Source organism: Clostridium sp. UBA7791 (assembly GCF_002480755.1).
Taxonomy (GTDB): domain Bacteria; phylum Bacillota; class Clostridia; order Clostridiales; family Clostridiaceae; genus Clostridium_J; species Clostridium_J sulfidigenes.
The window spans coordinates 20,730-78,400 of sequence record NZ_DLCT01000003.1 but is presented as its reverse complement, the minus strand read 5'-3'; the positions used below and the strand labels follow the sequence as shown (position 1 = coordinate 78,400).

General features: G+C 30.6%; 56 protein-coding genes (1 of these 56 only partly in view). 6 read left to right on the top strand and 50 right to left on the bottom strand.

The features are described 5' to 3' along the window. On the bottom strand, window positions 1–488 hold the 5' end (the start) of the coding sequence (locus B3Z56_RS02010; RefSeq protein WP_346878131.1) for an APC family permease. It extends 811 nt beyond the left edge of the window; only the first 488 of its 1,299 coding nucleotides appear in the window; the start codon lies at window positions 486–488; the stop codon falls past the left edge of the window. 331 nt (window positions 489–819) lie between these two features. On the opposite strand from B3Z56_RS02010, the gene B3Z56_RS02005 reads away from it, so the two are divergent. After that, a complete protein-coding gene (locus tag B3Z56_RS02005) occupies window positions 820–1,059 on the top strand; it encodes a hypothetical protein (protein WP_346876680.1) in 240 nt (79 codons plus the stop codon). A 53-nt stretch (window positions 1,060–1,112) separates the two neighbouring features. On the opposite strand, the gene B3Z56_RS02000 is transcribed toward B3Z56_RS02005, so the two are convergent. From B3Z56_RS02000 to B3Z56_RS01985, 4 genes are all read right to left on the bottom strand, one after another. After that, window positions 1,113–2,288, bottom strand: coding sequence for an amidohydrolase (locus B3Z56_RS02000; protein WP_346878130.1), 1,176 nt, complete (start codon window positions 2,286–2,288; stop codon window positions 1,113–1,115). Between the two features lie 156 nt (window positions 2,289–2,444). After that, entirely contained in the window at window positions 2,445–3,173 is a 729-nt protein-coding gene (locus B3Z56_RS01995) for a hypothetical protein (RefSeq protein ID WP_346847752.1), read from the bottom strand. Between the two features lie 134 nt (window positions 3,174–3,307). After that, the gene (locus tag B3Z56_RS01990) at window positions 3,308–4,522 is read right to left on the bottom strand and encodes a hypothetical protein (RefSeq protein ID WP_346876682.1); all 1,215 of its coding nucleotides are present in this window, start codon (window positions 4,520–4,522) and stop codon (window positions 3,308–3,310) included. 533 nt (window positions 4,523–5,055) lie between these two features. Further along, complete coding sequence (locus B3Z56_RS01985; protein WP_346847754.1) at window positions 5,056–5,529, bottom strand: hypothetical protein; 474 nt, start codon at window positions 5,527–5,529, stop codon at window positions 5,056–5,058. 526 nt (window positions 5,530–6,055) lie between these two features. Between B3Z56_RS01985 and B3Z56_RS01980 the strand changes: the two genes are divergently transcribed. After that, window positions 6,056–7,333 carry a dicarboxylate/amino acid:cation symporter gene (locus B3Z56_RS01980; protein ID WP_346847755.1) on the top strand — a complete coding sequence of 426 codons (1,278 nt, stop codon included), beginning with the start codon at window positions 6,056–6,058 and terminating at the stop codon, window positions 7,331–7,333. A gap of 167 nt (window positions 7,334–7,500) precedes the next feature. Further along, window positions 7,501–8,016 carry a spore coat protein gene (locus B3Z56_RS01975; RefSeq protein ID WP_346847756.1) on the top strand — a complete coding sequence of 172 codons (516 nt, stop codon included), beginning with the start codon at window positions 7,501–7,503 and terminating at the stop codon, window positions 8,014–8,016. A gap of 184 nt (window positions 8,017–8,200) precedes the next feature. On the opposite strand, the gene B3Z56_RS01970 is transcribed toward B3Z56_RS01975, so the two are convergent. The 13 genes from B3Z56_RS01970 to glmS (B3Z56_RS01910) form a co-directional block, all read right to left on the bottom strand. Beyond that, entirely contained in the window at window positions 8,201–10,009 is a 1,809-nt protein-coding gene (locus B3Z56_RS01970; protein WP_346876684.1) for an ABC transporter ATP-binding protein, read from the bottom strand. Continuing rightward, on the bottom strand, window positions 10,009–11,796 hold the full coding sequence (locus B3Z56_RS01965) for an ABC transporter ATP-binding protein (RefSeq protein WP_346878129.1): 1,788 nt from the start codon (window positions 11,794–11,796) through the stop codon (window positions 10,009–10,011). Before B3Z56_RS01965 ends, B3Z56_RS01970 begins: the two co-directional genes overlap by 1 nt. Window positions 11,797–12,262: 466 nt before the next feature. Further along, the gene (locus tag B3Z56_RS01960) at window positions 12,263–12,967 is read right to left on the bottom strand and encodes a 4Fe-4S double cluster binding domain-containing protein (RefSeq protein ID WP_346847759.1); all 705 of its coding nucleotides are present in this window, start codon (window positions 12,965–12,967) and stop codon (window positions 12,263–12,265) included. 169 nt (window positions 12,968–13,136) lie between these two features. After that, on the bottom strand, window positions 13,137–13,754 hold the full coding sequence (locus tag B3Z56_RS01955; protein ID WP_346847760.1) for an HD domain-containing protein: 618 nt from the start codon (window positions 13,752–13,754) through the stop codon (window positions 13,137–13,139). Window positions 13,755–13,930: 176 nt separating this feature from the next. After that, entirely contained in the window at window positions 13,931–14,146 is a 216-nt protein-coding gene (locus B3Z56_RS01950; protein WP_346847761.1) for a hypothetical protein, read from the bottom strand. Window positions 14,147–14,198: 52 nt separating this feature from the next. Further along, a complete protein-coding gene (locus B3Z56_RS01945) occupies window positions 14,199–14,399 on the bottom strand; it encodes a helix-turn-helix transcriptional regulator (protein ID WP_346847762.1) in 201 nt (66 codons plus the stop codon). A 13-nt stretch (window positions 14,400–14,412) separates the two neighbouring features. Next, window positions 14,413–14,829 carry a hypothetical protein gene (locus B3Z56_RS01940; RefSeq protein WP_346876687.1) on the bottom strand — a complete coding sequence of 139 codons (417 nt, stop codon included), beginning with the start codon at window positions 14,827–14,829 and terminating at the stop codon, window positions 14,413–14,415. Between the two features lie 269 nt (window positions 14,830–15,098). Further along, window positions 15,099–15,461 (bottom strand): hypothetical protein, encoded by a 363-nt coding sequence (locus tag B3Z56_RS01935; protein ID WP_346878128.1) that lies wholly within the window; start codon window positions 15,459–15,461, stop codon window positions 15,099–15,101. Next, window positions 15,424–15,744, bottom strand: a complete 321-nt coding sequence (locus B3Z56_RS01930) for a hypothetical protein (protein ID WP_346878127.1) — start codon at window positions 15,742–15,744, stop codon at window positions 15,424–15,426. Before B3Z56_RS01930 ends, B3Z56_RS01935 begins: the two co-directional genes overlap by 38 nt. Before the next feature lie 156 nt (window positions 15,745–15,900). Continuing rightward, window positions 15,901–16,119, bottom strand: a complete 219-nt coding sequence (locus tag B3Z56_RS01925) for a DUF1450 domain-containing protein (RefSeq protein ID WP_150845930.1) — start codon at window positions 16,117–16,119, stop codon at window positions 15,901–15,903. A 14-nt stretch (window positions 16,120–16,133) separates the two neighbouring features. Then, window positions 16,134–17,348, bottom strand: coding sequence for an NAD(P)/FAD-dependent oxidoreductase (locus B3Z56_RS01920; RefSeq protein WP_346876689.1), 1,215 nt, complete (start codon window positions 17,346–17,348; stop codon window positions 16,134–16,136). A gap of 17 nt (window positions 17,349–17,365) precedes the next feature. Continuing rightward, complete coding sequence (locus B3Z56_RS01915; protein ID WP_346847767.1) at window positions 17,366–17,707, bottom strand: cupin domain-containing protein; 342 nt, start codon at window positions 17,705–17,707, stop codon at window positions 17,366–17,368. A gap of 405 nt (window positions 17,708–18,112) precedes the next feature. Further along, window positions 18,113–19,939 (bottom strand): glutamine--fructose-6-phosphate transaminase (isomerizing), encoded by a 1,827-nt coding sequence (glmS, locus tag B3Z56_RS01910; protein ID WP_346876690.1) that lies wholly within the window; start codon window positions 19,937–19,939, stop codon window positions 18,113–18,115. Between the two features lie 933 nt (window positions 19,940–20,872). Between glmS (B3Z56_RS01910) and B3Z56_RS01905 the strand changes: the two genes are divergently transcribed. Continuing rightward, complete coding sequence (locus B3Z56_RS01905) at window positions 20,873–21,088, top strand: helix-turn-helix transcriptional regulator (protein WP_035133418.1); 216 nt, start codon at window positions 20,873–20,875, stop codon at window positions 21,086–21,088. After that, the gene (locus B3Z56_RS01900) at window positions 21,079–21,558 is read left to right on the top strand and encodes a hypothetical protein (RefSeq protein WP_346869291.1); all 480 of its coding nucleotides are present in this window, start codon (window positions 21,079–21,081) and stop codon (window positions 21,556–21,558) included. The genes B3Z56_RS01905 and B3Z56_RS01900 overlap by 10 nt, the downstream gene beginning before the upstream one ends. A gap of 46 nt (window positions 21,559–21,604) precedes the next feature. Here the strand turns inward: B3Z56_RS01900 and glmM are convergent, their stop codons facing one another. From glmM to cdaA, 16 genes are all read right to left on the bottom strand, one after another. After that, window positions 21,605–22,954: a phosphoglucosamine mutase gene (gene glmM, locus B3Z56_RS01895; protein WP_346847771.1), complete on the bottom strand. Its 1,350-nt coding sequence runs from the start codon at window positions 22,952–22,954 to the stop codon at window positions 21,605–21,607. Window positions 22,955–23,171: 217 nt separating this feature from the next. Further along, the gene (locus tag B3Z56_RS01890; RefSeq protein WP_346878126.1) at window positions 23,172–24,467 is read right to left on the bottom strand and encodes an MFS transporter; all 1,296 of its coding nucleotides are present in this window, start codon (window positions 24,465–24,467) and stop codon (window positions 23,172–23,174) included. Window positions 24,468–24,507: 40 nt separating this feature from the next. Continuing rightward, window positions 24,508–25,404: a polymer-forming cytoskeletal protein gene (locus B3Z56_RS01885; protein WP_346876693.1), complete on the bottom strand. Its 897-nt coding sequence runs from the start codon at window positions 25,402–25,404 to the stop codon at window positions 24,508–24,510. A 34-nt stretch (window positions 25,405–25,438) separates the two neighbouring features. Beyond that, window positions 25,439–26,062 carry a DUF4004 family protein gene (locus tag B3Z56_RS01880; protein WP_346847774.1) on the bottom strand — a complete coding sequence of 208 codons (624 nt, stop codon included), beginning with the start codon at window positions 26,060–26,062 and terminating at the stop codon, window positions 25,439–25,441. 79 nt (window positions 26,063–26,141) lie between these two features. Then, complete coding sequence (locus B3Z56_RS01875) at window positions 26,142–26,936, bottom strand: polymer-forming cytoskeletal protein (RefSeq protein WP_346876694.1); 795 nt, start codon at window positions 26,934–26,936, stop codon at window positions 26,142–26,144. A 619-nt stretch (window positions 26,937–27,555) separates the two neighbouring features. Beyond that, window positions 27,556–28,089, bottom strand: coding sequence for a 2-oxoacid:acceptor oxidoreductase family protein (locus B3Z56_RS01870; RefSeq protein ID WP_346847776.1), 534 nt, complete (start codon window positions 28,087–28,089; stop codon window positions 27,556–27,558). A gap of 1 nt (window position 28,090) precedes the next feature. After that, the gene (locus B3Z56_RS01865) at window positions 28,091–28,843 is read right to left on the bottom strand and encodes a thiamine pyrophosphate-dependent enzyme (protein WP_035133404.1); all 753 of its coding nucleotides are present in this window, start codon (window positions 28,841–28,843) and stop codon (window positions 28,091–28,093) included. Continuing rightward, window positions 28,843–29,913, bottom strand: a complete 1,071-nt coding sequence (locus B3Z56_RS01860) for a 3-methyl-2-oxobutanoate dehydrogenase subunit VorB (protein ID WP_035133402.1) — start codon at window positions 29,911–29,913, stop codon at window positions 28,843–28,845. The genes B3Z56_RS01865 and B3Z56_RS01860 overlap by 1 nt, the downstream gene beginning before the upstream one ends. A 16-nt stretch (window positions 29,914–29,929) precedes the next feature. Further along, complete coding sequence (locus B3Z56_RS01855; protein WP_035133400.1) at window positions 29,930–30,139, bottom strand: 4Fe-4S binding protein; 210 nt, start codon at window positions 30,137–30,139, stop codon at window positions 29,930–29,932. Between the two features lie 193 nt (window positions 30,140–30,332). After that, window positions 30,333–31,010, bottom strand: coding sequence for an ATP-binding protein (locus B3Z56_RS01850; protein ID WP_346847777.1), 678 nt, complete (start codon window positions 31,008–31,010; stop codon window positions 30,333–30,335). 9 nt (window positions 31,011–31,019) lie between these two features. Continuing rightward, complete coding sequence (gene buk, locus B3Z56_RS01845; protein WP_346867645.1) at window positions 31,020–32,090, bottom strand: butyrate kinase; 1,071 nt, start codon at window positions 32,088–32,090, stop codon at window positions 31,020–31,022. Window positions 32,091–32,104: 14 nt separating this feature from the next. After that, the gene (ptb, locus tag B3Z56_RS01840; RefSeq protein ID WP_346878125.1) at window positions 32,105–33,007 is read right to left on the bottom strand and encodes a phosphate butyryltransferase; all 903 of its coding nucleotides are present in this window, start codon (window positions 33,005–33,007) and stop codon (window positions 32,105–32,107) included. Between the two features lie 18 nt (window positions 33,008–33,025). Beyond that, on the bottom strand, window positions 33,026–34,117 hold the full coding sequence (buk, locus tag B3Z56_RS01835) for a butyrate kinase (protein ID WP_346847780.1): 1,092 nt from the start codon (window positions 34,115–34,117) through the stop codon (window positions 33,026–33,028). A 279-nt stretch (window positions 34,118–34,396) separates the two neighbouring features. Then, entirely contained in the window at window positions 34,397–35,998 is a 1,602-nt protein-coding gene (locus B3Z56_RS01830; protein WP_346878124.1) for an NAD(P)/FAD-dependent oxidoreductase, read from the bottom strand. Beyond that, window positions 35,988–37,226 carry a CdaR family protein gene (locus B3Z56_RS01825; RefSeq protein WP_346847782.1) on the bottom strand — a complete coding sequence of 413 codons (1,239 nt, stop codon included), beginning with the start codon at window positions 37,224–37,226 and terminating at the stop codon, window positions 35,988–35,990. The genes B3Z56_RS01830 and B3Z56_RS01825 overlap by 11 nt, the downstream gene beginning before the upstream one ends. Then, window positions 37,196–38,044: a diadenylate cyclase CdaA gene (gene cdaA / locus B3Z56_RS01820; protein ID WP_035133386.1), complete on the bottom strand. Its 849-nt coding sequence runs from the start codon at window positions 38,042–38,044 to the stop codon at window positions 37,196–37,198. Before cdaA ends, B3Z56_RS01825 begins: the two co-directional genes overlap by 31 nt. Before the next feature lie 188 nt (window positions 38,045–38,232). Here cdaA and B3Z56_RS01815 point away from each other — a divergent pair, with 188 nt between their 5' ends. Then, a complete protein-coding gene (locus tag B3Z56_RS01815; protein ID WP_346876698.1) occupies window positions 38,233–39,243 on the top strand; it encodes a hypothetical protein in 1,011 nt (336 codons plus the stop codon). Window positions 39,244–39,448: 205 nt separating this feature from the next. Here the strand turns inward: B3Z56_RS01815 and B3Z56_RS01810 are convergent, their stop codons facing one another. The 16 genes from B3Z56_RS01810 to B3Z56_RS01735 all read right to left on the bottom strand — a co-directional run bounded on the left by B3Z56_RS01810 (window position 39,449) and on the right by B3Z56_RS01735 (window position 57,429). Next, a complete protein-coding gene (locus B3Z56_RS01810) occupies window positions 39,449–40,765 on the bottom strand; it encodes a tetratricopeptide repeat protein (protein ID WP_346847784.1) in 1,317 nt (438 codons plus the stop codon). A 160-nt stretch (window positions 40,766–40,925) separates the two neighbouring features. Then, a complete protein-coding gene (locus B3Z56_RS01805; RefSeq protein WP_346847785.1) occupies window positions 40,926–41,951 on the bottom strand; it encodes a DUF4652 domain-containing protein in 1,026 nt (341 codons plus the stop codon). Window positions 41,952–41,968: 17 nt separating this feature from the next. Continuing rightward, window positions 41,969–42,523, bottom strand: a complete 555-nt coding sequence (locus tag B3Z56_RS01800) for a sigma-70 family RNA polymerase sigma factor (RefSeq protein ID WP_346876700.1) — start codon at window positions 42,521–42,523, stop codon at window positions 41,969–41,971. Window positions 42,524–42,912: 389 nt separating this feature from the next. After that, entirely contained in the window at window positions 42,913–44,700 is a 1,788-nt protein-coding gene (locus tag B3Z56_RS01795; RefSeq protein WP_346878123.1) for a methyl-accepting chemotaxis protein, read from the bottom strand. A 128-nt stretch (window positions 44,701–44,828) separates the two neighbouring features. Continuing rightward, window positions 44,829–46,367 carry a citrate lyase subunit alpha gene (citF, locus tag B3Z56_RS01790; RefSeq protein WP_346847788.1) on the bottom strand — a complete coding sequence of 513 codons (1,539 nt, stop codon included), beginning with the start codon at window positions 46,365–46,367 and terminating at the stop codon, window positions 44,829–44,831. Window positions 46,368–46,391: 24 nt separating this feature from the next. Further along, the gene (locus tag B3Z56_RS01785) at window positions 46,392–47,261 is read right to left on the bottom strand and encodes an HpcH/HpaI aldolase/citrate lyase family protein (protein WP_346847789.1); all 870 of its coding nucleotides are present in this window, start codon (window positions 47,259–47,261) and stop codon (window positions 46,392–46,394) included. Between the two features lie 11 nt (window positions 47,262–47,272). Further along, window positions 47,273–47,536, bottom strand: a complete 264-nt coding sequence (gene citD, locus B3Z56_RS01780) for a citrate lyase acyl carrier protein (protein ID WP_035133374.1) — start codon at window positions 47,534–47,536, stop codon at window positions 47,273–47,275. A gap of 24 nt (window positions 47,537–47,560) precedes the next feature. Beyond that, entirely contained in the window at window positions 47,561–48,118 is a 558-nt protein-coding gene (locus tag B3Z56_RS01775) for a Fe-S-containing hydro-lyase (protein ID WP_346847790.1), read from the bottom strand. A 16-nt stretch (window positions 48,119–48,134) separates the two neighbouring features. Beyond that, the gene (locus B3Z56_RS01770) at window positions 48,135–48,977 is read right to left on the bottom strand and encodes a fumarate hydratase (RefSeq protein WP_346878122.1); all 843 of its coding nucleotides are present in this window, start codon (window positions 48,975–48,977) and stop codon (window positions 48,135–48,137) included. Between the two features lie 161 nt (window positions 48,978–49,138). After that, window positions 49,139–50,383 carry a methylaspartate ammonia-lyase gene (locus B3Z56_RS01765; protein ID WP_346876705.1) on the bottom strand — a complete coding sequence of 415 codons (1,245 nt, stop codon included), beginning with the start codon at window positions 50,381–50,383 and terminating at the stop codon, window positions 49,139–49,141. 71 nt (window positions 50,384–50,454) lie between these two features. Continuing rightward, on the bottom strand, window positions 50,455–51,909 hold the full coding sequence (locus B3Z56_RS01760) for a methylaspartate mutase subunit E (RefSeq protein ID WP_035133368.1): 1,455 nt from the start codon (window positions 51,907–51,909) through the stop codon (window positions 50,455–50,457). A gap of 21 nt (window positions 51,910–51,930) precedes the next feature. Beyond that, on the bottom strand, window positions 51,931–53,325 hold the full coding sequence (gene glmL / locus B3Z56_RS01755) for a methylaspartate mutase accessory protein GlmL (RefSeq protein WP_346878121.1): 1,395 nt from the start codon (window positions 53,323–53,325) through the stop codon (window positions 51,931–51,933). A 72-nt stretch (window positions 53,326–53,397) separates the two neighbouring features. Further along, window positions 53,398–53,811, bottom strand: coding sequence for a methylaspartate mutase subunit S (gene glmS, locus B3Z56_RS01750; protein WP_035133365.1), 414 nt, complete (start codon window positions 53,809–53,811; stop codon window positions 53,398–53,400). Between the two features lie 17 nt (window positions 53,812–53,828). Further along, window positions 53,829–54,800: a winged helix-turn-helix domain-containing protein gene (locus B3Z56_RS01745; protein WP_346847793.1), complete on the bottom strand. Its 972-nt coding sequence runs from the start codon at window positions 54,798–54,800 to the stop codon at window positions 53,829–53,831. Window positions 54,801–54,941: 141 nt separating this feature from the next. Beyond that, the gene (gene cwlD / locus B3Z56_RS01740; RefSeq protein WP_346878120.1) at window positions 54,942–55,601 is read right to left on the bottom strand and encodes an N-acetylmuramoyl-L-alanine amidase CwlD; all 660 of its coding nucleotides are present in this window, start codon (window positions 55,599–55,601) and stop codon (window positions 54,942–54,944) included. A 202-nt stretch (window positions 55,602–55,803) separates the two neighbouring features. Next, complete coding sequence (locus B3Z56_RS01735) at window positions 55,804–57,429, bottom strand: Na/Pi cotransporter family protein (protein WP_346847795.1); 1,626 nt, start codon at window positions 57,427–57,429, stop codon at window positions 55,804–55,806. Window positions 57,430–57,671 lie beyond the last annotated feature (242 nt).

Below are 57,671 nucleotides of genomic sequence, written 5' to 3'. Positions count from 1 at the left end.
GGAAGAAGCTTTCCCACCGTTGAAATAGTTTGAATTACTCCCCCATATTTAGTACTAATTATATTCATGATTATTACAAACACTAAGATTCCTACTGCTAGAAGTTTTTGCTCGAAGTTATTGATTGGAATAAAAAATGTAGCATAAGTGGAAAAAGCTATGGCTAAAGCTGCTCCCGATGCAGGATAAGATATTACTGTTTGAACCCATCCTAATAGGAAACCCCATACTTCTCCATACAGCTCCTCAAGATAAACATATAACCCACCAGTTTTAGGTATAGATGAAGCTATCTCCGCAATTGTAAGAGCAGAAGCTAAAGTTATAATACCTCCAACTACCCAAGCCATTATGCCCATTATAGGTGAACCTGCATCATTAAAAACAATACCTGGTTTTAGGAATATTCCAGATCCTATTATCATTCCAACTACTATTGCAATGGCTTCAATAAATGTTATTGTCTTCTTTTGTGTTTTTTCTATCATTGTTTCCTCCTAAATAGCTTTTTATAGCTTTATTATATCTTACAATTTGTTTTTTATGCTTAAGGCTTAATGTTATAAATTTCTATACTTCCATTAGAAATCAAATTTTTAACACCTTATTTTTTTGTGTAATTTAACAAAATGTATTTCTTTTATATCAATTTTACAACTTAAAATCATGTACCTTATATTTTAAAAAATTTTTGCTAATTAGTCTAGTGTAAAATCACTTATATAAGAAAAACTATGCATAAAAATTTTTATTGATAATTTTTTATTAGAATGAATAATATATTTTTTTTTGCAAATTATAAGTTAGGTAGGAGGTGATATGTCATGGAAAACAACAATTGTAAAAATAATAACAACAAAAACAACAATAATAATAACAACAATAATAACAAAAATAACAACAACAACAAAAATAACAACAACAACAAAAATAACAACAACAAATAATATTTCACATACACAACTTATGGGAACAAAGGAATTTATTTCTACATGTAAGAAAGTGGCAACAAAATCAGTATTAGCTGGCTTTGTTGCCACTTTTATTATAATAAAGTAATAAAAAAGTTATTTAGTTTTAAATCAAAAACCTGTTCCTAAAAATTATTGTAGCTAGTCTTCTGGTTTATAAACCACTTCACCATCAATTATAGTATACAAAGTTTTCGTAAATATCTCCATGGGATTGCCATCAAAGATTGCAATATCAGCATCCTTTCCAACTTCAATACTTCCAACTCTATGTGATACATTACATATTTCAGCTGCATTTATTGTAATTGCTTTAAGTCCTTCATCTATACCCAATCCTTCTTTTGCTGCGAATCCAGCACAAATTGCCAAATCTTGTATTCTTGTAACAGGATGGTCTGTAGTAATAGCTACCTTTACACCTGCCTTATGCAACAAGCCTGCTGTTTTAAAATCCATATTTTGTGTCTCTATTTTATTACGTACTGATAGCGTTGGCCCAATTATAGCTGGGAATCCAGACTCCTTTATCTCTTCTGCAATTAAATGCCCTTCTGTACAGTGATCAAGAGTCATTTTTAATCCAAATTGTTTAGCTATGCGTATTGCAGTTAGAATATCATCAGCTCTATGTACATGTGCTTTTAAAGGTATCTTTTTATCAAATACAGGTAACCAACATTCTTTTCTAAACTCTTCATTAAAATCCTTGTCTTCATTACCTGATTGTTGAGAGTTTTTCTTATTTTTATAATATTGCTGAGCTTCAAACAACTCTTCTCGTAAAAGAGCAGCTATGGACATACGTGATGTTGGCATCTTATCTTTATCATTATAATTTGATTTTGGATTTTCTCCAAATGCAACCTTCATTGCAGCAGGTTCCAGAACAACCATATTATCTATTGCTCTACCGTGAGTTTTGATAAATACAAACTGCCCACCCACCACATTTGAACTTCCTGGTCCAACCATTACTCCAGTAATCCCAGCACTCAAGGCTTTGTGGAAAGTGGAATCCATAGGGTTAATAGCATCTAAGGCTTTAAGGTAAGGTGTAACTGGCTCAGTCATTTCATTGCAATCATTACCTTCGAAACCTTTTCTTTCTTCTTGAATACCAATATGACTATGAGCTTCTATTACTCCAGGCATAACTATACAATTGCTTGCATCAATGACTTCAGAAATGGCACTGTTATCTTCATCAATGTATTCTCCTACCTTTATAATTTTTTTCCCATCTATTAAGATACATCCCTTATCATAATCCACACCAGCCATGGTCAATATTTTACCATTTTTAATTAATAACATAATCTTCTCCTTTCTAACATATAATAATCATTTGAAATTATAGCTAAACAACTCTAATTTCATCTTAATCTAAATGCATTTCTTAGCTAGACTTATCTCTTATCTAAGTATTTATATTTTGTAGGATTTTAAATAATTATTCATAATATCTTAAAGTTAAATATTACAAAAAACTTTCTTTAGATATTGAACTTTAAATCCACTTAATGTAAGTAATAGTTGAGAAGGAAGATAAAATAACCATATTAAAAAACCCAGAAAAAATTTTATGTTGCCTCCTGCTACTATATTATAAAGTCCCACATTTAAATCACACATAAAAAATAAAAACATACCTAAAGCAATTATCCATGAAGTTTTTTGAGAATATTTACCTCTAGTTATGGTACTCACTGAGCAGTAAAGACTAGTGATTAATAAAGATGCATATATAAGTGCTAAAACAACAAGATTTTTTCCTATTGATGCTATTTCTATTTTTAATGAAACTGTTAAGGCTATGGACAATGATACTATAAAAAACAATAAGTTTTTATATTTACTATTTTCCATAATACTATGCCTTATTATGTAAGTTATTTGAACTAGAGAAAAGAAAAAAACTCCCATAATATAATTGCCGGAAATTGCAAGAAAATAATCTGCAATTAAGGTAAATAGTCGAGCAAGCTGAACTAAACCTTTATCTCTTTTGCTATATCCATGGGATTTAATTAATAAGGATATGATAAAGCAAAGCACTATAGCTGAATATTTTAATGTCACTGAATATGTGTTTTTTAAATCTTTGGTTATAAAATCAATCCATAAAAAAATAAAGTAAATAATAATTATTATCCTAGAGCTAATTTTTATAAGATTTTTATTGCTTATAAGTTTATCCATTTACATCACCCAAGTATATTTATTTGCATTAACTGAGATTTATATTATTCCCCTTAATTGCTTATTATACTATTTGAATAAACCTTATTTATACAAAAAACTAGTAAGGATTCTCCCTACTAGTCTCTTTGTTATTAATATTTCTTTATTAAAGATGCCGCTTCTGTCTTTCCCTCAAGAATATAATTAAAAGGAAAAGCAAATTGGAGATATTTAAATACCCACTTGTTATTTTCTTTAATAAGCACACCCTCTAATCTAAATGGCCATATACAATCTTCACCTTTAGCATTTTCTTTGAAGGTTTCAGCAATTCTTCTTCTAATGTTAAAAAGCTTTTCTTTATCATTTAAATCCTTATTAAATATATCCTTTATTTTATTAACTGTGTTTTCAAAGGACTCTTCTTCTGAAATAACTTTTTCCATAGTACCTCTTATTACTACCCAAGCTATATCCTCATTAAAATCAACCATAGAATTTTCACTGTCTAACCTGATCTCATCATAGCATACTCTATGATCCTTAATTAACTTCTTAATTTCTTCTTTACTAGTGAATATTTCTTTATCTGTATTAGCAACAAATATATTATTAGAAGAAAAATATTTATCAATTATCAAATTTAATTCCATATCCTTATCTAGATACTCACTATTAAAGTCTTTTATTAATTCTATTATTTCATTTTTCTTTATCTTATTTTTATGATAAGCTTCTTCTAATTCCTTTATTTTTTTATTAACCTCAGTTCTATCACAACTATCTTTATATTCCCTTACATCTGGTAGATGTCCAACTACAGGTAAAGAAAACTGCATATGCTTTATAATCCATCTATTTTCTTTTTTTATTAATATAAAGGAAATACGTATATCCCATAGATAATCTCTTTCTATATCATCCCTTTGATTTAATAAATGACATAAGGACCAATTAATTTCTGTTAATTTAACCTTATTAGATTTTTTACTTTCATCAGAACTTTCATCAAAATATTCTTTAATATATCCTAAATAACGTGTATATGTGTCACTTCTACTGTTAAAAGAATATTTCACTGTAGCTGGAGTATAAATTATAGCTGTATTTTCAAGTTCCATTACAGTAGCCTCATCAGCTATAACTCTTAAATCTCCCCAATATTCCCAGTCACTTAAAAATATATCCTTAACTTCCTCATATCCAATACACCACTCGTCATCACATGTGCCTACTATAGTTACACTTTCATCCTTATCAAATAATTTATCCATAAAGATATCTATTTCATTAATATCCCTTTTAACATAGGCTTCATTAAATATATTCAATATTTCCTTAAATTCATTTTTTACTTGATTTTTCATATACTCATACCCCTTATCCTATTTATTTTTTCATTTTCACCTATCTAATTTAAAGGGTTAGATGTTTTACCTCTTCAACTAAATTAAAAAAGGCTGTAATAAAGCAACGCCTCATTACAACCAAAATATCTACAATATTTTACACAATAAAAAATATACTATATAAAGTGTAAAAAAGATTTTAATTTTAGTTCTATAAACTTCACATCGCTTACTTGTAAATTTTCTAAAGAAGCACAACAAATAAACCTAAATAATTAGGTAGTTAAGACTTCTTTCAGTATTAATTTTTACATTAAAAATTAATTAACAAGTAGCAATAATCACTTTATAGCACCTCCCATATGTTATGTGTAAATTTTACCATAGAAAACTTATAAAGTAAATAAAAATTATTAGACTATTTTATCAATTTATTGCATCACCAATATTTTTTCAGCAAAGTTACATAATTTAAGCTTAGTAGCATATTTTTTAATACATTTATCATAAATTATAAATTCCAACCAACCCATAGTGTATTAGTATAATACCTATACATTATTATCTATTAATCCTAGATCATATATCTTTTTAGCTATATCACTAGGACTGTCTTTACTTGTATCTACATGTAACTTTGCAGTTATGTCTTTCCATTCAAGTAACTGCTTGTCTATCATACTTTCTACTGGCTTTGGTAAAACTCCATTCATCCTTTTTGCAAATCTAGATTTTATTATTTCTGCATCAGCTGTAAAATTTATAGTAATAGCATCGTTAATAAATTTAAATTTTACTATATCCTTTTTTTCTGAGATTACATAGATTATTGATTTTGAGTGTAAATCTTTGTTATTACAACCTTCTTTCAATATTTCCTCAAATAGTTGCCATGCATTATTTTCATTTTTGTCCATACGTAAATAATCTTTTCCACTGTAAATCTGTACATCTGTAAGTTTTTTTAATTCTTCTGCTGCTGAAGATTTCCCCGAACAGCTTGGCCCCATAAATATAAATAACATAAATTCCCCTCCTAAAAATTTAATATAAACAGAGCTCTTTACTCCCACTTTGAAGAATATTGGAGTATTAGAGCTTATAGGCATCGGATAAACAGTATCTGTTAACCTATTATACTAAGTGTAAAATATATCCATGCAAATAACAATCCTTTATATGTTATTATTTGTTAATTTATTAAAATAACTTTTCAAGTTTTATCTTTCTTCTTAACTACATTGATATTATTTACACGAATATTGCATACTTATTTTAAAATCCTTCAAAATTTACTTGTATATATCAAAAGTTTTATACATTCAACATCTATATCTATAACCATGATAATGTGCGCTATTACTAGATTAACACTCAATCAAATAATGCTATATTGATTTTAAAATATTTCATATTCATTTTTCACTTTTCCAATAATTGCAGTTTGACTTTTGTTTTTATTCATTATATAATTTTACTCACCATATAATTCTATAATTTTAGGTAAAAATTTAATTTATATAATAAAAATCATTAGAAGGGATTGGTAAAATGAAAAAAGGCAAAATAAGTTTATCAACAAAAATATTTATCGGATTAATCCTAGGTTTAATGACAGGTATTATATTCAACTTCATTCCAGAGGGTTTCATTCGCGATGAATTATTAATTAATGGAGTTTTCTATTTAGTTGGACAGGCATTTTTAAAAGCTATTATGATGCTTGTAGTACCTTTAGTTTTTATTTCTCTAGTTAACGGAGCTGCCAGCATGGGAGATATTAAAAAGTTAGGTAGAATTGGAGTAAAAACAGTATTATTTTACTTAGCTACTACGGCTATTGCCATTTCAATTGCATTATCACTGTCTACAGTATTTAAACCAGGTGTAGGATTAAATTTATCAAATTCTAGTTTAAGTGAAGTTACTATCAAAGAGGCTACACCATTAGTTGAAGTTATCCTTGATATGATACCGAACAACCCTATTGCATCCATGGCAAACGGGAACATGCTACAAATTATTGTATTTGCCATGTTAATAGGTGTAGGATTATCTACTCTAGGTGAGAAAACTAAAATGATAACAAATCTTTTTCAACAATTAAATGACCTTATTATGAAAATCGTAGACTTCGTAATGATAATTGCACCCATTGGAGTATTTGGTTTAATCGCTCGTACCTTTGCCACTCAAGGTTTTGATGCAATGATACCTTTAATAAAATATATGTCATTAGTTTTAATAAGCTTACTTATTCATGCTACTATTGTCTATGGTGGGCTATTAAAATTATTTACTAGATTAAGTCCTATAAGATTTTTCAAAAAATTCTTCCCTGCCATTTCAGTAGCTTTTTCTACCTCAAGCAGTAGTGCAACCTTACCAGTATCCATGGAAATTGCAGAAGAAAATTTAGGAATCTCGAAGGATGTTGCTTCCTTTACATTACCACTAGGGGCAACTATTAACATGGATGGGACCGCTATTATGCAAGGTGTAGCTACCGTATTTATTGCTCAAATTTATGGTGTTGATTTAACCTTAAGTTCTTTCTTAACTGTTATTTTAACAGCCACCTTAGCTTCAATTGGAACAGCTGGAGTACCTGGTGTAGGAATGATTATGTTATCCATGGTATTACAATCAGTAGGTTTACCAGTGGAAGGTATCGCTTTAATCATGGGAATTGATAGGATTCTAGATATGGCAAGAACCTCTGTTAATATTACTGGTGATGCAGTATGTACAATGATTGTAGCAAAGGCTGAAGGAGAATTTAATGAAGAAATCTTTAATTCTGAAACTGTAAAAAACAAATCCCTATAGTGATATAATTCTCATTGTTATGTCATCTCTATATATACCAAGCAGGTTAACACCTAAATTGAGTGTTAACCTGTTTTTTCTAGTATACTGTTTAAAATTCAATACTATTTCATTTACTAGTATAAAATAATTGGTTTTACACAAAATATAATCGGAGGTGCAGTATTATGGAAATAACATTATCACAAAAAGAAAGAACTTTACTAGAGGATCAAAAAAAACATGAGGAAATTTGCATTGAAAAGTATACAAATTATGCAAATCAAGCTAAAGACAGTCAGTTAAAAGATATTTTTAATGCTAATGGACAATCAGAAAGAACCCATCTAGGTAGCATCAATCAATTATTAAGTGGTCAACTTCCTCAAATGGGTCAGCAACAACAAGGTCAACAGAATCCGCAAAGTCAAAATCAAAACTCAGGGCAAAATATGACAGCTCAAGGTTCCACAACAAATACAAATAATATGCAATCAGGAGGAGTTAATTTATCTGATGCTGATATGTGTACAGATTTATTGATGACTGAAAAATATGTTTCAGGAACCTATGATACTACAATATTCGAATTTAGAGATACTAGAGTTCGTGATGTATTAAATCACATACAAAAAGAAGAACAAAAACACGGAGAAGCTATATTCCAATACATGGAGAAGAATGGCATGTATAACGTTCAATAGTATTAGGATTGTATCCAAATTATCTCTAGTAATATAATATAAAAAAATCATGGATAGTTCAGTATAAATAACTGATATCTATCCATGATTTTTAAATTCACAAACTCTTATAGAGCCCTTATATACCAACTTACTAACCCATTTCAGACTCAAACCTTTAAATATTTTGCATTAATCCCTTAAATCAAACTGCCTTTTCATCCTGATCAGTTAGATACCACTTACTTTGAGCTTCATACATCTCACTATACTTTCCATCTATACTTATAAGTTCATCATGGGTACCTACTTGTACAATTTCACCCTTATCCATAACTACTATTCTATCTGCAATCTTAGCAGAACCAAGTCTATGAGTAACGATTATAGCAGTTTTATCCTTGGACATCTCTTTAAACTTCTTATATATTTTAGTCTCTTCTATAGGATCTATGGCTGCTGTAGGTTCATCTAAAATTATCATGTTACTATCCTTATAAAAACCCCTAGCTATAGCTAACCTTTGCCATTGCCCACCAGATAAATCTATACCATCAAATTCTCTAGATAGCATGGTATCATAACCATCTTGAAATTTTTCCTTTGAAACCTGAAAATCTGCTTTATCTATAGCTTCTTTTAGTAGTTCTTCCTTTATTTCATTAGATTTTTCACTTATAGATATATTATCTCTTAAAGTCATTTTATATCGTTGGTATTTTTGAAATACCCCTGATGTAACCCTATATAATTCTTTAGCTGATATTTTATCTATATCTATACCATTTATTGAAGCATTACCTTTAGTAGGGCTATATATTCCTGTAAGAATCCTAACTAAGGTACTCTTACCAGCTCCATTTTCCCCAACAATGGCAATGGTTTCTCCTGAATTCATCTTTAAAGATATGTCTTTCAAAGAACTTATATCAGTTCCTGGATAAGTAAAGCTTACATTATCAATTGAAATACTAGGTACTCCTACAATTTCTATGTCCTCCCCTTCTCTTTCAGGGATTTCTAAAAATCTAATAAAGTTTTTCACTGTACCTAAATTTTCAGCCATGTTTCCTATATGCATACATATCAGCTCATTCATTAAAGAAAACATAAAGCCTATAGATGAAAATACTGCCCCAAAGGCACCTATTGATATAGAACCATCTAAAAGTGCATATACAAGAAGTGCTAAAACCCCCATATAACCAAGTAATGTTAACATCTTCATGGCTAGCTCTGCAAGTCCTGATTTTTTTTCTGCTTGCCAATTATTTTTATTCATAAGCTCTAAGGTACTTATATATCTTTTTTTGAAATAGAAGAACCCTCCTAAAAGCCTTGTTTCCTTATAATATTCTCTATCCATTATACATTTTTCATAATGTTCATATTCTCTTCTTATTGGAGCTACCTTATCTTCTAAATTAGTGAATATCTTAATTCTAATTAGTTGTGATATAGCTACTGGAATAAATACTAATATAATAGAAATAGAAAGTATAGGCTTTAATTTATAAAGATATATACCCATAAAAATAAAATATGGAATATAGAAGGTTACTATTACAATTAATATCAAAGACATCCAAAGTCCACCCTCTAATCCCTTCTGAGCCTTATTAATATCATCAAGTAATGTTGGATTTTCAAAATCAGCGGCATCTAACTTTGAGCTTTTATGATTTAATATCTTACCTATAGTTCCCTTTGCCTTATTAACTAAGGCATTAGCTAAAAAGTTAGATATCCCATTAAGCACTTGTGTAAGAACTAATGAAATACATAGTCCTCCTAGCATAAAATATACTATTTTTAACTCTACTTTCCCTAAGAAAGTAGCTGTAATGGAGTCAAAAAACTTTTGTGTCATGAAAGTATTTACTACATAAGCCAAGCTATGTAGTATTGAAGTTAATATAGCTGCCACTGTAAGTATAGGACATGATTTAATTATCATAGGTTCAACTGTCCTTACTATCTTTAAAAAAGAAATATCTTTACTTTTCCCTTCCATTATATATACCAACTCCTTTGACTTTCATACATTTTTGTATAAACCCCATTTCTTTTCATAAGCTCCTCATAGGAACCACTTTCTACAATGGCTCCATCTCCTATAACGAAGATTTCATCTGCAATCTTTGTTGAGCCAAGCCTATGACTGATAAATATAGTAGTTTGTCCCCTACTTATCTCTTCAAATTTTTCATAGACATTACTTTCACTTATAGGATCTAAGGCTGCAGTTGGCTCGTCTAAAATTCTAATGGATGCTGGACTTACAATTCCCCTTGCCATAGCTATACGTTGCCACTGTCCTCCTGACAAATCTACACCATCATTTTTAATTTTACCCAAGTTTGAACTGATACCTAGAGGTAATCCTCCAACAACATCTTGCAGTTCAACAGTTTCTATAGACTTATTCATATTATCTAGGTTATCAAAGCTATTGATATCTCCTAATAAAATATTATCTCTAAAAGAAATACAATATCTTGCAAAATCTTGATACACTACAGAGCACATTGCTTTTAACTGATCTTGTCTATATGTCTTTATAGATTTTCCATTTATCAAAATTTCTCCTTCAAAGTCCTCATATAAGCCAGTTATAAGTTTAGTTATTGTAGTCTTACCAGTTCCATTAGCACCTACAAAAGCATAATGCCTTCCTTCTTCTATGACAAAAGACATATCCTTTAAAATATACTTTTCTGTGCCTGGATATTTAAAAGATACATTTCTAAACTCTAAGGACTTTAATTTGCTAACCTCCTTAGCTGGTCTTAATAAGTATCCTTCATCACCTTCTAATTTTAAAAAGTTAGTTAAGTCAACAAGATACTCTTTATTCTTTGCTAAATTATCTCCATACTCAGGAAGGCTCCAAGCTAAATATTGTATTAATTCAAATACGCTATTAACAATGGACATAAACATTCCTATGGATAAAATTCCACTAGTTACAGGTCCTATTAAAATTAAAACTATCAATACAGATAAAATAGCAATAATAACCCCACCAGTTTTCATATTAACGTACCATTTAAGACTTACCTTAAGTTCATGCTTTCTAGCAGTTTCAAACTCTTTATGCCACTGGTTATTAATCTTATCAGAATAGCCAAACAAGGTTCTTTCTTCCACTGCCTCACGACCGTTTAACACTTCTTCTAAGTATTTAACCTTTCTTTTATTTTTCTCTACTTCTCTATTTGCTTCATAAGTTTCCTTTCCACTTTTTAAAGCTATAAAAAATAGAGGTACAGAAATTAAAACAATTAAAACTGCAGACCACCATACCTGAATAAATAAAACTACTAGTATTCCTGTTATTTTTAAAATCATTGCTATCATATCTAAAGATGAAATATAGGCCTTAGTACATTGAACTTCTGGCTCCTTTATAACCCTAGATATCAAATCCCAACTATCCTGACTTTCTATATATTTATATCTCAAGGTTGCTATTTTTTCTACAATCTTTACCCTGAATTCACCTCTTAGTCTGTTTTTAATCTGAACCTCTGCAAACTTTGATAATTGCGTAGAAATCCAGTCATAAGCTAAAAGAAGTATCACAAATAATAAAGGCATTACTATATCTTTAATATCTTTTTCTTGTTTAAATATTAAAATTGCAATATCTAGAAACTTAGCCGTAGCCAAAATTTGTAGTGTTGGAACTAAACCATCCAAAAGTTTTTGTATTGCTATTAATGTAGCCTGTGCTGGTGCAAATTTAAATGGAATTTTAATTATATCCCCCGCATTATAATTTTTACTTTCTAATCTCATAATTTCCCCCCATTTACATACCCGTCTATTACTTTATATTATTGAATCATCTCCTCTGAACAATATTGTATATCTATTGTTTATTCACCTCAGTAATAGTTTACAGTATATTAATATAATTTAATTTATTAAACTATTTAACTAAATATGTATATATTATAACACCATCTTTACTTAAATAACATATTTATACATAAATGTTTATTTATAATTGAAATAATCGTATTAGTGAAAGCTAATTTTTATTAAAATATTGCTTTACTCTAGGAGACTTAGCCTTAGTCATATCAATGGCATAAAGGTGCAAGAACATAAAAACATTGATTCTCATAAAACTTAACTTAGAGTTATATTATTGTATTTTTTAATTTTCTTTCTAACTTTCTTCAAAATAAAAAGAGAAAATCAGGTAACATTAATTTAGTTAGCCTTCTTATCTCTTACTTAAAATATCACTAAAATATTTCTAATCACACCTATGGGAATTTCTTTTAATATATTGCTGTGTATATGGACATATCTCAATACACTTTCCACATAAAGACATTTCTATTCCTATTCTTTGTTTTAGTAGTTCTCTTGCTTTTTTACGACATTTAAAAGGATTTATTAGTTCTTCTCTTGTTGAATTTATATTCCATAAATTACCTTTTATTACTGTTGCTGGGCAAGCATCAACATACTTACTACATTTTCCGCACCTAGAATCATTGATAGGCATATCTGGTATGACTGGCATATCAGTTAGTATTGAAGAGATACGAACTGCACTACCATATTGTTGAGTAACTAAAAGAGCATTTTTGCCAATCCAACCCATTCCTGCCCGTGTAGCAACTGTCTTATGTGGTAAATAAGTAGTCAAATTTTCATCACTAGTAACATATGTTGAAGTTTGAGCTAGTGCACTATATCCCTGCTTCTCTATGTATCTTACACAGCATATAGCGATATCATCAAGTTCTTTGTTTATTTTTTTGTATTCATCATAATATTCTTTTGTTGGTCCTTCATAAATACCTTGTATAATTTCAGGCTTAAATTTTATTGCAAATGCAATACCATACTTTAGATTATTATGCAATGAGGTATTAACGCTATTTAAATCTGCAAATCCAACCAATGATGCCCCTAGACTTTTTAGATATGACTTTAATTCATTCTCCCTCACAATACTTTCTCCTAACTCAAAGAATTGATAACATAAATTTTAAATAGTTTCAAATTGCTAATTTTACAATTAATCCCTTCCTTAATTTTTCTTATAATACATTCTTCAGGAGTTTCTCTTTTCTTTTTAACAATTTTATACTTACATGTTTTGCACTTTCTTTAAAAGTTTAATCAAAAGTATTTTTTTCTATTCCTGGCAGGATACTATAAATAGATTTTCCTATTTTGCTCTCAAAATATTCTTTTATTTCAAAGGTTTTTTTCCATTTCTCTAGTGTAAAATCAGTAAATCCATATCTCATAACCACATCAACCATCCTTTTTTCTATTAAACAAAATCCTGATGGAAGAGCTAATACATCACATAATTGAATTAATTTATCGTATGAATTATATTCGATATTACCTAAATAATTTTTAATAAAGTCGTATTCTGTTTTAGTTAAATCCATTTCTCCACATATATCATCTACATTACTGCATAGAAAACCATGAGTGATTGAAATTCTAGCCACAAAATCATATCCATTTTCTAATGCATAATTATATCCATCAATAGCATGTCTTACATAATGTCTACCATTCCTTCTTCCAATATCGTGAAGCAATCCCAGTACATAAGCTGTATCTTCATCCAAATCCCTATCATATTGAGCAATTAAGGCCGCTGCCTCTGCTACATATCTTGAGTGTTCCACCCATGGACCAGGATTTAAAATAGATGCTTCCTTTAATATTTCTTCTGCAATCCTCCGACTTGGAACTTTGTATTTCAATTCTTCCATTATTCTTCTCCTTATTACTTAAATAGATTAATAGTTTAAATTTTTTCATAACTTTCTCTAGATTATTCTATAGTCACCATTTAAATTCCTTTAAATGAAAAAACCATGAAACTTATTTTTAAGAATCATGGTTTTTATCTCATTTTTTATTAACTTTAACTACTCAATATTACAAATTACTTAATTATAAAAGATAAAACTCCTAAACCTATACACGTAATTCCACCTAACAATTGGCCTATTCCAGAAGCTTCTCCTAATATTAAAAGGTTAAAAATATTTTTTCTTGTTTGCGTTTTCCCTACAAACGCCTTATCTGTTTTCATTCTATATACTCCCCATAATGTTAATACTACTCCGAAAAGTATAAATAATAGTTTTTCAATTATCATAATATTTTCCTCCGCTCATTATTTTATTATTTTATTGCATACATTTTTATAATTAGTCATCTTCTTCAAATATAAAAGTTTCTTCAATTGGTAGGTTAAAGACCGAAGAAATTTTATATGCCAATAAAACAGATGGATTATATTGTTGTTTTTCTAAAGAAATAATTGTTCTTGAAGACACACATACTTTATCTGCTAATTCTTGTTGTGTTATCTTATGTTCTAAACGCAATTCTTTTATCCTATTTTTCATAGCCTTCTCCTAATTAAAGAAAATAATTATAATATTTTTTAGCTAATATATTCGTAATCATGCAAAATATTATAATTATAAATAAAGCAGCATTTGTTGGAATTGTAATCCATTTTGAAAGAAACATCATAAGTATAATCACAATCATTAGAATTCTCATGGTAAAGTGTGAAGCTTTTCCTTCTATTAAATCATCTCTTTCATCATATTCTTTTGACATCTCTCTTTCCAACTGTTTTCTATTAGCATTATATTTAATGTGGGAAGTTATAGCTAAAACTAAAAACCCTACCCCTACGAAAAACATTATAATACCTGAATAAAATACTTCTGTAATACTAGCTCTAGTATAATTAAAAATTATTTCAAATAAACCCATTATGAGAATTGCCAATGAGCATAAATAAAGCTCAGTAAATCTATTTTTCAAACGAATCGCTCCTAACATAGTGTAATATGAAGTTTACTTCATGTGAAGTTAATTTCATATTAATCTATGTTGAATGAGATGTCAAGAATTAATTTATTTTGTTAGTACCATTGTATTTTGACAGTGTTATGGAAAATTACTCTTGATAATCTACATATTGTTCAATAACAAGAGCAGCAGGCAACTTGATTAGTTATAAAGCAAAACTAGCCTATATATTAATTTAACTAGCAAATTAATATATAGGCTTCTGTAATTATTGAATATACTTATATCTCGCTAATATCTAAAACTTCATCTACAGCTCTATTAAAACTCCTTTTTAGATTGAAGATGCATAGAATAATTAGTATAACTGCAATACTTGTAAAGGAGTTACCTATACCAATTAAATTGTATAGTGGAGTAGCAATTAAAAGTCCTCCAAGAGCCAGAGCATAAGAAAAGTAAATAATGCCTTCTGGATTTAGATTTAATAAAATATCAGAAACTGCTACTTTATAGGTTTCATAAAACCTTCCTAATACTGCAAACATGCTCATTATAATAAATACAGTTTTAGCACTGGAATATCTTGTAAATATCTTATATCCTTCAATGCCACTTTTTATTATTCCAGAATATCTGTTCATTAATAAAAATAAAGAGAAATGCAAAAATCACACTAACTAGATTAGTAACCATAATAACCCTTTTCTTATTATAAGAGTCAGCTATGAGTCCTGATAAATAAAGCATAGGAATTCTTAAAACACCCCTAGAAAGCCACATAAGTGCCACCGCACCAACGGATTTTGTTAAGCTATATATGTATACAGTTACACCTATATTGTAAAGATAATCTCCTATAGAAGAAATAAATCCTCCAATAGATAACAAAGTAAAGTTTTTATTTTTTAATAAATCTTTGTACAAATCACCATCCCCTAAACAATTATTATCTTTAGTTTAATAGCAAAATTTAGAAATTTTAAGTCTATATTTTGCATTTTTTAAGTGATATAATTAAGTTAGGGAAATAAATTATTGAAATAGAGCGTGTTTATATGTTATCAATATGAGCCAAGGACTTTATATTAACTCTTCAATTTTTTCATATAATTCATCTGCCGAATCCGCTAGAATCATTTCGTCATTAACAAGTGCATATGGATTAGTGGCACAGTCTCCACAATATCCTAAGCATGATTCTACGGTTACATCTACGTCAGGATAATTCTCTTGTAATTTCTTCATGGTATCTTCAGTTCCATATGTAAAATTATTTTCACAAAATTTTATTTCTGTCATATTTATTCTCTCCTTTATTTTTTACTTTGTATGTTATCCAATAATTCTGTTACTGAAATTTTAGATAAATCAATAGCTTCTAAGGATATTTCTTTTTCTATGGCTGATTTTAATATTGGTGATCGTTTCGTATCTCCAATTACAATGGCCCCTACTATTTTTCTATCTCGTATATATACCTTCATATATTGACCTTCATCATTATCCTCTACAAGAACATTAGTTGCATTATTTTCATCTACACACCCCATAGAAAATAAGGATAATTTAAAAGCGTTTAAAGTAGTAACAGGAACAATATGCTTATAAGTACTATCTTTTCCTATCATATTATATCCTGCAACTTTACCCTGGCCTATTGATATATTCCACAGTCCTGGAACAAAGTTATCAAGTTCAGCAACGTCACCTGCTGCATATATATCTGCTATATTAGTTTCCATCTTCTCATTTATAACAATTCCTTTTTCACACTTAATAGGCGTATCTTCAAACATTTCTATGTTAGGCTTTATTCCAGCAGAATATATAACTTTGTTACAAGGCATAAATTCATCTGAACTTATTACAACACCTTCAACCTCATTATTTCCTGCTATTTTATTAACTCTCGTATTTAAGTGTATATTAATATCAAACTTTTCTACTGAATCCTGAAGTATTTTAGATGCCTTTTCATCTAATTGATTTGGCATTAGTCTAGATTGAATCTCAACAATAGAAACGTTGATTCCATGCTGATTCAAATTCCAAGCAGTTTCTAACCCTTGTATTCCTCCACCAATGTTTATAACACTTTCACCTTTTTTTATTTTACTTTTAATATCCCATGCATCCTGTAACGTTCTTAAGTTAAAGACACCTGGTTTTTCTATGCCTTCAACTGGAGGTTTATTATTTCTTGCTCCATTTACTAATAAAAGTTTGTCATACTTAAGTATACTTTTATCACATAAAACTACTTCTTTATTTTCAATATTAATCTTTGCCACTTTTTTGCTTACGTAAATATTAACCTTATTTTCTTCATACCAAGATTTCTTTAGAAGAAGAGTATTATCTTCAGAGAGTTCATCAAATAGATTCTTAGACAATTTTATTCTGTTATAAGGGTAAAATTTCTCTTCTCCAAATATAAATACTTCTGACTCTTTATCTACTTCTCTTATGGCTTTCACCGCAGTAATTCCTGCTATTCCATTTCCGATTATAATAATCCTATTTGTCATATTAATTCACCCCCCTTTTATATTCCTTTTGAATATACTGCTGATGGGTTTGGAGCTAATACTACAAATAATGACATATCATCATTGCCAGTATTTTTTATACTAAACACCTCTACTCCTTTACAATGAATTACATCTCCTTGTGTTATTTTATTTAAACTTTCATCTACAGTCATTTCGCCATCTCCGCAAAGTACATGAATAAGTAAATCACTTTGCTCATGATTATGTGGTGGCACACCTTGCCCTGGTCTAAAATTTAAAACAAAATTCAATATCTTATCTTCTTTGTAAATTATTTTCTTAGTTAAGGATTCATCATTGTACATTATTTTGTCAGATATTTTTTCTATTTTCATAAATTAATTCTCCTTCATCTTTGTGTTAGTATTATATAATATAAATCTTATACTCTTAGTATTGTGTAATTTTCATATTATTATTAACTATATTTTTAAAATATAATAATAACTCTTTTTGCATTTAAGTGGTGATATGCTTATTAGAAAAATTGCAAGGGTATTAAAATCCGTATTTACTAATGAACATATTACTTCAAAAATGCAATCTATATTGGATACCGCTGATAGCAATATGTATAATAATAAAAAATGTAAGAAGTTATAAAAAAAAGACTAGACATTTTTATTTTAAAATGTCTAGTCTTATTTGTTTTTCCACTTTATAAATTTTTAATTCGATTTTATTACAAATAATCAATATTTATCTTAAAATTAAATATTTTTACATTACGTTTCAGCTATCTATTCTACAGTAACTGATTTTGCAAGGTTTCTTGGCTTATCTACATCGCAACCTTTTTCCATGGACATGTAGTAAGAGAATAGTTGCATTGGAATTATAGCTATAACTGGAGCTAATAAGTCCATTACTTTTGGAATGTAGATTGCTGATTCTACAGATTTTTCTATATCTGTGTGACCTTCTTGAGCCACTGCAAACACTCTAGCTCCTCTTGCAATAACTTCTTTCATATTACTTACAGTCTTATCAAATAAGTCTTCTTGAGTTGCCATAGTTACTACTACTGTTCCTTCTTCAATTAAAGCTATTGGACCATGTTTTAATTCTCCTGAAGCATAAGCTTCTGAATGAATATAAGATATCTCTTTTAATTTTAAAGATCCTTCCATTGCTACAGCATGGTCAAGGCCTCTTCCTAGGAAGAACATGTTATTTTCACAGCAAGTTTTAGCTGCTAGAGCCTTAACTGCATCATCACACTTAAGTGCTGCTTCTGCTTTTTCTGGAAGAGCTAACATTTCTGTTTTAATAGCTTCTATCTTATCTTGAGGTACTGTACCCTTTTGCTCTGCAAAGAATAGAGCAATTGTGTACATAGCTATTAATTGAGTTACATAAGCCTTTGTTGATGCAACTGCTATTTCTGGGCCTGCCCAAGTGTATAGTATATCATCGGCTTCTCTTGAAGCTGAACTTCCAACTACATTAGTAACAGCTATTACTCTAGCACCCCTTTTCTTAGCAAGTCTTAAAGCTGACATAGTGTCTGCTGTTTCTCCAGATTGGCTAACAACTATCATAAGAGTGTTTTCGTCTATTATTGGATCTCTATATTTAAACTCAGATGCTATATCTACTTCAACTTGTATTCTAGCAAGTTTTTCAATAATATTTTTTCCAACTAATCCAGCATGGTATGCAGTTCCACATGCTACTATATATACCTTGTTTAATTTTTCTATTTGTTCTTTTGTAATAGTTATATCATCGATTCTTATAGGTTGACCAGGAATAATCCTTGAAGCCATAGTATCTCTTATAGCCTTTGGTTGCTCATGGATTTCCTTCATCATGAAGTGATCATATCCACCTTTTTCAGCAGCATCAGCATCCCAAGTTACATTAAATACTTCTTTCTTAACTTCTTTTTCATTTTGGTCATATATTTTTATTCCATCTTTAGTCATAACAACAAATTCTTTATCTTCTAAAAGATAAACTTTTCTTGTTTGATTTAATACAGCTGGTATGTCTGAAGCAATGAAGTTTTCATCTTCTCCAAGACCAACTATTAATGGGCTTTCATTTCTTACAGCTACTAGTTTATCAGGCTCATTAGCGGCTATAACTCCTATAGCATAGCTTCCTTCTAGCTTTTTAGTGACTTCCATTACTGCCTTTAGCAAATCCCCTTTATAGTAGAAATCTACAAGGTTTGGAATAACCTCAGTATCTGTTTCTGACTTAAACTCATAGCCTTTTTCCATAAGCCATTCTCTAAGTTCCATATAGTTTTCTATAATACCATTGTGAACTACAGATATAGTTCCATCCCCATTAGTATGAGGGTGTGAATTTAAATCTGATGGCTTACCATGAGTAGCCCATCTAGTGTGTCCTATACCTATATGTCCTTTTATTGGATCTTCTTCTAACTTTTCTTCTAAATTTGCAAGTCTACCTTTGCATTTTGTAAGATCAATACCCTTCTCATTTAGTATAGATACTCCAGCTGAGTCATATCCTCTATACTCCAGTTTACTTAATCCTTCAATAAGCAGTGGTGCTGCTTCTCTCTTTCCAAAATAACCTACTATTCCGCACATAAAAAAATCTTCCTCCTAAATGTCTTCTATTTCAAATTAGATTAACTCTATATGAACAAGAAAAACCTTTGATTTAGTATTTTTTTAAAAATACTTATCAACTTATCCACATTTAGTTAAGGTTTTACACCAGATTGCTTTGTAACAGGAATCACTTCCTGTCTTTATCAATCGTTAACGGTAGTGCGATACCGTGGGGCACCCGCCGAAGATTCGATACTCCCCATCCTCGTCAACTCCTCAGAGTCCTGGCGCTTAGTTACGTGGTTAGACTATTACCTCCTTCCCAACACCTGGTTTTCAAAGTGTATTTTAAAAGAGTTAGGATGTCCACATTTTATATACTCTCCTCTACTCATACTCCACATATACGATATAAAGAATAATAAAGTTTGTGAACTTAATATTAAAATTAATTTTTAAAACCAAATTTTAATAATTATTTATCCAAAATCTAAAACCAATTAACCTCATTATATTATATTCATTTAATACATTTTGGTCAATGGTATTTATTAATAGTGTCTATTAAATGAAATTCATCTATATATATACATATCCTAATTATAATATTATTCAATTAAATATTATTTTATTTCAAATTAATTCCACAATTATTAATATTTATTTAATTTCAATGTGAATTATACAAATATTTATATATAAACATAGCTAAAATTTTTTATATATAAATATTTAACTATGAAACTATAAATCTATTTACCTATAAAACTATATAACTAGTTAACTAGTTGTTCTCCCCATGCGGTCTTCCAGGTTTTTCACATTTAAAATATAAAATAAATAATATAAAAATGTATAGTAAACTCGACATTCAATGTAAAGTATACTATACTTAAATTGTAAAGCATACTATACATTTAAATTCTAATATTTATTACAAATAATATTAATAGAACAGGATGTGATAAGTTGAAAAATAAAATCCAAGAACTTCGAAAAGAAAAACGTGTTACGCAAAGTGAACTTGCTGATGCTGTAGATGTTACTAGACAAACAATTATCTCTTTAGAAAACGGGAAGTATAAAGCTTCATTGGTGTTGGCCCATAAAATTGCTCAATATTTTGAAATGAATATTGAAGATATCTTTATTTTTGATTTGGAGGAGGAAAATTTATGTTATTAAAAGCCATTATATCTAATGCAACAACGGATAAGGACTACAAAAAAGTACTAAAGAAAAGAATTTCTTTACTTTACATTGTGATTATTCTAGGAGTAGCCACTCTAGCTATTAGCTTTATATTCTCTGTTGGAAAATATAATTATTTACCTGACTTTTTAAGTGGATTTTATACAGGAATCGGTGCTTCACTAATTACAATAGGTTTAATATTTATCATTAAGATAAAAAAACTTTTAAAAGATGAAAAGAAATTAAAAGAAAAAAGATTAGAAGAACAAGATGAAAGAAATCAATTGATCACACAAAAATCTTTGTACTCTGCTGCTATTATAATAAATATTCTTGCATATATCGGTTTGATGATATCTGGAATTTTTAACCTTGCTGTATTCTGGACTCTATGGACTGTCCTTATTATATTTATGGTTATATTTGTCATTCTGCAAGTGTACTATAGTAAAAAACTCTAATTGAATTTTATAAGTAAAAAACCCGTGAAATTTCACGGGTCTTATTTTATCTATTTGCTTTTTCTTCTATTTTTTTAGCTAGGTCATGAGCCATTTTATCTATCTCTTCTTGATTTTCACCTTCTAGCATTACTCTTACTAACGGTTCTGTACCTGAAGGTCTTATTAACACTCTACCGCAACCTGCCATTTTATCTTCCATTGCTTTTATGTCTGCCATGATTTCTTCATCTTTTTCATGGATGTCCTTCATGTTGTTTGGCACCTTAGCATTTACTAATACTTGTGGTAATTCCTTCATTGTTGCTGCAAGTTCACTTAATGGCTTTCCAGTACTCTTTACTGTCTCTGCAAGTTGAAGACCTGAAACTAAACCATCTCCTGTGGTATTGAAATCTAAGAATATAACGTGACCTGATTGCTCTCCTCCAATAGAATAGCCCTCTTTAGCCATCTCTTCTAATACATATCTATCCCCAACTTTAGTACTAACAGTTTTAATTCCAGCTTCTTTTAAAGCTATGTGAAGTCCAAGGTTACTCATAACAGTTACAACAACTGTATCATGGTTTAATTTACCTATAGACTTAAGGTGTTTAGCTGCTATTACCATCATGAAATCTCCATTTACAAGATTTCCTTTTTCATCTATTGCGAGACATCTATCTGCATCTCCATCAAAAGCTAATCCTAAGTTACATCTATTTTCAACAACAAATTTCATTAGATCCTCAGGATGAGTTGATCCACAATCCTTATTTATATTGATTCCATCTGGATCACTATTAATGATAAAAACTTCTGCTCCTAGTTCTTTTAACGCTTTTACTGATGTTTTATAAGCTGCACCATTGGCACAGTCAACGGCAATTTTCATACCACTTAAATCACCATCAATTGTAGATTTAGCAAATTCTACATAGTCATTTATAGCATCTTCTCCTATGTATTTTCTACCTAACATTCCTCCTGTAGGAATATTGATTCCTTCAAAATCACTTTCTATTAACTTTTGAATTTTATCTTCTAATTCATCACTTAATTTAAATCCATCTTTATTAAAAAACTTAATACCATTATATTCAACAGGATTATGTGATGCAGATATTACAACCCCTGCTTCTGCCTTATACTTCTTTGTTAAATATGCAACGGCTGGAGTTGGAACTACTCCTAAACAAAGAGCTTCTGCTCCTACTGATAATATCCCTGCAACTAAAGCTGATTCAAGCATATCTCCAGATATTCTTGTATCCATTCCTACGATTATTCTAGGTTTGCTAGTGCACTGAGTTAAAACTAATGCTCCCGCTTTTCCAAGTTTATATGCAAGGTCTACAGTTAATTCCTTATTAGCAATTCCTCTTACTCCATCAGTTCCAAACATTCTACTCATATATAAATCTTCTCCTCTTAGTATGATTTTTTATCTTCAATAATCTTATTTTTCTATTAAGTTTACATCACTATGTGAAATTCTCATTACAACATACAGGTTAATTATAATACAAATTATGTATCATAACAATAACAGTTTACCATTATACATTCTATACGAATAAAAGCAACACAAAAACTGTGTTGCTTTTATTATATATTATTCCTATCTCATATTAACTTTCTAACACAATACTATTTGTTTTCTCTATAAGCTCTTCTACAGTACCATCACTGCTTTCATACTCCATTAATTCTTTACTTCCTTTAACAAAAACCAAGGCTATAGTGAATATAAATGATATTCCTAGAAGGGATAATACAGCTACTCTTATAGGTAAAATTTCACCTAAGACTCCACCAACTAAAGCTCCTATTGGCTGTAGCCCTCCACTTATGGTATTCATTAATGCTCCAATCTTTCCTCTCTTATCTGATGGTACTACAAGCATTATTGCAGAATTAAATATAGTATTAAAGACTACATTACATAAAAAGGATATAAATGCTATAGGTATCATTACATAAAAATTTTCCACTATAAATACAAAAGGTAATGTTCCAAGACATATCAATGCACCAAATTTATAAATTTTAAATTTCTGATTCTTTTTTATATTAATTATAGATAAAAATCCACTACCTATTAACATTCCCATAGGAATCACTGCCATAAAAAATCCGTACCTTTCTTCACCTAGAAAGGGCATAGTTTGAAAATATGGGAGTATTAATATAAATGCAGCATTAGCAAACAGATTTAGTAATGATGCAAGTAAGAATAAGTTTCTTAATGTCTTAAAGTTCCAAAGGAATTTAAATCCTTCTTTAAAGTCATCTACAAAAGTAATTTTATCATCTTTTTTCTCTCTTTTAGGCTCAGTTATAAACATTTCTGTAAAAGCTGAAATTAAATAAGATACACCATTAGCTAAAAACATGTATGGAGCACCTATTGTAATATATATAATTCCACCAACAGCACTCCCTATCATATCCATACCAGATGTTGCAAGACTTGTAACCGAATTAGCCTTCACAAACTTAGACTCATGAACTAATTCTGGTTTTATAGAACTTACTGCTGGACCAAAGAAAGCAGAACATAATCCACTAATTATCCCTACTACAAATACCATCCATACCTGTATAAATCCAAATATACCTGCAATACCTACAAAAGTAACAGCTACACCTCTTATAAAATCTGTTATAACTATGATATTCCTTCTATTCCACTTATCTACAAAGACTCCTGCAAAAGGTCCTAAAACTATCCTTGGTAGCATTGTAAGAGCACTTAAAAGTCCCATAAGTCCAGTAGATCCAGTAATATCTAGTATCCAAAAGTTTAATGCCATCATATATAATATGTCCCCAAGCATAGATACTAGCTGTCCTTGCCAAAGCAAGAAAAAATTCTTATTCCATAACCTTATATTTTCTCCATGATTTTTTAATTTATCCTCCATGATTTCCCCCTCATTGTAAAGTACATTTACTGTTAATTGCTTATATCCTTACAGATTCTTTAACTATCCCATTATCTTCTATAATAAGTTCCCCTGAGTATTCAACTTTGTTAATTATTGAACCTTTTCCTATAGTAACATTTTTGCCTCTTACTATATCTACCTTAGAATTTTTAAGTAGTATGTCATCTCCTTCTATACATTCACATTGAAGGCTTCCTTTATTTTTAAATGAACTTGAAAATAGTGAACCTATTATTCCATTCCTTGATATATTTTCTGTTACTGCTACAAATCTTCCACCTATTTCTTTAATATGATGGTTTCCTGACATGGTAATGTATATCTCATCACCATTTATTAGTCCATTACTGTTTATATCCCCACTTATAATTATCTTTTCTCCTTCTATGCCATCCTTTATAGTTATATCTCCAGATATGACTATATCTCCCCCAGTAACTTTACCTCCACATTCTATATCTCCTGAAGCTTCTATTTTATCTGCTTTCAAGTTTCCTCCCATATCCGCATCTCCGCTTAAATGAAATAGACCACTGCAATATAGATTACTTTTTACCTCTATATCCCCACTTATTTTAAGAGTTCCACACTCCACTCTTCCATCAATATTTACATCTCCACTTACCTTTAATTCGTCTTTTACATATAAGTTTTCATGGATATCTACATCTCCACTAACCCTTAAAGTTCCACATTGCAGGTTATTTTTTATGTCCACATCTCCACTTACCTTAAACAAGTCTTCACAGTATACATTTCCTTTTAATTCTGCATCTCCACTAACATTGATAGTTCTACAATTAACATCCCCTTTTATAGTTCCATCTCCGCTTATCTTTATATCTCTATAATTTCCACCTTCTGATATCCAGTCATCATTTATTTTTAAATCATTACAATTGTCGTAATTCATTTTTACACCCCATTTTTATACTATTAATTATTAACTATAGCGTTAATCTCATTTTAAGATTTTCTATAATATTTTTAATGTTTATTTCTCCTATGATTTTACTACCATCATCCACAATTATTTTTTCTCTGTATGCTACTACACAAATTCCAATTCCTAATCTTCTTATGATATATAGTGTTCCATCCTTTTCTTCTATATTTTTATATTCCTTATTAATAAGCTTTAGTATAATTTCTATTTCACTAATGGTTAATTTTCCTAAGTCAAATTCCCTTTGAAGAATATCCATGAGTAACACATCTTTAAAATTATATTCTTCCTTTTCTCTAAATATATCCTTATATATAGGAAGGGTTTCTTCTCTTATAATTTCCTTTTCTATAAGATACTCTTCACTTACATCATCTACCTTAGGTTTGTTAGTAAACATAACTGCTAAATCATCTAAAGGCATATCATCCTTAAGATCTATAATTTTATTTATTCTATTTATTATCTTTTCTCTAGGGAAAAATGTTTCTTGACCTGTATAACTTGATTTTTTTATAAACCACTCCTCTGGAATAAGTTCTTTTCTCTTCCATCTATACAGTTGTCCGTAAGATATTCCCGTCATATCTAATATTTCTTTTTTAGAAATTAACTCTTCTTCCACTTTATTTCCTCCTCTTTTTTAGTTTAGTTTTTAGCTTTAATTTAACTTTTTATCTTTAGTAATTAAAATATTTTAAAATCTATAGTTTCATTTCCTCTTCAATAACAGATTCTGAATTTAGTTTTTCAAGACTCTCACTATATTCTATTCTTTTAATCTTACACCCTTCTCCTATGGTAATTTTTCCTCCACGAACCACATCTGCTATGGTGTTTTCCAAATAAATTTCATCAGCTTCAATAGTTCTAGTAGTTAAATATCCAAAGTTCTTACTAAATAATTTACAAATAAATCTTCCTATAGCATTCATAGTAGAGTATTCCTTTAAAACTCTTACCTTAGTTGCTCCAATTTCTTCAACCTCACAACCACCATTTAACTCTATATTTACTTCATCCCCATTTACCATTCCTAGGGTTTTTAGTACACCTTTAATATTTATAATCTCTCCCTCAATACCATGACCTACTCTAATTGCACCTAAAAGCTTAACATTTGTTGCATTTATTCTTCCTTCAATTCTTCCTGATCCTGCCACAGTGAGCTCTTCACCTTTAAAGTTACCTCCTATTTTACCACTTCCACTGATGTTAAATTTCTTTGCATGAATAGAACCAAGAACAGAACCACTTCCGCTGATACTACCAGTAACACAGTTTAAGTCTCCACTTACCTTTCCGCATCCACTAATACTAAAACCATTGCTTATAACAGCACCTTCAACTTTTCCACTACCACTAATACTAAATTTTTCACAGTTTACATCTCCAACAATTTTTCCACTTCCACTGATAGATGCAATCCTATATCTTCCTCCTGCCGCACTCCCTGAACCTGATATTTTTAAATCTCCAAACTGTTCATTACTCACCATAATTTATACCTCCATTTTATTTTCACGTAATAATGTTACATCAAATAATTACACACAGCTCCTTAATATAGTAAATAGCCATATATTCAACCATCTTTTATCATAATATTATAGTAACATAACATTGTTACGCTTGTAAATAGTTTTTTTCAATTTTTATACAATTGTTGTCATAAATAAAAAGTATAAAACTTAAACAATAAGTTTTATACTTTTTACTTTTATCCTTATTCTCTTACTTAGTTATATATAAAAAAGTGGCTTTCGCAAAATATATTACTAATCTTAAAAATGTTGAGCTTGCCTTTTATATTATTGTTAGCGAATGCCATTTGCATAAGTAAGAATCTAAATCTTTGATTTAGTTATTCGAACTTAGTTCTTCTAACTTGTTAGAAGAACCTCCAAAACATTGACTACTTAGCATTTATGAATGGTAAAATCGTAAGCAATACAACCTGTTTGAGTGTATACGAGTTGTTGTATTGTAGATTTTACCTTGAATAAATGCTTTAGTAAATCAATATTCCGAAACGGCTGAGCGTTAATAATATATGGGCATGCTCAACATTTCTTTTAGATTAGCTAATTTTGCGAAAGCCACTTTTAGATAATAAGCTTATTTTACTACGTATGATGCTCCAATTTCTAAAGCTTTTCTATTGATTTCAAAGAATTTTTCTTTTCCGTGATCTCTTAGAGATTGAAGTAAAGTTTCCATAGAAACTATTTGTGTTTTTGCAACTAATGCTCCTAGAAGCACCATGTTTGCAATTTGTTTACTTCCAAGGTTATCAGCTTCTGTTTGAGCTGGTATTTTTATAACTTCAATATCTTCTCTTTCAACTGGTCTCTCAATTAAGTCACTATCTAATATTAATAGTCCACCTGGTAAAATTTCTTTTTCAAACTTATCAAGGGAAGGTCTATTCATAACAACTAGTGATGTAGGGTTAGTTACTATTGGAGAACCAACAGCTTCATCTGAAACAATAACAGAACAGTTTGCAGTACCTCCACGCATTTCTGGTCCATAAGAAGGTAACCATGAAACATTCATATTAACATCCATTCCAGCATAAGCTAAGAATTTACCCATTGATAATATTCCTTGTCCACCAAATCCAGCAAATATTATTTCTTGTGATGCCATATTATTTCCCCTCCTCAGTTGTTGTATCTTTTTTAACACCTAGAGTGTAGAATGGCATCATGTTATCTCTTAACCATCCAAGTGACTCTTGTGTTGATAATCCCCAGTTAGTTGGGCATATTGATAGAACCTCAACCATTGAGAAACCTTTTCCAGCAATGGCATTTTGGAAAGCTTTCTTAATAGCAGCTTTAGCTTTATTTACATGTGGTACATTATCTACTGATACTCTTTCTACATAGCAAGCACCATCTAATGTAGATATCATTTCAGAAACTCTTATTGGATGACCTTGAAGTTTAACATCTCTTCCATATGGAGAAGTTTCTGTAACTTGTCCTGGTAATGTTGTTGGAGCCATTTGTCCTCCTGTCATACCATAAATACAGTTATTTACGAAGATTGTAACTATGTTCTCTCCTCTTGTAGCTGCATGTACGATTTCTGCTGTTCCTATAGCTGCTAAGTCTCCATCTCCTTGATATGTGAATACAACTTTATCAGGATTAGATCTTTTTATTCCTGTAGCTACTGCTGGTGCTCTTCCATGTGCAGCTTCAAACATATCACATGCAAAGTAGTCATATGCCAGAACTGAACATCCAACTGGAGCTACACCTATTGTTTTATCTATAACATTTAATTCTTCAAGTACTTCCCCTACTAGTCTGTGGATTATTCCATGGGTACATCCTGGGCAGTAATGGGTAGGCACGTCTAATAATGCTTTTGTTGGTTGAAATACTATTGCCATTATTTAGCACCTCCTATGAATTTTTTAACATTTTCAAGGACTTCATTAGGGCTTGGAACCATTCCACCTGATCTTCCAAAGAAGAATACTGGTTTTCTTCCTTCAACAGAAAGTCTAACATCTTCTACCATTTGACCACAGCTAAGCTCTATTGATGCATAACCATGTTTAGTTTTGTCCACAGTTTTTTCAAAAGCTTCTACTGGGAAAGGCCATAATGTTATTGGTCTTATTAAACCTAATTTTATTCCTTCTTTTTCAGCTAATTTTATAACAGTCTTGCATATTCTTGAAGTTGTTCCGTATGCAACCATTATTAAATCTACTTCATTTTCACAATTGTATAATTCATATTTAGTTTCATTTTCTTTTATAGCTTTATATTTTGCTTGTAATTTCAGGTTATGAGCTTCAAGGCCTTCAGGTTTTAAGTATAAGGAGTTTATTACATTATGGTTAGCTCTTCCGTTTAATCCATTAGCAGCCCAAGTTTTTTCTGGAAGGTTTTTTTCACTTCTTTCTTTAAACTCTACTGGCTCCATCATTTGTCCAAGCATTCCATCTCCCATAACCATAACTGGAGTTCTGTACATATCAGCTACATCGAAAGCATCTTGTACTAAATCTACCATTTCTTGAATTGAACATGGTGCATATACTGGCATATTGAAATCTCCATGAGAACCACCTTTAGTAGCTTGGAAGTAGTCTGATTGAGCTGGTTGAATTCCACCAAGGCCTGGACCACCTCTAACTATATTAATGATAACACAAGGAAGTTCTGCACCTGCTATATAAGATATTCCTTCTGCTTTTAAGCTTATTCCAGGTGAACTTGAAGATGTCATACATCTTACTCCAGTTCCTGCTGCTCCATATACCATATTTATTGCAGCTATTTCACTTTCAGCTTGTAGAAAAACTCTACCTATTTTAGGCATTTTTCTTGAAAGATATGCTGATATTTCTGTTTGTGGTGTTATAGGGTATCCGAAGAAACATTGACAACCAGCTTGGATAGCTGCTTCACCTATGGCTTCATTACCCTTCATTAAAACTTTTTCTGACATGAATCTTTCCCCCCTATTATTTCTCCACTGTAATTACAAGATCTGGACACATTTTTCCACATGATGCACAACCAATGCACTTAGGCATATTTTCTTCTGTAACTGTAGCTGGATGATATCCTTTTACATTTAGTTCCTCAGAATAAGTTATGATTTGTTTTGGACATGCAATTATACATTGTCCACATCCCTTACATCTTTCTTCCCTAAAAGTTACCTTTGCCATAATACTTACCTCCTTATATAGAAAGTTTAGAATGTTTTATTTACTATATATTGTTTAAGACCTACATTTAAGCTGTAATACGTTTACATTTTATTGTCCCATATACCTAAGGATAATAGAATAAATACGTTTACATATATATAATTTATCACTTTTTAGTACAAGATGTCAACTTAGCACTTGATAATTAGTGCTAAATTGAATCTTTTCTCCATGGTGGCAACATATATATGTGAATTGGAAATATCTTTCCTGAAACTTTACCTTCCACTTCATCTACAAGTTCTTCAGAACACACAGTATATGCATGAGGAATATCTAATTCTTTAGAAATCTCTGCTATTTCCATATCCCCTTTAATTATATGTTCCTTTGTAGTTTCATATGATAAGTTTGTATTAGATACTAGATGAGTTACTTTTAATCTTGAAGCTCTTTCTATATCTCTAAGAAACTCTATAGTATCTTTGTCATTAGATGTAAATGGTCTATTACCATTTATCACAAAGTACATATCATAAGGTTCTTCTTTAAAATGTTTGTTATATTGACCAAGAGCTATTGCTCCTGAATCATCTCCTCCAATATCAAAAATTACCTCATAACTTTTATCGTTAAATACACTTCTAACTTCTGCTGGTACCACCATAAGTTCAGCATTAACATACTCAGGATTTGAAGAAATAACCTTTATATTATATTTTTCCTTAAGTTCCTGTGTAAGATCTCTAATACAAAAATATGGATTTACTATATCTAAATCTACAAGGGCTACTTTTTTCCCTTCTTTAGCTAACTTAATTGCATAATTTATTGCTATTTCTGTCTTTCCACTTCCAAAGTGACCTGTAAAAACCCTTATTCTACTCATATCTTCACCCTATTTATATTCCTTAGCAGCTTCTTGACCTGTTAATACTCTTAGTCCACCTTCTGCTAAGGCAAGTAATTCATCTTCACCTGGATAAACAACTACTTGTGATATAAATTCTACTCTTTCTTTAATGTATTCTACTATATATTTTCCGTATGCAATTCCACCAGTTAGTAATATTGCATCAACTTTTCCTTGTAATACTGTAGCACATCTTCCTATCTCTTTAGCTACTTGATATGCCATAGCATCAAATATTAATTTAGCTTCCTTATCTCCTTCTGCTACTCTGTCTCCCACAAGTTTAGCATCATTAGTTTGTAGATAACCTACTATTCCACCTTTACCATTTATCTTTTTCTTTATTTCATCCATGGTGTATTTTCCACTAAAGCAAAGTTTAACTAAATCTCCTACTGGAAGTCCTCCACTTCTTTCAGGTGAGAATGGTCCTTCTCCATCTAGTGCATTGTTTACATCTACAACTCTTCCTTGTTTATGAGCTCCTACTGATATTCCTCCACCCATATGAGCTACTATAAGGTTTAGCTCCTCGTAAGAAGTATTTGTTTCTTTAGCATATCTCTTTGCTACAGCCTTTTGATTTAAGGCATGGAATATACTCTTTCTATCAATTTCTGGCATACCAGATATTCTAGCCACATCTTCTAACTCATCAACCACAACTGGATCTACTATAAAAGATGGTACATTTATTTCTGTTGCTATTTCATGGGCTATTATTCCACCTAGGTTAGAGGCATGTTGTCCTAAAACTCCTTGTTTTAAATCCTTAATCATAGCATCATTTACACTATAAGTTCCACCTTCGATAGGTTTTAAGAGTCCACCTCTACCTACTACTCCTGATAATTCTTTTATATCGAAGCCTTTTTCTTTTAGTACTTGTAATATTACTTCTTTTCTAAATTCTAATTGGTCATATATTTCTTTGTATTTACCTATTTCTTCTGCTGAATGTCTTAAAGTTTCAACTAATATAGGATTTTCATCATCATATACACCTATCTTTGTTGATGTTGAACCTGGATTTATTATCAATTGTTTATGTCCCATTTTCTTCCTCCTTATTATCTTCCTGCTACTAATGATGCAAGGGCAATAGAATTCTTTTTTGTCTCTGGTGAATCTGCCCTTGATGTTACTATAACTGGTGCTGCTGCTCCCATTAATAATCCACCATTCTTAGATTCTGTAGTATATGTTAAGCATTTATAAACAGCATTTCCTGCTTCTATATTGGCCATTAATAATATATCAGCTTCTCCCGCTACTGGACCTGATATTTTTTTATGTGCTGCAGCTTCTTTTGAAAGTGCATTGTCAAGAGCCAATGGTCCATCAATTATACAACCCTTAATTTGACCTCTCTCATTCATTTTGGAAAGGTTTGCAGCATCAAGTGTAGCTGGCATACTAGGGTTTACAACCTCAACTGCACAAATTGGCGCTACCTTTGGCATGTTATTTTCAAGAGCATGAGCTACTTGAACTGCATTTTTTATAATATCTATCTTTTCTTTAAGTTCTGGATACATATTAAAAGCTGCATCTGTTACGAATAATAATCTATCATAGCCAGGAACTTCGAATATTGCAATGTGTGACATCTGTTTTCCTGTTCTAAGTCCTACTTCTTTATTAAGTACTGCTCTTAAGAAAGTAGCTGTATCAACTAAGCCCTTCATCATCATATCTGCTCTACCTGAAGATACAAGTTTAACAGTTTCTATAGATGCCTTGTTTACATCTTTCTCATCTATAATTTCATACTCATCTATGTTCATTCCTATTGTTTCTGCAATTTTTACTATTTCTTCCTTATCTCCAACTAAGATAGCATCTGCAATGCCATTTTTTTTAGCATCTCTTATAGCTTCAAGCACTGGTTCATCTTGCGCTACTGCTACTGCTACTTTCTTCATTGATTGAGATTTAACCTTAGAAATTACCTCATCAAATGTTTTAATCATTATGATTCCCCCCAAATGTTAATCAAATTTAACTTCATCGTCATATATCTTTGGTGTTTCTTCACCATTTAATACCCTTAATGCTCCTTCTGCAAGGGCTAACATTTCATTTTCACCTGGTACAATTTCTACAGGTGCAATAAATTTTACATCTTCAGTAATCCAATTAGTAACTCTTTTATTATAAGCTATTCCACCAGTTAAAATTATAGCATCAATGTTACCACATAGTGCAGTAGCCATTCCACCTATTTCTTTACTAAGTTGATATGCCATAGCTCTTAATATTAATTCTGCCTTTTTATCGCCTTCATCGATACGTCTATCAACTTCTCTTCCGTCATTAGTTCCAAGATAAGCTACTAATCCACCTTCTCTTGTAATTTTGTTTTTTAATTCTTGCATTGTATACTTATTGCTAAAGGCAAGCTTCACTAAATCTCCTACTGGAAGACCTCCTGTTCTTTCTGGTGAGAAAGGTCCATCTTCATTTGCATTGTTGCAATCAATTATTCTGCCACCTCTTACTGGTGATACAGTTATTCCTCCACCTATATGTGCTACTACGAAATTACTTTTCTCAAAATCTAAGTTTTTATCAGCACATACTTTTCTTACTACAGCTTTAATGTTTAAAGCATGCACAAGAGAACGCCTAGATATATCTTCCATGCCTGATATTCTTGTTACTTCGTCAACTTCATCAACAGCAACAGGATCTACTATATAAGATGGTATTCCTGCCTTCTCTGCAATTTCAAAGGCAATAACTCCACCTAAATTTGAAGCATGCTGTCCTTGAAACCCAACAATAAGGTCGTCTAACATCTTGTAAGTTATCTTATAAGTTCCTCCTGGCATAGGTCTTAAAAGTCCACCTCTACCTACTACAGCATGAAACTTTTCAAGTGAATAATCGTTTTCATTAAGCCAATTATATATGACTTCCGTTCTCATGTCCTTTTGTTGACATATATGAGAATACTTTTTCACTTCCTCTGCACTGTGAGATAAACTAGCTGAGGCTATACATTCCTCCCCCAAAAATACAGCTATTTTCGTAGATGTCGATCCTGGATTAATCACTAATACTTGCTTATCTTCCCTCATCACTATACCTCCACATAAATATTTATATTAGCTTTAATTTTTTTGCATTAGATTTAGAAGTATATAAAATTTATATATTTCTAAATCTTAGCAAAATTTATCCTAAAGGATAACAATCTCTAATGAGCAAAAGCTCTAAGAAATCTGTTTATCCTAATTCCTATCTTCACTTCTTGCTGCAAACTCATATCCCCGTAAAAGAAAAGAAGAATGGATAAAATAATCTTCTTAAATATTATATTATCAATGGATAATATAAATATCAAGTTTCTCTTTGTTTTATTTTGGTGAATATTCTGTGATAATCTGTTCTGCCACTCTAAGTCCATCTACTGCTGCTGATACAATTCCTCCTGCATATCCAGCACCTTCACCCGTTGGATACAATCCTCTAACATTAACACTTTCATAATTTTCATTTCTATTTATTTTTACAGGGGCAGAAGTCCTTGTTTCCATACCTGTTAATATTGCATCTTCTCCTGCATATCCTGGTATTTTCCTATCAAATACAGGTAATGCTTCTTTTATAGCATCTACAACAAAATTTGGTGCACAGCTTTTTAAATCTACAAATTCAGTTCCTGGAGTATATGTTGGTTTCACCCTTCCAAAATTCTTTGATACTTTGTCATTTAAAAAATCTTTTACAAGCTGAACAGGGGCGTTATAATTTCTTCCTCCAACTTCATAAGCTAAAGCTTCATAACGTCTTTGAAAAGCAATTCCCCCTAATGGGGTATTTCCTTCAAAATCACTAGGGTGTACTGATACTACTAAAGCAGAATTAGCATTTATCCCATCTCGCTTATAATTGCTCATACCATTTACTACTACAGTATTTTCTTCTGATGCTGAAGCCACTACCTGACCACCTGGACACATACAAAAACTGTATACAGATCTAGATAGTTTATTACTAGTATAGGTTAGTTTATAATCCGCAGCCCTTAGTTTTGGATGAGTTGCATATTTACCATATTGATTTTCATCTATCATATGCTGTAAATGTTCAACTCTAAAACCAACGGCAAAGGGTTTTGGTGATATAGAAACACCTTTTGAAAATAGTATTTCATAAGTATCTCTAGCACTATGACCTGTAGCAAGTATAAGATTATCACAAGGTATATGTTCACCTTCTACTACTATCTCAGAAATTTTACCATTTCTTATTGATATATCTTCAAGTTTAGATGAAAATCTTACTTCTCCACCATATTCCTTAATTTTTTCTCTTATATTTTTCACTACATTTTTTAATATATCCGTTCCGATATGAGGCTTCCCCATATATGTAATTTCTTCTGGTGCACCTGCTAAAACAAGTTTTTCTAGAACATATCCACATCTATGATCTTTAATTCTAGTTGTTAGCTTTCCATCTGAAAAAGTACCGGCTCCACCTTCTCCAAATTGAACATTACTTTCTGTATTAAGTATCCTATTATTCCAAAAGCCATCTATAGTTCTAGTTCTACTGTCTACATCTTCACCTCTCTCAATTATAAGAGGGTGATATCCCTTTTCAGCTAAAAGAAGTCCAGCAAATAGCCCTGCTGGTCCCATTCCTACTACTATAGGTCTACTCTCTAGCTTCTTTGTTCCAATTTCAAAATCTGCTTTATAATTATCTCCACCTAATTTAACATCATTACTATTTACTCTAGCTATTACTTTAGCTTCATTATCACATTCAATTTCTACAGCATAATTTATTTTTATTTCTGATTTTTTTCTAGCATCTATAGATTCCTTAGTAATTTTAAAGGATTTAAAATCACTTTCTTTTATTCTAAGTTTATTAGCCACCTTTGATTTTAAGGTGGCTAAACTATCTTCATTTATTCCTAAAACTAAATTATTTATCTTAACCGTCATTATTACCTGTCTCCTCTGTTTTGGCTTTTATGGTTATAGTTATATTTTCAGGTGTTTGGCTCTTAACTTGTACTGTATTTGGTACTCCTGCTAATTGTATCTTAACTTCATGGGAGCCTTCTGTTAAACTTTTCAAATCTACTGTAGCCTTAAGTTTATCTTCACTGATTTTACTTAGTTCACTCTCTTCTCCTGTAATAACTAACTTTAATGTTGGAGTTGAGTTTTCTAGTGTAAGTTTTTCTCCCAAATTAGTATAGTTTATTGGTATACTTAAAGTCTTTTCACTAATTTTCTTAACTGTAATTTTAACTTTTACAGTTTTCTCATTATTTACACTGTGTACACCTTCCGGCATTATTAGATTTGCATCTACCGTAGTGCTTTCAGTTATATTACTAATATTTATAGGTTCTGTATTAATGCTTTTTATGTTATCTATTATTTCACTTACACCAGCTACCTCTATACTCTTTGGTGCTGCTTCCGTACTTACTATAGTTACTCCTGGTACTGCCGTTCCAGCAGTCTGTATATTTATCCCCAAATATTTTCCTTTTTTCACCTGGATTTTCACCTGCACATATTCTGGATATATAGATAGTCCAGTAACTTCTCTTTCGTCTGAATCTACTAAAGTAACCTTACAGTTTTTATCTATATCAGTGCTTGCATTAGTTATATCTACTTGAGCTACTGCTCCTACCACTTGATCTAAATATCTTTGTGGCCCTGAAATTTTTACAGAATTAGGTGATATTACAGAATCATCATTATAATATCCTTTCGCTACTTCACCTACAATTCCAGATGTTACATTTACATATTTATCTGCTAAAGTATCCACATCTACTTTCATTAGAAGACCATCAGAGTTTACAACAGAAACTCCAGGAATTGCTTCTTTTACTTTAACTTGAACTTTATTTTCTCCCGGGGTTAGTGCATACCCTTGAAGGTCTGCTACTAGAGTGAACTCTTTTTTATCTAAATCTTTAATTGTAGATGCCGGAGCCTTTACTGTTAAATTTATATAAAAATCTTGATTTGGTATTAGTACTAAATCTCTATCTGCAAGAGTATCTTCATTTAGTATCTTTACCGGTACATATTTTATTACACTAGTAGTGACAGGGTCTTCGCTACTACGAATATACATCCACAATACTAGTGCTGCTATTACACAACAAATTCTTATTATGATGTCTTGTCTTTTTTGCTTATCCATAGCTTTACCCTCTCTTTAAATGATTCTTTTCTATTTTGTCTACTCTTCATTATTTTAAGTAGTACATTTCTCAGCTTATCTTTATCGTAATTTCTAAGTAATCTTCCATTTATAGCTAAAGAAATTACCCCTGTTTCTTCTGAAACTATAATAGTTATACAGTCTGCTACCTCTGTAACTCCTATTCCAGCCCTGTGCCTTGTGCCTAACTGTTTATTTAACTTATCATCATTTGTAAGGGGTAAAAAGCAACCTGATGCTACAACCTTATCATTCCTTATGATAGTGGCACCATCGTGAAGTGGAGTATTTACAACAAAAATATTTTGAAGAAGTGCTGAAGATACATCACCGTTTATTTTAGTTCCCGTGTTTATAATATCTCCAAGACCAGTCTTTTGTTCTATTATTATAAGTGCTCCAACTCTATCCTCAGCCAATACTTCCACAGCATCTACTATTTCATTAACCACACTCTTCATAACTTCTTCATCTTCATAAATTATTTTATCTACAAAAGAAGTTCTTCCAATATGTTCTAAAGCCTTTCTAATTTCAGGCTGAAATATAATTATAATAGAAATAACACTAATTGTTAAAGTATTCTCTAATATCCAATTTAGGGTTGTTAAGTTTAAAACATCACTTACTGGTATTAATAAAAATATAAGTACAATTCCTTTTAATAATTGTTCTGCTCTTGTCTCTTTTATTAATGTATAACCTTTATAAAATATAAAAGAAACTACAATAATGTCAATTAGAGAAAATATAGTCATTCCCTTAAAAATATTTATGAGTGCATTAAAGCTTTCCATATAGTCACCACCTAACGATAATACTATTTTAATTATACACCAATACTTCTATTTGTAATATAAATTTTAATTTTTAGACCAAAAATATTTTAATTAAATAAATGTTAATAACTACGAATATTTTAGTTTTAACTTTAATATAAAGAATTATAATATATTTTTTACAAATACAAAGGGGGATGCTGTAAGTGAGTGGAAAAAAAATTAAAATAGACAACATAGTAATGAAATATTTATGCTTTTTTATTATAGGTATAATTTTGTTTTTTATGAGTTATGGTTTTTTTAGTAAGTTTTCTTTTAACAAAGAAGAAAGATATATTTCTAACACTATGAAATCTATATGGAAGGTTAATAATAGCTGTAAAATCCTAATAGATAATAATATAGATGTTGAAAAAGCTCTTAGTGTTTTAACCAAAATGAAAGCTGACTTGATAGATATATCTATAGATTTAAATTCAAACCCTTCTGCTAAAGAAGTAATCTCACCAGAAAATTATGAAAATTTATCTAAGGGCCTAAATGAAAATATTCTCATTATAGAGCAACTTGAAGCAATGCTGAAAAATCCTAATGGAAGTGATATTCAGCTAGCAGTTAATAATTTAAAAGCCTTCAGAGATGCTACAGAAAACTATTATGACTTAATCAAGCTAAAAAAAGATTATAATTATGATTTAGGTGTTCCTATGTATTCAGTAATTGATTCAACTATAGACTATTGTATATCTTCTAATAATTTAAAGAAAATATCTGATTTAAAATCATCAGATATTACTAAATTTATTCATACTTTAAGAGAGCTAGTTATATCACTAGATAGCTTAAAATATAACTTCTATGAAGATGTCTTAAAATGTCGTAGTGGCAATATGACCTATGAACTTTTAATTTCTAATATAGATGATACTTCTAAAAAATTAGCTTCAGTACAAAACATTTTATCTCAAATGTCTATACCTGATGATTTTTCATCACTATATAAAGATTTTACGGAAGTTGTATCTTCATATAATGACTACTTATATGAAATTAAGTATGCTATTTTAACTGAAAAAGTTCGTAGAGATAGTAAGGATGTAAGAGAAGATTTTATGGACTCACTTTATGCTTCAAGTAATGAAGCCTATGATAAAATAGAAAAAATGTATAAAAATTTTACTAAGGAGTATAATAACCTAAATAGCAATTACTGAAAAAGGAGATGAATTATATGAAAAAATTCATTTTGATTCTTTTACTTTTCTGTAACATCATTATCGTATCTCCATATCACATAGATACCCTTAATAGAGTTAATCCTACTAGAATAGAAGTCTAATAACTTTAAAATAAAAATAGAGAGAATGGAGCTATAAAGTAGCCCATTCTCTCTATTTATGGTAGAACTATAAATAGGTTCTATTTTAATATAGCCTTTATCCTACTATTGTTATATTCTGATTTGCTAAATCTATTAGTAAGAATTTTAGCATATTTTTTTGACTTTTCTTTATCTATTCCCTCATTATTTATTGCTAGAGAGTAAAGACATTGTTCTATATATGAACCATTTTTTTCATACTTGTCTACATATATCTCATAATACTTATTTGCATTTTCTATATCTTCTAAACCTTCATAGGAACTGGCCATCATAAATAGTATATGTTCATTTAGATACATACCCTCACTATATTTATACACTAAGGTGAAGTTCTTTATCGCATTATCATATCTCTTATCTGCAATATAACTAACTCCGTTTTCATATAAGGACAATACTCCTTTTTCCTTTATTAAAGTTACTGCATTTTGAGCTATGTTCCTATCATTTATACTTAAACCTTCTATATCATATTTTTCTATGTATTTAATAATGTTTTCATAGTCTTTCGCTCTTACGTAGGATTTTAATGTACTTACATTAAAACTTTCATTTTCAATATTAGAACTCTCATTTTTTTCTATTTCTTTTTTAATTTCATCACTTTCTGATTCTTTATGAGAATTCCCCTCTATTTTTTCACTATTTCCTTGGAAATTGTCTAAATTTGTTTTATCCTTATTAATTGCTTCATTCTTTTTTTCTTGTTTGATTTGTAACCATTGATGAGTTTTGTTGTATCCTTTAAATATTCCAATGCCTATTAATAATACAATACACACTGCAACTATACTTGTTCCTAATACCACCATAAACTTCTTAAATTTTACCCTAGTCTCTTTGGGTATAAAATTTAATTCTATTAACTGCTTTTTTAAGCTTAAAGCTTCTGGATTATGTTTATCAATAGTTAAAATATCCTCTATATATTTAACAGCTTTATTATGCTGCCCTAATTGCATATGGCACTTAGCTATGTATTTCCAAAGATTTATACTGTTAAAATGGGAACTTTCACACTTTAGAAAACACCTTAAAGCATCTTTTACCTTAAATTCATTAAATAGATGTACACCTTGACTAAATATATATATATCCCCTTCATCATGTCTAGAATCATCTAAATACTTTTTAGATACCATATCTCCATTTAATTTATAGCTTAACTTCCAAAGAGTCTTTGCTTCTTCTAATTGTCCACGAATATAATATATTAGTCCCTTTAAATTCAATGTAGGAGAATGACTTCTATCTTTGTTTAATACCCTATCACAATAATTTAATGCTTTATCTAATCTTCCATCACAATAAAAATCCATTGCCTTTTTATAAGTCTTATTTATATTAACCATCACTTCACCACTTATATTTTATTTTATAACTTATTATATATTTTATAGTATCTATTCCTATATATCTTTTTACAACTAATTTTATCATGTTACTAGTTTTATTATCAATAACTATGAATAAGAAAAAAGGTATTGCAACCTTTAGTTGCAATACACTATCTTATTCTATTTCTATTACATCTCCAAGAATATAATTGTCAAAAGTTTTAGATTTGTCTTCTTTATCATTCATCATGTCATCTAAATAAAGAACATATTTTAATATTAAGCTATCATCTTTTCTTGTTATAGATACAAACCGCTCTTTATCCTTAGCCGTAGCTATAAGCATTTGTTCACCTGTGGTTACATCTACGATTATAATACGTTCACCATTAACTAATGTTCCATATCCTAAACCATGAACTATCATAAGATGAGTGTCATCATACCAACTTATTGATAGTGGTGATTGCTGACTTTTTTTCTCTATTGCAGTATACTCATACATCTTATTTGTAGACGTATCTTTTACATAAAGTATACCTATTCCCTCTTCTATAGCCTTTTCTCCTTTACCTTCTATACTAGCTTCATATTTACCATCTTCTGTAGCTATAAATGGTGTATTAAAAGTTAACTCCTTAGACATAGTCACTTCCGCTTTACTATATAAGTCAACAATATTCACATTTACTGATTTCTTTATATCATCACTAGTCTTTTCTTCATTTGATGATGTCTCTGGAACGCTTTCTATAGGTTCGTTACTGTTGTTTTCTTCTGCAATTTCAGATTTAACTATATTTTCTTGCTTAGTAGAATTCTCTTCCTTTCCTGATGAGGCTGCTGAAAATATTTCTTTACCATCCATTAATTTCATAGCTACAGGAGTAACTATAACCCCTAATAAAAATGCAGCTGCAATAGCTAATGCTCCTTTGTATTTTCTTTTCATTCCTCTTCTCCCCCTTGTATATTTATTTTTATCTATACTCTCCATTATTTTTTCTGTAGAGTTTTTAAAGTTAATGTTTTCATAAGAAAAGGCCTCTTTAAAAGTTTTATATTCTAAAACTTCTTTGTCATAATCATCTTTACAACTTTGGCAGGTTAAAAGGTGACTCCTCATTTCTTCATCTGCTTCGGCTGACAAATTTTCTTCAATATATTCTGTTAACTTATCTTTGAACTGACTACATTTCATTGTGACTCCTCCTAACCTTACTTGCAAAAGACTTTGAATCCATCTCTTACTTTATAGTATCTCCTTTTCACAGTAGTTTCTGTAATATCTAGAGTTTCACCTATATCTCTAAAAGTTAAATTCTGAGAATACCTTAAATTTAATATTTGCTTATCAACTTGATCTAGAGTTTTTATATATTTATTTACATTTTCTTTTACTTCTAAATATTCTAAAGATTCTTCCGGTCCCATCTCAGAAGATGATATATTATATGCTTCATCAATATCACTTTCATAAACCTTTCTATATTTCCTCATATAATCTATGGTTTTATTTTTTGCAATCTGCAAAACCCAATTTATAAAACTATATTTATTATTATACATATCTAATTTATTATATACAGTTATAAATACCTCTTGAGTAATATCCTCACTTGCTTCCTTCTGTTTTATCATTCCATAAATAAATCTAAGTATATTAAGCTGATATTTCTCGACTATAACTTGAAAACTATCTACGTCTCCCTTTAATACATTGCTTACAAGAATGGCATCTTCTACAGGAGCTCTTCCTTGCGATTCTTTCATCTTCTTCCCTCTCTTTATATAAATAATACGATATTAATTTAATAAAGTTTACTTTATTAATAAGTTGACTAAAAATTTTATTATAATATTAGGACAGACAAATTAATATAATAAATAACATACTTATTATTATAATTCCTGCTATTAATGTGGTATTATAGGCATACTTGCCTCCATTATATTCTCTTTTTCATACATTCTTAAAAGGATCTTTTAACTTAGACATTGAAAAACCTCCTAAGTAAATAATTTACTTTCTCCTTATATGTTATCATAGTAGCACTGTAAATAAAATCTTTATTCCCCATTTTGTATTGTAATATAAATTCTAATTGCAATATAAAAAAAGTCTTCATTAATAATTTATAATGAAAACTTTATTATATAACTTATATTGTAAATTTAGATATAATCACTTTTAATCCCCTAGCACTTTCTTCATTTCGCAACATCTGATTTTCTATCTCTCCAATATTGATGTATAAACAACTGGTCTTTTCTACAACTTCAACTATACCTGTTGATCCTTTATTTACTGTTTCACTTATATTTACCATGGAACTTGTTATAGTAGATACAACAGCCTTTAATTCTTTTGCCATGTGACTAAATCTTTCTGTTAACTCATTTATAATTATAGAATCTCTATTATATTGTTCCCCTATGATGTACATTTTTTTATAGTCTTTAATTATTATATCATCTATAAATTTTAAAATCTTATTGGAGCTTATAGATAGAGTATCTACAGATTCCTTAACATTTTTAATTACCTGTTGCATATTTTCTACGGTAACTCTTGAATGTTCCGCTAAATTTCTAACTTCATTTGCAACCACAGTAAAGCCTTTACCGTACTCACCCGCTCTAGCTGCTTCTATAGATGCATTTAAAGCTAGTAAATTTGTTTGATTTGCAATATCTAATATTGATCCTGATAAATTTTCTATCTCACTGACGGATTTAGATTTTTCCAAAGCTTCTATGAGATTTTTCTTTGTTTCTTCTAATATTTGAAGTGCCTTCTTGTTAGATACCTCCACATTGTCTTTTAATTCATTAGCCCTCCCTCTAATATCTATTGCAGTTTTCTCTCCTTCTTTAGCCTTATGGGTTATATCATTTATAAAACTCTCTACTCCTAAAGATAAACCACTAACCTCATTAGAGTTTACTGCCGCTTCCTCAATGGCCATGGAAATTTCATCTACAGTATTCGTTGTTCTTTCTGCATTCATATGAAGCTCTTTTATATACCTAGCTGTATCCCTAGAAGAGCTTAAAACATTATCTGAGGAATTATTAACTTCCACTATTATCTTTCTTATATTATTCATAAACACATTGATAGCTTGTGATAATTCTCCTATTTCATCTCCTGACTCAACAATTATATCTTGAGTTAAATCACCACCTTTATTTACTAATTCATTTATCTTCCCCTTTAATCTATTTAATGGATATACAATTGAAATTGTTAAATATATACCCACTACAATAGTAAATAAAATTATTCCAAAAGTTACGCCTATAAATGTAATTAATACTATTTTATAACGTTCATTAGCTTCTTTATTTATACTGTCTAAATAAATTAAATTCTTTTGTTTAAGTTCATCAATAGAGCTTATCAATTCATCAAATTGATTTTTAGATTTTCCCTTAATTAAAGTTAAAACATTTCTCATTTCTTTATTTTTTTTATTTATTTCTATAACTTCATTGTTAACCTCTAAGTAAACTTTAAGTTTTTCTTGTATATTTTCAATATCCTTTTTTTCACTATTGCTATCACAATAATTAAAATAATCCTCTAAAATTAATTGTATATTTCCTTTTGATTCTTTCATTTCTTGTTCTATTCTATTTTTTTCTTCTGAAAATGTCTCCATTATATATCCATATTCTTTAGTTCTAAAATTTAAAACATGATAACTAAGTTCATCTGACTTTTGAATTTTACCACCATATATACTTGATATACCTTCTATACTATTATGTAATTTCATCATTTGAAATATAGAATATACTCCAAATATTATTGTACTAATGCTTAATACTGATAAAGCTAAAATTAATCTGGTCTTGATGTTAAACTTTTTCTTAAATATTCTATTGAATTTTAATTTTTCTTTAGGCCACATTATTTCATCACTCTTTCCTATTTTATTTAACAATATAAATTTAACTTATTGCCAAATAATTTTGTACATATATTAAGAAAATTTAAACTTCCTAACCAAGATTTAACACAAAAAATAACGCCTATCTAAGAATAAAATATCTTAGACAGGTGTTATTTTATTTATAATGTTTTTCTAACTACATCTATAACAGTTCCATCCCTATATTCTACAACTGCAACTATATCCTTAGATAATTCTATTGCTTTAGGAGTACCTGTTATTTTTTCAGCTATTTCCTTTAATTCCTCTATAGTTACCACATTAAGGTTTGCTTCTTTTAATTTTTCAATTAAATCAACCCTCTTAGGGTTAACAGCTATTCCTCTTTCAGTTACTATTACATCAATAGTTTCGCCTGGAGTAGTTATAGTAGTTAACTTATCCTTTATTATTGGTAACCTTGCCTTAGTTAGTTTTGTTACTATTATAGTAAGTTTAGAGCCTGCTGCGGTGTCTGCATGACCACCAGACCCCCCCATTATAGTTCCATCTGAAGCAGTAGTAACATTTACATTAAAGTTTGTATCTATTTCTGTTGCTCCAAGTATTACTATATCTAAGTTATTTACTACAGCTCCCTTGTTATGAGCATTTCCATACATAGAAGCTGACATATTTATATGTTTTTCATTTTTAGCACAAGACTCTACTGCCTTTAAATCAAAACATTGTACATCTAGTAAACTTTGGAATAATCCTTCTTCAAACATATCTACAATATAACCAGTTATTCCACCAGATGCAAAGCTACCTTTGATTTCATTCTTCTTCATATATTCTCTAAGCTCTGCAGCTACAGCTAGAGATATTCCTCCAGCTCCTGTTTGAAATGACATACCTTCTTTAACTAGTCCTGACGCTATCATAGTATCTAAAGCATTCTTTGCAATTTTAAGGCCTATAGGATCCTTGGTAATTTGTGTAGTTCCTGATACTATTCCTGCTGGATTTCCTATAGAATCTACCTTAACTACATAATCTACATAAACTTGGTTTATTTCCATTGGGAAGTTTGGATATGGCACTAAGTTGTCTGTAATAGCTATTACAGTGTCTGCATATTCTGCATCAGAAACTGCATATCCTAAAGCGCCACAAGCAGATTTACCAGTAAGTCCATTTATATTACCATACATATCACTAGAAGGTGCTGCTAAAAAGGCTATATCGATATGTAAATCTCCACTTTCAATAGCTCTTGATCTTCCACCATGGGTATGCATTATAGCTGGATATTTTAATTTTCCCTGTGATATAGCATCTGCTACAGGCCCTGATATATAATTTGCATATATTTTAGATACAGTACCATCTTCAATATAAGCAACTAGCGGCTTATGAGTTGGAAATATAGAACTTGCTGCCACAGTTAAATTCTTTATTCCTCTTTTAGCCATGGATTCTACAACCATGTTAAGAATATAATCCCCATTTCTTAAGTGATGGTGAAAAGATATACACATTCCATCCCTAATTTCCACTTTATCTAAAACTTCTTCTAAAGAATTTACTAACTTTGCATCTCCAGGAACTACAGGTTTAATCTTTGCTGACACCTTTTTTAAAGGATTCATATTTTTAAAAGCACCTTCAAAAATCTTTACATTTCCGTATCCATCTATATACTCCGGAATTTCTCTTCCTAATACATTCTTCATATTATTATCACCTCAATCCCCTCATTAAATAAGGCCTAGTTTTTTACTTAATTCCACAGTGGTTTTTGCTCTATTTATAACTGGTGCATCTACCATTTTACCATCTAGAGAAAATACTCCCTTACCTTCTCTTTCAGCTTCTTCCATAGCATCTAATACCCTTTGAGCATGGATTATCTCCGCTTTAGTTGGAGCATATACTTGGTGTATTGTATCAATTTGTCTTGGATTAATTGATGCTTTGCCAGTCATTCCAAGGGATTTTGCAAGTAGAGTATCCTTTTCTAATCCTTCAAAGTCATTAGTATCTGTAAATGGAGTATCAATAGCCCCTACTCTCATAGCCTTACAAGCCACAGCTACCCTGTTTCTAGCATAAAATATCTCACTACCTTCTTTAGTTCTCTTAATTCCCATATCAGAAGTTAAATCTTCTCCACCTAAAAGAACTGCTACTATTCTGTTTGATGATTTTATAATGCTATATACATTTTCAACACCATAAGCACTTTCAACTATTGGTATTAACTTTATAGATTTGTCTCCAAAGCCTTCTTCTTTTTCTATTTTTTCAAGTCTACTGCTAATCTCTATAAGTTCATCTTCCGTTGCCTTTGGAACCATTAATGCATCTGGCTTAACTCTTCCGATAACTTCTATATCTTCACTTGAAAATTCTGTAGTAAGTGGATTTATTCTAACTACCACCTCTACTCCACTATAATCAACATTTTTAATTGCTTCTCTAACAAGAATTCTAGCACTATCTTTTTCTGTAAGACTTACTGCATCCTCCAAATCAAGAATTATAGAATCTGAACCTAAGATTGCAGCATCTTGTAACATTCCTGGATTATTTCCAGGCATAAAAAGCATAGTTCTTCTTAATTTCATATTTATACCCCCTACTGCGCTCTTTTTACTGCAGTTTCAATTCTAGCTCTTATTGTATAATCAAGAGCCCCTTTATCTTGAGCTTTAACAATGACATTTTTTACTTGTAAAGTATCTAAAGTTTCTCTAATAGCTCTTTCTATTTCAGCTCCAAATTGTTTCATAACCATACTCTCAAGTTCTATAGCTATTCCGCCCTCTTCATTAGGCATGATTATAACGTATATATCATTGGATTCTAGGGTTCCAGCCTTTGAAATTTTATTAATTTCCATCTAAATCACCTCTACCTATAAAACTTATTTTTTACTACTTAAGTAAGCTTCTCTACCTACTTCATATAAATTATTTCCTTCTGAATCTATTACTACAACTATAGGTAAATCCTCTACTTCAAGTCTTCTTATAGCTTCAGCTCCTAAATCTTCATAAGTCACTATTTCTGCTTTCTTTACGCATTTACCAATAAGGGCTGCAGCTCCACCTATAGCTCCAAAGTATACTGCTTTATTCTTTTTCATAGATTCTATTACTTCAGTATTTCTTAATCCTTTACCAATCATTCCTCTTAAACCATGGTCTAAAAGTGCTGGTGTATATGCATCCATTCTATAACTAGTAGTTGGTCCTGCTGAACCTATGGCCATTCCTTCTTTTGCTGGAGTTGGCCCTACATAATATATAACAGCATCCTTTACATCTATAGGAAGTTCTTCTCCTTTTTCTAAAAGTTCTGCAAGCCTCTTATGAGCAGCATCCCTACCTGTGTATATAACTCCACTTAATAAAACACTGTCTCCAGCTTTTAAATCTTTTACCTTTTCTTCTGTTAGTGGTGTAGTTATTCTCTTTTCCATAAACCTTACCCCCTAATTATAGCTCTATTTCTGCATGTCTTGTAGCATGACAATTAATATTTACAGCTACTGGAAGGCCTGCAATATGAGTTGGATATGTTTCTATATTTACAGCTAATGCTGTTGTTTTACCACCAAATCCTTGAGGCCCTATACCTAGTTCATTTATCATAGTTACTAGTTCCTCTTCTAACTCTGCGTAGAATGGATTTTCATTTCTTACATCTATGGATCTTATAAGTGCTTTTTTAGCAATTGTTGCTGCCTTATCAAAGGTTCCTCCAATTCCTACTCCAACAATTATTGGTGGACATGGATTTGGACCTGCTTCCTTAACTACTTTTATTATAAAATCTTTAACACCTTGAAGTCCATCAGAAGGTTTTAACATTTTTATTTGACTCATATTTTCAGAACCAAATCCTTTAGGTGCTACAGTGATTTTTAGCTTATCTCCTGGAACTATATTATAGTAGATCATAGCTGGAGTATTATCCTTTGTATTTACTCTATCTAAAGGATCCTTAACTACAGATTTCCTTAGGTAGCCATCCTTATATCCTTGTCTAACACCTTCATTTATTGCATCTTCTAGTGCTCCTCCAACTACCTGAACCTCTTGACCTATTTCTATAAATACACATGCCACACCAGTATCTTGACACATAGGCATATCTTCATTTTTAGCTATATCAGCATTGATTAATATTTTGTTTAATATTCCCTTTGCAATATCCCATTCTTCTTCCTCATGAGATTTTATAAGTCTGTTTTTGATATCACTACCTAGATAGTAATTTGCATCTATACATAATTTTCTTATAGCTTCTGTTATCTGTGAAACTTTAATTTCTCTCATATATAATCCTCCTAAACTCATTGATTAAATATATTATTTCAATATTAATTCACTAATACAGTTTAATTTAAATCCCATGAATAATATATCTCATTTTTATAATTATTATAAGTAAAAAGGCAGTTTTAATTAAACCGCCTTTTTACTATATACCTAATGTATTATTTATTTCTTCTATTTACTAAGGCAACAACCCTATTCATTTCATTGTTCACTATCATGTAACCTTCATCAACACCCATACCTGGCTTAGCTAAGCATTGGTCTGCTCCACAAGCCATAGCAATGTTAGTGCAAACTTCTGCTGATCTATTTGTTTCGTTACATGTTCCTCCACAGTAAGCTCCAACCTTTTTCTTCTTACAATACAATATAGCTTCTATTGTATTATTTACTCCTCCAAGATCTGGAGTTTTTATTTGAAGCATATGTCCTGAGTTGTTATCTGCAAAGAATGCTACGTCTTCATAAGTATTACACCATTCATCTGCAACTAATTCTACACTGATATTTCTATTATCAAGTTCATCTGTTAACTCTTTTAATGCTTCCATTTGTCTTTCTCTATGCTCTACATCCATTGGTCCTTCTATTCTTAATTTAAATGGTTTAGCAGCCTCTTCCAATGTTGCTATGTAGTCTGCCATTGCTTTTGTATCACAATCAAATGCAACTCCTATAGTTCCATAAACATCTATATGGAATATTGGGTTATAGTCTTCACTAGTTCTTAATTTTAAAACTCTATCACTTAACCATTTAACATATTCAAGAAGTTTTTCGCCCTTTAAGCCTAATTTCTCTTCTACATTGTTTATTAAAGCATGAGGTAAAACATCTGCTCCCTTGATAATCATCTTATCAGCGTTGTTGTATCTGTCATCTCCTGATTGAGTAAATATAGGAATTCTATTAATTTCTACTCCAGTATTATATTCATCTCTTACAACTTCAGCCATAGTAACTTTTTTAGCTTTTGCTACACCATCAAGAATAGCTTGAGTTACTCCATATCTTATAGCTGTATGAAGTCTTTTTCCATTTACCAACATTTTATCAAATTCTTCAGCTAAACATTTAAAGTTAGTTAATTCTCTACCTATAAGTTTTGGTGCTATTTCCTTTTCTATAACTGGTATGAAATCTTTAGCTAAGAATAATGGATCACGTCCACCTGCTCCTGAATATTGAACAGCTGCACAATCACCGTGTGCTACTTGACCATCTTCAAGTATTAACATTACAGATATAGATTCTCCTGCTTGTCTTATAGATGTAAATCCTTCAGTTACTGGCTCTCCAATATAAGTAAATCCATCATGACCAGCTCCAGCTTTTATTGCTCTTTGGTCATCAAAATAAAATCCAGTTCTTCCTGCAGAACATACTACATCAACAATTTTCATTTAAATACACCTTGCTTTCTATAATTTAAGAATTTTATATTAGTTTATTGTTAGCTTATAAATTATAAATGTTATTTTTCTGGTCTTCCAACAAGCTTTCCTTTTCCCACAGCAAATATATCATCTATTGTCATTTGGAATCCAACTGGACGATTTTCGTATTTTCCTCTTTCGTCTAGCTTTTTCATATTGAAAGCTTTAAGCTCTGCTGTAAATGGAACATTTCCAAATTTAAGATATCTTACTGCTCCATTATTATCTCTTGCAGGCATCATTTTACCAGCATTATATTTACTTGGTGCAAATGGAATATCTATAACTCCCATATCAAAGCCTTTAACAGCACCTTTCGCTAAGTCACCATTTCCTACTTCGTATAACTTATCTACCATGCATCTTGTTTCAGCTTTAATTATAGCAATTTCAGTTCTAAGTTCATCAGATAAGTGCATTTGTTGACCTTTTAATAAGTTTAAAGTCATTTTAGTTGCTCTTATACCTTGAGCATTTGCTTCTTTTGTTGGTATACCTATAGCTTCATGTGGAGTTTTAACTATAACTTTTGTAGCTCCTGCTAATGCTGCAGCTGCTGCTCCAGTAGATATAACACCAAAAGCCTTAGCTTCATCAGCTGGGAAGCCTCCCATCCATTGATGGAACACTGTTGTTAGGTAAACATCACCATAACCATACGCTCTTAAGTAATCGCTACACTGCTCTTCAAGAGCTCTAATTGCTGCTACGTCTTGTATTAAGTTACCACACTGACCATATCCAACAGTAATATTCTTAACACCTTGTTCTGCTGCAAGTAATGCTTCTACTATTGCAACTGCATTAGATGTACTTGGTGGTACTAAAGTTCCTGTTAATGGACCAAATGGCTCTCTATTAATAGATATACCTTGCTCTTCATAGAAACCTACTAATCTATCACAATATTGCCAATCAAGAATAGTTTTTTCTAGAGTAACACTTTTAGCATATGGTATGTTATATGATATACCGCCACCTTCATTTGATGTCCAACCTGATGCATGAGTAATTTCTGCAAGTAATCTACCATCTGGAGTACCGTGTCTTGATTCTAATGGTAAGTTAACAGATTCAAATACTTGTCTACATCCTTTAACCCCGTGGTTAACCCCTGGAAATCCATTTAAAAGTGATCTTCTAGCTTTTATACTTTCTTGTATCCCAACTTCACATTCTTCATATCTATTTTGTCTTGTGTAACTATCTATCGTTGATGGTAGAAGATCCGCTCCACCTTCTTTGTCTAAGTAGTTTAGTAATTCTATGTGGCTATCTAATAAAGCTACACCGGCCCTAGGTTGAGCTAATGTTATGCCCGCTTCCTTTGCTTCCATTAATTTTTTAGCAAAGTTCTTGTGTGCTGGAATTTTTTTGTTGTAGTCTATAGCCTCCTGTAAATCTACTTCTTTACCTGTTGGCCATTGTGCTAAAACCTCTTCTCTTGTCTTAAAAAACTCTTCCTCGGTCCACTTTTTGTTTTTTAGTTCCACTTTAATTTACCTCCTAGTAATTTACACTTCCACTAAATATTTTTTCATTATTCTTATTGCTTTGTCAGGATAATCCTGAGCTAACAAACCCATTGATGATAATATATAAGTTTTATCTACTAAAGTTTTTGGATTTCTAGGTCTTAAAGAAGTAGCATTTTCTTTATTAAAGGTTCCTGCTTTCAATATTTCACCTGGATGTTTACTATGAACTAAAACGCCACCTGTACCAATCATATATTTTACATCCATAAGATCTTTTCCTAATTGATTATATACAGCTCCCATTGGAGTATATATGCATTCAACAGTGCCGCAGTGTCTTTCCATAGAAAGTTCTGTAGCTGCCTTTGCCATAGCTTCATCAAATTTTATATCTTCATCTGTTTCAGGTACCATTTTAATATTACTATTCCTATATTTACATCTTTCTTCAATTTGTACTTTTCTATCTTTATCATTTAAATACGATCTAAGCTTTCTACTACCTGCAGCTTCCCAAAGAGACACAGCTGAATATCTCATACCTAAGTCACCTTCTACAGTTCTTTTTGCAAAAGGTTCCTCTAACCCCTTCATATTTACTCCACCCTTTGTTGGCTCTCCATATCCTATAGAGTGTACATCAGTAGTAGCTCCACCTATATCAACAATGATTAAGTCTCCAATACCTTCTTCTTCGTCGGTGCCTTCTCCCAACACTCTAGCTGCTTTAAGTACAGCTGCTGGTGTAGGCATTAGTATACCATTTATATAATTTTCTGCGTTGGATAGTCCTTTTGCATCAGTTATCCTATCCATAAATACTTTTCTTATTTCTTCTCTTGCTGGTTCCACATTTAAAGCATTTAATTGAGGCATAACATTTTCTGTTATGCTGAAATAGAATCCAGCTTTTTGAAATAATTCTTTTATTTCATCATTAGCACTTTTGTTTCCAGCAACAACTATAGGAAGATTAACATCTAAATCTACTAGTATCTTTGCGTTGTGTAGAATACATTGTTTATTTCCTCCATTAGTACCACCGGCTAAAAGAATTATATCTACATCAGAATTTTTTATCTCTAATACTTCGTCCTTAGTTAATTCATAACTATATACTTTTATAACTCGAGCTCCTGCTCCTAAAGCAGCTCTCTTAGCAGCTTCTGCTGTAAGATCTGGCACAAGTCCAATTGCAACCATCTTTAAGCCTCCAGCTGCAGATGAACAAGCAAGTTTTTCAACAAAATTTACTTCTTCACCTTCTAGCTTATTCATTAGCTTATCATAAGCTTTATTAAATCCTATCATTATATCATCTTCGATAGTTGTTATGTCCTTGGCTGTAGCTAATATTTCTTCATTATCTATATCTACTGCAGTCAATTTGGTATAAGTACTACCAAAGTCTAAAAGTAAATATGCATTCATTTAAATCACTCCAGCTCTCTATTAAAACTCCAAGTAAAATCTACTTTAGTTAGTTAGTTTATGTGCTTATGTCTATTCTATTCCTAAGTCCTCTTTTAAGTCATGTATAGTAGTGTCTATACTTGTTCCTGGTGGGTAAACTCTATTAAAGCCCATTGCTTTAAATCTTGAATAAACCTCATCCCAATCTTGTTTACCTACAACTATGTTACCACCAACATAGATAAGGATATCTTTTAATCCTGATTCATCACACTTTTCTCTTAAGCCTCTACAGTCAATCTCTCCATGTCCATAAAGAGAAGAAACAATTATTGCATCAGCATTTGTTTCCACTGCAGCATTTATAAAGTCTTCTTGTGGTGATAGCACCCCAATATTGATGACTTCAAACCCTGCTTCTGTTAATGCATAATCCATGATTTTGTTACCTACAGCATGACAATCTGCTCCAATAACACCAAGAACTAATGTCTTCTTTTCCATTTTTAATTCCTCCTGAATTAATTTTTTTGATACTTTAATTCTACAATTTTTGACTTAAGTGCCTTCACTGATGTAGAGTCTAAGTTATAAGAAAACTCTATAAGCTCTTTATTTTCATGATTGAGCTTACAAACATCCTTATATCTACCTGGAGTTACTATTAGTACCTCCGATTTATCAATTATGTGTTTTAATTTAGCTTCTTCAGTTATACTAAAATACTCAACTGATAAATCTGAAAGACCTGCATTATCAAGTGCAGACTTAATTTTAAATATAAACTCTTCAGATAAACAAATAAAAGTAAACTTTGTTTCTGAAGGATGTCTAGCGATTCTTACAATGGATTCTAGATTAGGGTTTACTGCTACTCCCAGTATTTCCTTGTTCATGCCTTTTAAAAATCCATCTACATCATTTACATGGTTAAATGGTGATATAATTACTTCACAAGTCGAAAGCTTGTCCTTTGTGTCGTCACTCATTTTTTCTAAGTCTGTTAAAGTAAATGGTATCGTATTCATACTTGTTATTGATGTTATTTCTTTACTAAACATTCTCGCTTGCTCAATATTACATTCCACAAATGCTGAAGTAACTTTATTCATAACATCCTTTTTCTCACTAACCCTATTTGTTACTATGTCCAAAAAATCATCTGGATCTATACCGCATTCTAAAGCTTCTTCTAGAGCTAAATCCACAAATTTATTAATTTTCCTTCTACTATCATAACTTTGCCATGATACTACTTCTTCTGCTACGAAAGTCCCTTTTCCTCGAATAGATTTTAATACGCCCTTAGCTTCTAGTTCATTATAGGCAGCGCTAATGGTATTTCTACTAACAACTAACTCTTGAGACAATTCTCTTTCTGTCGGCATTTTACTTCCAACTCTCAAAGTTCCATCTTTTATAAGATGCATTATTTGTTTTTTTACTTGGATATAGAGAGGTATCCCATTTTTTTTATCAATTGTAATGTTCAAAATCTCATCTCCTGACCCTTTGGACCAATGGCTTAATCCAATCCTTAATCATAATATCATATGGACTAATCATTTGCAATTTCACATTTTTGTATATTCTATAAAGAGCCCACCTTTTATAGAAAAAGTAGGCTCTTATCTTTAATTTGCTCCTTCTTTCAAGTAAATGCTTATAGATTCAGCTAACGCATCTGCAATTTTCTTTTGATATTCTTCATCCTTTAACTTTTGATATTCTTCAGTATTACTTAGGAATCCGCACTCTACAATAACTCCTGCCATAGTATCATTTCCTCTCAATACTTTATATTGAGTGCCTGCAGCCTTTGCTTTTCTCTTATTGGACTGGTCCAATTTATCCTTTAATGTACCTTGCATGATATTTGCTAACCTTTCGCTTCCTTCATAATTTGAGTACCATACTTGAGCACCCTTACAATATGATTCTGGAAATGTATTTAGATGTATACTAACAAATATGTCACACTTTGTTTCTTCCTTCAAACTTACTCTTTTATTTAAGTCCTCATATTTTTTCTCTTTTACTGATTTTCCTTCAGTATAAAGTCCTATATCCTCTGTTCTTGTAAATTCAACCTTATATCCTTGACTTTTTAAATTTGCCCCTAATAGAAGTCCAATGTTTAGGTTTATATCCTTTTCTGTAGTTCCATCTTTAGATGAAGCACCTCCATCTATTCCTCCGTGTCCTGGATCAATTAGTATTATTTTATTTTTTTCTTGTTCTGATTCAGCATTTTTATAAGTTGTAACCACATTGTTTACATTAATTACAGACATGCATATGAATCCTAAAATAATTACTGTAAGTATTGATATTAATTTAGTATTCTTAATGGTTCCTCCCACCTTTTTTTTATTACTCTGTAATTATACTTATTCATAAATTCATACTATTATTCTTTTACCTATATAATAAAAACCTTTTGGATTCACATTATCCAAAAGGTTTTTAACATAAAAGCTATAAAAAACTATCAATTTAATTTTCATATATTATTTCAGCTATATTTATTGAGTGATCACCTATTCTCTCTAGATTGCTTATCAAATCCAAGAAAATTGTTCCCACTACAGCATTACATACCCCATTGTTTAATCTCTTTATGTGTGATGCTCTTAATTCTTTTTCTAGCGAGTCTATTCTTTCTTCTATTCCTCTTATCCCCGCTGCTTTTTCTCTATTATAACTTTTAAAACAATCTATACTCATTTCTACTGCACTTATAGTATAGTCAAACATACCTTTTATTTCATTCATAGCATCTGGAGAAAAAGTCAATCTTTTAGTGATTCTTTCACTAGCAAGGTCTGCGATATTCTCTGCATGATCTCCTATACGCTCAATATCATTTACCACATGGAAATATGCAGCTAGTTCTGCTCTCTGTTCATCACCTAAATCTGAGTTAGATAACTTAACTAGATATCTTGTTATATCATGTTCTAATAGATTAATTATCTTTTCATTATTGTATGCTACCTTTATTAGCTCTTCATCTCCCTGTAAAAAAGAATTCATAGCTACTTTTAAATTTTCCTTTGCCTTCTCACCCATTCTTACTATTTCATTAGTTGTTTGACCAAAAGCTATTGCTGGAGTCTCTAGCAATCTTTCGTCTATATATTTAACACCCGGTACATCTTTTTCATCTTCACCAGGAATTATCTTATTAACAAAGGAAACAAGATATTTAATTAAAGGAAGTAATAGTAAGGTATTTACCACATTAAATAAGGTATGTGCATTTGCTATCTGTCTTGGTATAGCTTCAGCACCTACATCTGGACTTATTGATAAAACTATATTAGCTAAGAATGTAACTGGGATAATTAAGAATATAACAGCTCCTATAAGGTTAAATAACAAGTGAATAACTGCTGCTTTTTTTGCTGTTATTGAAGTTCCTATGCTAGATATTAATGCTGTTACACATGTACCAATGTTATTACCTAATAATATTGGTATTGCTACTGTTAATGGTAAACTTCCTGTAGATGCTAATGCTACTAGTATACCAGTAGAAGCTGATGAACTTTGAAGGACAGCTGTCATCATCATTCCTATTAAAAGACCTAATATAGTATGTCCTTCTAATTTTAGTATTAAATTTGTAAAGAATACTGAGTCCTTAAGCGGTGACATTGCACTTGACATAAGTTTTAATCCTAAAAATAATATACCAAATCCAAGGATAATTTGACCCAATTCTTTTACTTTTCTTTTGTTGCAAAAAAGTATCATAACTGCACCAATAGCTAAAAATACAGGTGCAAAAGCATCAAATTTAAATGTTATTAATTGGGCTGTTATTGTAGTACCAATATTAGCTCCCATTATAACAGATGTTGCTTGAAATAAATTCATAAGTCCTGCATTAACAAATCCAACAACCATTACTGTAGTAGCACTACTACTTTGAATAATAGCAGTGACAATGGTACCTGTTAGCACACCTTTCACTGGATTAGATGTTATTCTGTCAAAAATACCCTTCAGTTTATCTCCTGCTGCATTTTCAAGACCATCCCCCATAAGCTTCATCCCATATAGAAAAAGTCCTAATCCTCCTAAAAGGTTAATAATCAAAAATATGATATTATACATCAATTTACCTCCTACAATAAATCTCATTCCATAATATGTACTTTTTCTTTGTCCATTAAAATTCCATATTAATAATACACTATAATCAAAAACATGTTAATACTTATTTACATATTTAACACGAATTTAACATAACTTTTTATAAATATATTAAGTAATGTTATAATTTAAACTTCACTAATGATTATATATAAAATGAGTTTACCTAAAAATTTACACAAAATAAAAATAAGGAGTATATA

Bases quoted from the DNA above. Each gene is read 5' to 3' on its own strand.
- B3Z56_RS02005 (WP_346876680.1), top strand. From the start codon at position 820: ATGTCATGGAAAACAACAATTGTAAAAATAATAACAACAAAAACAACA.
- B3Z56_RS02000 (WP_346878130.1), bottom strand. From the start codon at position 2,288: ATGTTATTAATTAAAAATGGTAAAATATTGACCATGGCTGGTGTGGAT.
- B3Z56_RS01995 (WP_346847752.1), bottom strand. From the start codon at position 3,173: ATGGATAAACTTATAAGCAATAAAAATCTTATAAAAATTAGCTCTAGG.
- B3Z56_RS01990 (WP_346876682.1), bottom strand. From the start codon at position 4,522: ATGAAAAATCAAGTAAAAAATGAATTTAAGGAAATATTGAATATATTT.
- B3Z56_RS01985 (WP_346847754.1), bottom strand. From the start codon at position 5,529: ATGTTATTTATATTTATGGGGCCAAGCTGTTCGGGGAAATCTTCAGCA.
- B3Z56_RS01980 (WP_346847755.1), top strand. From the start codon at position 6,056: ATGAAAAAAGGCAAAATAAGTTTATCAACAAAAATATTTATCGGATTA.
- B3Z56_RS01975 (WP_346847756.1), top strand. From the start codon at position 7,501: ATGGAAATAACATTATCACAAAAAGAAAGAACTTTACTAGAGGATCAA.
- B3Z56_RS01970 (WP_346876684.1), bottom strand. From the start codon at position 10,009: ATGGAAGGGAAAAGTAAAGATATTTCTTTTTTAAAGATAGTAAGGACA.
- B3Z56_RS01965 (WP_346878129.1), bottom strand. From the start codon at position 11,796: ATGAGATTAGAAAGTAAAAATTATAATGCGGGGGATATAATTAAAATT.
- B3Z56_RS01955 (WP_346847760.1), bottom strand. From the start codon at position 13,754: ATGGAAGAATTGAAATACAAAGTTCCAAGTCGGAGGATTGCAGAAGAA.
- B3Z56_RS01950 (WP_346847761.1), bottom strand. From the start codon at position 14,146: ATGATAATTGAAAAACTATTATTTATACTTTTCGGAGTAGTATTAACA.
- B3Z56_RS01945 (WP_346847762.1), bottom strand. From the start codon at position 14,399: ATGAAAAATAGGATAAAAGAATTGCGTTTAGAACATAAGATAACACAA.
- B3Z56_RS01935 (WP_346878128.1), bottom strand. From the start codon at position 15,461: ATGAACAGATATTCTGGAATAATAAAAAGTGGCATTGAAGGATATAAG.
- B3Z56_RS01925 (WP_150845930.1), bottom strand. From the start codon at position 16,119: ATGACAGAAATAAAATTTTGTGAAAATAATTTTACATATGGAACTGAA.
- B3Z56_RS01920 (WP_346876689.1), bottom strand. From the start codon at position 17,348: ATGACAAATAGGATTATTATAATCGGAAATGGAATAGCAGGAATTACT.
- B3Z56_RS01915 (WP_346847767.1), bottom strand. From the start codon at position 17,707: ATGAAAATAGAAAAAATATCTGACAAAATAATGTACAATGATGAATCC.
- glmS (WP_346876690.1), bottom strand. From the start codon at position 19,939: ATGTGCGGAATAGTAGGTTATTTTGGAAAGAGAGAAGCAGCACCACTG.
- B3Z56_RS01900 (WP_346869291.1), top strand. From the start codon at position 21,079: ATGTTATTAAAAGCCATTATATCTAATGCAACAACGGATAAGGACTAC.
- glmM (WP_346847771.1), bottom strand. From the start codon at position 22,954: ATGAGTAGAATGTTTGGAACTGATGGAGTAAGAGGAATTGCTAATAAG.
- B3Z56_RS01890 (WP_346878126.1), bottom strand. From the start codon at position 24,467: ATGGAGGATAAATTAAAAAATCATGGAGAAAATATAAGGTTATGGAAT.
- B3Z56_RS01885 (WP_346876693.1), bottom strand. From the start codon at position 25,404: ATGAATTACGACAATTGTAATGATTTAAAAATAAATGATGACTGGATA.
- B3Z56_RS01875 (WP_346876694.1), bottom strand. From the start codon at position 26,936: ATGGTGAGTAATGAACAGTTTGGAGATTTAAAAATATCAGGTTCAGGG.
- B3Z56_RS01870 (WP_346847776.1), bottom strand. From the start codon at position 28,089: ATGGCATCACAAGAAATAATATTTGCTGGATTTGGTGGACAAGGAATA.
- B3Z56_RS01865 (WP_035133404.1), bottom strand. From the start codon at position 28,843: ATGGCAATAGTATTTCAACCAACAAAAGCATTATTAGACGTGCCTACC.
- B3Z56_RS01860 (WP_035133402.1), bottom strand. From the start codon at position 29,913: ATGTCAGAAAAAGTTTTAATGAAGGGTAATGAAGCCATAGGTGAAGCA.
- B3Z56_RS01855 (WP_035133400.1), bottom strand. From the start codon at position 30,139: ATGGCAAAGGTAACTTTTAGGGAAGAAAGATGTAAGGGATGTGGACAA.
- B3Z56_RS01850 (WP_346847777.1), bottom strand. From the start codon at position 31,010: ATGAGTAGAATAAGGGTTTTTACAGGTCACTTTGGAAGTGGAAAGACA.
- buk (WP_346867645.1), bottom strand. From the start codon at position 32,090: ATGGGACATAAACAATTGATAATAAATCCAGGTTCAACATCAACAAAG.
- ptb (WP_346878125.1), bottom strand. From the start codon at position 33,007: ATGATTAAAACATTTGATGAGGTAATTTCTAAGGTTAAATCTCAATCA.
- buk (WP_346847780.1), bottom strand. From the start codon at position 34,117: ATGAGGGAAGATAAGCAAGTATTAGTGATTAATCCAGGATCGACATCT.
- B3Z56_RS01830 (WP_346878124.1), bottom strand. From the start codon at position 35,998: ATGACGGTTAAGATAAATAATTTAGTTTTAGGAATAAATGAAGATAGT.
- B3Z56_RS01825 (WP_346847782.1), bottom strand. From the start codon at position 37,226: ATGGATAAGCAAAAAAGACAAGACATCATAATAAGAATTTGTTGTGTA.
- cdaA (WP_035133386.1), bottom strand. From the start codon at position 38,044: ATGGAAAGCTTTAATGCACTCATAAATATTTTTAAGGGAATGACTATA.
- B3Z56_RS01810 (WP_346847784.1), bottom strand. From the start codon at position 40,765: ATGGTTAATATAAATAAGACTTATAAAAAGGCAATGGATTTTTATTGT.
- B3Z56_RS01805 (WP_346847785.1), bottom strand. From the start codon at position 41,951: ATGAAATGTAGTCAGTTCAAAGATAAGTTAACAGAATATATTGAAGAA.
- B3Z56_RS01800 (WP_346876700.1), bottom strand. From the start codon at position 42,523: ATGAAAGAATCGCAAGGAAGAGCTCCTGTAGAAGATGCCATTCTTGTA.
- citF (WP_346847788.1), bottom strand. From the start codon at position 46,367: ATGAAGAATGTATTAGGAAGAGAAATTCCGGAGTATATAGATGGATAC.
- B3Z56_RS01785 (WP_346847789.1), bottom strand. From the start codon at position 47,261: ATGAAATTAAGAAGAACTATGCTTTTTATGCCTGGAAATAATCCAGGA.
- citD (WP_035133374.1), bottom strand. From the start codon at position 47,536: ATGGAAATTAATAAAATTTCAAAGGCTGGAACCCTAGAATCCAATGAT.
- B3Z56_RS01775 (WP_346847790.1), bottom strand. From the start codon at position 48,118: ATGGAAAAGAGAATAACTACACCACTAACAGAAGAAAAGGTAAAAGAT.
- B3Z56_RS01770 (WP_346878122.1), bottom strand. From the start codon at position 48,977: ATGAGAGAAATTAAAGTTTCACAGATAACAGAAGCTATAAGAAAATTA.
- B3Z56_RS01765 (WP_346876705.1), bottom strand. From the start codon at position 50,383: ATGAAAATTGTTGATGTAGTATGTTCTGCAGGAAGAACTGGATTTTAT.
- glmL (WP_346878121.1), bottom strand. From the start codon at position 53,325: ATGAATGCATATTTACTTTTAGACTTTGGTAGTACTTATACCAAATTG.
- glmS (WP_035133365.1), bottom strand. From the start codon at position 53,811: ATGGAAAAGAAGACATTAGTTCTTGGTGTTATTGGAGCAGATTGTCAT.
- cwlD (WP_346878120.1), bottom strand. From the start codon at position 55,601: ATGTCTGTAATTAATGTAAACAATGTGGTTACAACTTATAAAAATGCT.
- B3Z56_RS01735 (WP_346847795.1), bottom strand. From the start codon at position 57,429: ATGTATAATATCATATTTTTGATTATTAACCTTTTAGGAGGATTAGGA.